Raw genomic sequence first — 56,577 nt, 5'->3', positions numbered from 1 at the left:
TGCTCGCGAATGCATCACCAACCTGGTTTCCCGCGGCACTTTCCCGCAGCTGAACCTTGCGCCGGTTAACTTCGACGCGCTGTTCATGAACTATCTGCAGCAGCAGGCTGCTGAAGGCGCGGCAAACCATCAGGATGCCTGATGAACACCATTAATGCGTCAATGACAGTCATCGGTGCCGGCTCCTACGGCACCGCTCTTGCCATCACACTGGCAAGAAACGGCCATCACGTCGTGCTGTGGGGTCATGATCCCGCGCATATCGCGACGCTGCAGGCTGACCGCTGCAATGTGGCTTTCCTTCCCGATGTGCCTTTCCCCGACACGCTTCACCTTGAGAGCGACTTAGCCACTGCGCTGGCCGCCAGCCGCAACATCCTGGTGGTGGTGCCAAGCCATGTGTTTGGGCAGGTGCTGCGCCAGATTAAACCGCTGATGCGCCCGGATGCCCGTGTGGTATGGGCAACAAAAGGCCTGGAAGCGGAAACCGGCAGGTTGCTGCAGGATGTGGCGCGCGAGGCGTTAGGCGATACTATCCCGCTCGCGGTCATCTCAGGCCCGACGTTCGCCAAAGAACTGGCGGCAGGGCTGCCGACGGCGATTGCGCTGGCGGCGACGGATGACGAATTCGCAGACGATCTCCAGCAGCTTTTGCACTGCGGCAAAAGTTTCCGCGTCTACAGCAACCCGGATTTCATCGGCGTGCAGCTCGGCGGTGCGGTGAAAAACGTTATCGCTATCGGCGCAGGGATGTCTGACGGCATCGGCTTCGGCGCCAATGCCCGCACGGCGTTGATTACACGAGGCCTTGCCGAGATGTCCCGTCTGGGCGCGGCGCTGGGCGCTGATCCGACGACCTTCATGGGAATGGCGGGTCTCGGCGATCTGGTGCTGACCTGTACTGACAACCAGTCGCGCAACCGTCGTTTCGGCATGATGCTCGGCCAGGGAATGGACGTGCAGAGCGCGCAGGAGAAGATCGGTCAGGTGGTGGAAGGCTATCGCAACACCAAAGAGGTGCGCGAGCTGGCGGCGCGTGTTGGCGTGGAAATGCCAATAACCGAGGAAATTTATCAGGTACTCTATTGCGGAAAAAATGCGCGCGAGGCAGCATTAACGCTGCTGGGCCGTACCCGCAAGGATGAGCGAAGCAGCCAGTAAGGACGAGCGCCCGTAATGATTGATGCGTGCCGACAAACCGTTTTGTCGGCCGCTGTTTGTTTGTCTGGAGAAAGCAATGCCGTGTGAAGAACTGGATCTGGTGTGGAAGAATATTAAAGCCGAAGCCCGTCAGCTGGCCGATTGTGAGCCGATGCTGGCCAGTTTTTACCATGCGACATTACTGAAGCACGAAAATCTGGGTAGCGCGTTAAGCTACATGCTGGCGAACAAGCTGGCGTCGCCGATTATGCCGGCGATCGCTATTCGTGAAGTCGTGGAAGAGGCCTACCGGGCGGACCCGGAGATGATCGCTTCCGCCGCGTGCGATATCCAGGCCGTCCGCACCCGCGATCCGGCGGTGGATAAATACTCCACGCCGCTGCTTTACCTTAAAGGTTTTCATGCCCTGCAGGCCCACCGCATCGGCCACTGGCTGTGGCAGCAGGGCCGTCAGGCGCTGGCGATTTTCCTGCAAAACCAGGTGTCGGTCTCTTTCCAGGTTGATATTCACCCGGCCGCGACCATTGGCCGCGGGATCATGCTCGATCACGCGACCGGCATTGTGATCGGCGAAACCGCCGTGGTGGAAGATGACGTCTCTATACTCCAGTCGGTGACCCTGGGCGGGACCGGTAAAACCAGCGGCGATCGCCACCCGAAAATCCGCGAAGGCGTGATGATTGGCGCAGGCGCTAAAATTCTTGGCAATATCGAAGTCGGGCGCGGCGCGAAAATCGGCGCGGGCTCGGTGGTGCTCCAGCCGGTGCCGCCGCACACCACGGCGGCAGGCGTGCCGGCGCGTATTGTCGGTAAGCCTGAAAGCGACAAACCGTCGATGGATATGGATCAACACTTCAACGGCATCAACCACGGGTTTGAGTACGGCGACGGCATCTGATCCCGCCGGGGTTTCGCATAAAAAGCCGCGCACTGCGCGGCTTTGTTGTTTCTGGCGGTTACGCTTAGCTGCGCAATACCGCGCCGGGATAGCCGAGCTGCCGCCAGGCCTCATACACCACGACGGACACGGCATTAGAGAGGTTCATACTGCGGCTGTCCGGCATCATCGGGATGCGGATCTTCTGCTCAGGCGGCAGTGCGTCCAGAATCGAGGCTGGCAGCCCGCGCGTTTCCGGGCCGAACATCAGATAGTCGCCGTCCTGATAGCTGACCGCGCTGTGCGCGGGTGTGCCTTTAGTCGTCAGCGCGAACAGGCGCTGCGGCGTTTCCGCTTCCAGAAACGCGGCATAGTCGCGATGGCGCATCACGGCGGTAAATTCGTGATAATCCAGCCCCGCGCGGCGCAGGCGCTTATCATCCCAGGTAAAACCCATCGGCTCGATAATGTGCAGGCGAAAGCCCGTATTGGCGCAAAGACGAATGATATTACCGGTATTGGGCGGAATTTCAGGTTCAAACAGGACGATGTTCAGCATACGGCTCCCCTTGTGCAGAGGCGCGCAGAATACCAGAATTGCCGGTGGGTAAAAACAGCGGGCGCAGGAGAAGCACAGCCCTCCCGCGCGGGGAGGGCTCTGTCAGGAGCGGTGGTAGAGCGGCAGCCAGATGGTCAGGCGCAGGCCGCCCAGCGGGCTGTCATCTGCCTTCACCCAGCCGCGATGCTGCTGCACGGCGGTTTCCACGATAGCGAGGCCCAGCCCCGTACCGCCGGATTCCCGGTCGCGCGCCTCATCGGTGCGGTAAAACGGGCGGAAAATCTGTTCCCGATCGGTCTGGCTTACGCCCGGGCCGTCATCATCGACATTAATCGTAATGCCTTCTTTATCCACCGCGAAGCTTACGGAAATCTTGCTGTGAGAGTAGCGCAGCGCGTTACGCACGATATTCTCCAGCGCGCTTTCCAGCGCGTTCGGGTTGCCATAAAGCAGCCACGGGCCAGGCGGATAGGTCACCTCAAACGATTTGCCCATCTGCTCGGCTTCAAACGCGGCGTTATCAAGCACCTCGCTCCAGAGCTGATTCGCCTTCATGGTCTCGCTCACCAGCGCGTTTTTCTGCTGATTACGCGACATCACCAGGAGATCGTTAATCATGCTGTCGAGCCGGTGGGCTTCGGTTTCGATGCGCTCAAGCTCTTTGCTCTCTCCGCTACGGCGGCGCAGCAGCGCGGTGCCCAGTTGCAGGCGCGTGAGCGGCGTGCGCAGTTCGTGGGAGATATCAGAAAGCAGCCGTTGCTGGGTCGTCATCATGCGTTCCAGCGCCGTCACCATCTGGTTAAAGCTCGCCCCTGCGGCGATAAACTCCTGCGGCCCGGCTTCCAGCTCCGGGTGCTGGCGCAGGTTGCCCTGGGCCACTTCATCGGCGGCGTTTTTGAGTTTACGCGCCGGACGCGCGAGGCTCCACGCCAGCCACAGCAGCAGCGGCGAACTGACCAGCATCGTGACAATCAGCAACAACAGCGGACGGTCAAACAGCAGGTTGATAAAATCGGACTGCGAATTGCTCGCCGGGCGAATCAGGTAAAGCTGGTAGTTATCCTCGCCGTCGCGCACGGAAAACGGCCCGACCAGCTCCACGCGGCCATACTTTTTCTTCTGCGGATGATCGGAGTTATCAGACTGGCCGATAAAGTTGCGAATGATCTGCATTTCGTTGCGTTCAGCGCCGATCACGCGACCTTCGCTGGTGACCAGCAGCAGACGCTGCCCCGGCGGCGCCCATTTGTCGATAGCGCGAAACAGCCGCCGCCACCACATCAAATCGTTGGGCGGGTCGCTCGCCAGTTCAGCTTCGACGTGCTGTTCAATCATCGTGCCCTGACGCTGCTCGCTCTCTAGCAATTCCGTCATCTGACGGCTGTCGAGCTTAGGCAGCATCAGCACCAGCATTAACACCAGCGCCAGCGTCAGCCAGAAAATGGCGAAAATGCGGGCGGTAAGGCTGCCTATCATGAAGCGGAAACCATCAGATAGCCGCGTCCGCGCAGGGTTTTAAACCACGGATGGCCGTCTTTGCGCTCCGGCAATTTGCGACGAAGATTCGAAATATGCATATCAATGGCGCGATCGAACGGCGTGAGGCGTTTACCGAGCACTTCCTGGCTTAAATGTTCGCGCGATACCACCTGACCCAGATGCTGCGCCAGCAAATAGAGCAGGGTGAACTCCGTACCGGTGAGCTCCAGCGTCTGGCCGTCGAAACTCGCTTCCTGGCGGCCTGGGTTTAAGCTCAGCGCGTCCACTTCCAGCGTCGGCGAACCGTTGTCGCTGTTCTGCTGCTGTTCGCTCCAGTGCGAGCGGCGCAAAATAGCGCGAATACGGGCCACGAGTTCGCGGTCGTTAAACGGTTTCGGCAGATAGTCATCTGCGCCCAGTTCAAGGCCAAGCACGCGATCCAGCTCGCTGCCGCGCGCGGTCAACATAATAACGGGTGTCTGGTGTGTCTGACGAAGCTCTTTCAAAGTATCAATGCCGTTTTTCTTCGGCATCATCACGTCGAGCAAAAGCAGGTCGATGCTGTCGTCCAGGAGGTCAAGCGCCTGTTCGCCATCATGGGCAACGAGGACATTAAACCCTTCCATGTCGAGCAATTCCTTTAACAGGGAAGTCAGCTCGCGGTCATCATCAACTAACAGGATTTTATTCATTTTCAGTACCTCCGAGGCAGAAATTACGTCATCAAGGCGCGCTAATCCATGACTTTACGTTGTTTTACACCCCCTGACGCATGTTTGCAGCCCGAATCGTAGACTGGATTTCGTTGAACCGCAGCACATAAGTTTCCAGGAGTCAGTGATGCGCAAAGTTACCGCCGCCGTCATGGCCTCAACGCTGGCTGTCGGTGCGTTAACCAGCCAGGCAGCACAGGTCCCGACGGACGAAAGCTGGCATCCAGCGGAAATGCTGACGCAACGCAACAGTGTGCAAAGCCATATGTTTGACGGCATTAACTTAACAGAGCATCAGCGCCAGCAAATGCGCGATTTGATGCAGCGAGCGCGCCATGAGCAGCCCCCTGTTAATGTTAGCGAAATGGAGGCCATGCACAGGCTGGTCACCGCAGAAAATTTTGATGAAAACGCGGTGCGCGCTCAGGCGGAAAAAATGGCCCAGGAGCAAGTGGCTCGTCAGGTCGAAATGGCGAAGGTGAGAAACCAGATGTATCGCCTGTTAACGCCCGAGCAGCAAGCGGTTTTGAACAAGAAACATCAGCAACGCATGGAACAGTTCCGTGAGGTTGCGCAAATGCAGCGCCAGTCTGCGCTGCCGCTCTTTAGTAGCAGTACCCGTAGTAACCAGTAAACCCTGTTTTCCTTGCCATAGACACCATCCCTGTCTTCCCCCACATGATGTGGGGGTTTTTTTTGCCTCTTTTTCGCTATGCCGTGACCTGCATTACCCGCATGCGTCAGACGAATTTCATCAAATCCTGCGAACGGTTAGTTATACTGGCAACATGTCTTTGCAGGAGTCGTTATGAATCATGACTATGCTCGCCTGGTCAGCCGGGCGGCGCTCGCCGCAACGCTTGTGGCAACCTTATTGCTGATCATCAAAATCTTCGCCTGGTGGTATACCGGGTCGGTCAGTATTCTCGCCGCCCTGGTGGATTCGCTGGTGGATATCGCCGCGTCACTCACGAATTTATTCGTCGTGCGCTATTCGCTCCAGCCTGCCGATGAAGAACATACGTTTGGGCACGGGAAAGCGGAATCGCTGGCGGCGCTCGCACAAAGCATGTTTATTTCCGGCTCGGCGCTGTTTCTCTTCCTGACCGGTATCCAGCATCTCATTCAGCCTGAGCCTATGCGCGCGCCGCTGGTCGGTATTATCGTGACGATGGCGGCGCTGGTCACCACGCTGATGTTAGTCACGTTCCAGCGCTGGGTAGTGCGTAAAACACGCAGCCAGGCGGTGCGGGCGGATATGCTTCATTATCAGTCTGATGTTATGATGAACACCGCTATTCTGGTGGCGCTGGCCCTCGCATGGTATGGCCTGCACCGCGCCGACGCGTTATTCGCGCTCGGGATTGGCGTCTGGATTTTATACAGTGCGTTACGGATGGGCTATGAAGCGGTACAGTCGCTGCTCGACCGGGCTCTGCCCGATGACGAGCGCCAGGCGATTGTCGATATTATCGCCGCCTGGCCAGGCGTTCGTGGCGCGCACGATCTACGCACGCGGCAGTCAGGGCCGACCCGCTTTATCCAGCTTCATCTCGAAATGGAAGACAACTTGCCGCTTGTTCAGGCGCACCTTATCGCCGAACAGGTGGAGCAGGCAATCCTGTTCCGGTTTCCGGGGTCGGACGTCATTATTCATCAGGACCCATGCTCAGTCGTCCCGCGTTTTCAGCAAGGGCAATTTGAGCGCTAAGCATTCGTTGTAAAGGCGTGGTTCGGTCAGGCATTTTTTGTATATACCACCCCCACGAGGGCTGACCTGAATCAATTCAGCAGGAAGCTGTTGATATACTATTTGCAGCAATAGTCGATCACCTGTCGCACTTGCGCAGGCGGTTTCCGGCGAAAGTATTCCTTTTGCATTCTACGTTCAGAGGTAGTCATGATTAAGAAAATCGGTGTGTTGACGAGTGGCGGTGATGCGCCAGGCATGAACGCCGCCATCCGCGGCGTAGTCCGTGCGGCGTTGACAGAAGGTCTGGAAGTGTTCGGCGTTTACGACGGCTATCTTGGCCTGTATGAAGACCGCATGATCCAGCTCGACCGCTACAGCGTTTCCGACATGATCAACCGCGGCGGCACCTTCCTGGGTTCCGCGCGTTTCCCGGAATTCCGCGAAGAACATATCCGCGCCGTGGCTATCGAGAACATGAAGAAACGCGGCCTTGATGCGCTGGTGGTTATCGGCGGCGACGGCTCCTACATGGGCGCCAAACGCCTGACCGAAATGGGTTTCCCATGCATCGGTCTGCCGGGCACCATTGATAACGACGTCGCGGGCACCGATTACACCATCGGTTATTTCACCGCGCTGCACACTGTGGTTGAGGCGATCGACCGTCTGCGCGACACCTCCTCTTCGCACCAGCGTATTTCCATCGTCGAAGTGATGGGCCGTTACTGCGGCGACCTGACCCTGGCGGCAGCCATCGCGGGCGGTTGCGAATTTATCGTTCTGCCGGAAGTCGAGTTCAACCGCGAAGATCTGGTCTCTGAAATCAAAGCGGGCATCGCGAAAGGCAAAAAACACGCTATCGTTGCGATCACCGAGCACATCTGCGACATCGACGAGCTGGCGAAATACATCGAAACCGAAACCAAACGCGAAACTCGCGCCACCGTTCTCGGCCACATCCAGCGCGGCGGCTCGCCGGTGCCTTATGACCGCATCCTGGCCTCCCGCATGGGCGCTTACGCCATTGAACTGCTGCTGCAGGGCTACGGCGGCCGCTGCGTCGGCATTCAGAACGAAAAAATGGTGCATCACGACATCATCGACGCTATCGAAAACATGAAGCGTCCGTTCAAAGGCGACTGGCTGGACTGCGCGAAAAAGCTCTACTAAGCCTCTCCTTACACGCCCGGAGCGCTAACGCGGCCGGGCGTTTCTTTTGTCTTCGTTATTCCTCAAAGTTATAGCCAATTTTTTTTTATTCTTTAATCCGCGACGCGCTTTCTGGCACGCTGCTTTTAATGAAATTCATATCTGAATATTTAAAGAGAGCGTGCGATGAATAAGTGGGGCGTGGGCATTACTTTACTGTTGGCTTCGGCAAGCGTACTGGCGAAAGACGTGCAGCTGTTAAACGTCTCTTACGATCCGACGCGCGAATTCTATGAGCAATACAACAAAGCATTCAGCGCGCACTGGAAAAAAGAGACCGGCGATAACGTCGTGGTCCGTCAGTCGCACGGCGGCTCCGGCAAGCAGGCGACTTCCGTCATTAACGGCATCAAAGCGGATGTCGTGACGCTGGCGCTGGCCTATGATGTGGACGCGATCGCCGAACGCGGACGCATCGATAAAAACTGGATCAAACGCCTGCCGGACAACTCCGCGCCGTACACCTCCACCATCGTGTTCCTCGTACGTAAGGGCAACCCGAAGCAAATTAAAGACTGGAACGATCTGGTGAAGCCGGGCGTGTCGGTCATCACGCCGAACCCGAAAAGCTCCGGCGGCGCACGCTGGAACTACCTGGCGGCCTGGGGCTACGCGTTGCATCACAACAGCGGCGATCAGGCCAAAGCTCAGGATTTCGTCAAAGCGCTGTATAAGAACGTCGAAGTACTCGATTCCGGCGCGCGCGGCGCGACAAATACCTTCGTTGAGCGTGGCATCGGCGACGTGCTGATCGCCTGGGAAAACGAAGCGCTGCTGGCCGCCAACGAGCTTGGCAAAGACAAATTCGAAATCGTGACGCCGAGTGAATCTATCCTGGCCGAGCCGACCGTCTCGGTCGTCGATAAAGTCGCGCAGGAGAAAGGCACGCAGGCCGTGGCCGAAGCTTACCTGAAATACCTCTACTCGCCGGAAGGCCAGGCGATCGCCGCGAAAAACTTCTACCGCCCGCGCGATGCGCAAGTTGCGGCGAAATATGAAAGCACCTTCCCGAAACTGAAACTCTTCACGATTGATGACGTGTTCGGCGGCTGGACCAAAGCGCAACAAACGCACTTTGCGAACGGCGGCACCTTCGATCAGATAAGCCAGCGTTAAATACCCCGGCCACAAGGATGTGGCCCGCCTTCTTCACGTAATAAACCCCCGCTCCGACCCGTTTTACGCTACGCTTTGCGTTTTCAGGATTAATAAGGGCGAAGCATGAAGCGAGCGCTGTGTATTACCGTTGCGCTTATTGCCGTACTGGCGCTGGCCGCGCTGGTGGCGTGGCGTCATTTCCTGCCGGACGATCCGGACGTGTTAAGGCGCATCGTGACGCAGCAGTGTCTGCCTGGCGAGCGTGAACGCAAGGATCCGGCGCCCTGCGCCCAGGTGAACCTCCCCGCGGGGTATGCCGTGCTGAAAGATATCAACGGCCCGCTGCAATACCTGCTGATGCCGCTGTGGAAAATCAACGGCATTGAAAGCCCGCTCCTGCTTTCAGATAACACGCCCAACTTTTTCTGGCAGGCGTGGCAGGCGCGCCGCTGGATGAGCGAAAAGCGCGGCAGCCCGGTCCCTGACAGCGCGGTCTCGCTGACCATCAACTCCACGCTGGGCCGCACTCAAAATCATCTGCACATACACATCTCCTGCCTGCGCCCGGACGTACGCGCGCAGCTTGACGCCGCGGTGAACGCCATTGGCAGCCGCTGGCAGCCGTTTCCGGGCAACCTTCGCGGTCACGACTATCTGGCGCGCCGTATCACAGGCGAAGAGCTGTCGCGGCGTTCGCCGTTCCTGATGCTGGCGGAAGAGGTGCCGGAGGCGCGCGAGCATATGGGGCGCTACTCGCTGGCGCTGGCGCCGCTCAAAGATGGCGCGTTTGTTCTGCTTGCCACGCACCGTCAGCTTCTGCAACTGAACCTGGCGCACAGCGAAGAGCTTCAGGATCACGACTGCGCGCTGCTTCACGAAGGCACGCCATAACGTTTACTTAACGTCAGGCGCGCCGTAGACTTGCTGAAAATTTCATCAGGAGACAGGTATGTCCGTCTGGCTTGCGCATCCGCTGCTCTTACCCTCCCTTATTATTCTGCTGACCATTGTGCTCTGGGCGACGTCCCTGCTGCCGGAATTCATCACGGCGCTGCTCTTTTTCGCGGTGGCGATGATAGCCAAAATCGCGCCGCCGGAAGTCCTGTTCGGCGGCTTTGCGTCGTCGGCGTTCTGGCTGGTCTTCAGCGGCTTCGTGCTTGGCGTGGCTATCCGTAAAACGGGCCTCGCGGATCGCGCGGCGCGGGCGCTCTCGGCGCGGCTGACCGATTCCTGGTGGCAGATGGTGGCGAGCGTGGTGCTGCTCAGTTATGCGCTGGCGTTCGTCATGCCGTCGAACATGGGGCGCATCGCGCTGCTGATGCCCGTCGTGGCGGCGATGGCGAAACGCGCCGGTATCGAAGAAAACACCCGCGGCTGGTACGGCCTGGCGCTGGCCGTAGGCTTCGGCACGTTCCAGCTCTCCGCCACTATTCTGCCCGCCAACGTGCCCAATCTGGTGATGAGCGGCGCGGCGGAAGGCTCTTTCGGCATTCACCTCAACTATCTGCCCTATCTGCTGCTGCATACGCCGGTGCTGGGGTTGCTCAAGGGCGCGGTGCTGATTGCGCTCATCTGCTGGTTCTTTCCCGGCAAGCCGCAGCCGCCGCGCGAGCTGCCCGCCGCGACGCCAATGAGCCGTGCGGAAAAGCGCCTCGGCTGGCTGCTGCTGGTGGTGCTGGTGCTGTGGGTCACCGAAAGCTGGCACGGGATTGGCCCGGCGTGGACGGGGCTTGCGGCGGCGGTCATCACGCTTTTGCCGCGCGTCGGGTTTATTACCGGCGATGAGTTCGCAAGCGGCGTCAACATGCGCACCTGCATCTACGTGGCGGGCATTCTGGGGCTTGCGACCACCGTAACCCACACGGGCATCGGCAACGCGGTTGGCACGGCGCTGATACACGTTATGCCGCTCGATCCACAGCGCCCCTTTACCAGTTTCGCCGCGCTCACGGGCATTACTACGGCGCTCAACTTCATCATGACGGCTAACGGCGTTCCGGCGCTCTATACCACGCTTGCGGAGAGCTTTTCGCGCAGCACCGGCTTCCCGCTGCTCTCGACCATCATGATCCAGGTGCTGGGGTATTCCACGCCGCTATTGCCATACCAGGCGTCGCCAATTGTCGTGGCGATGGCGCTCGGCAACGTCCCGGCGCGCGCCGGGATGAAGCTCTGCCTGGCGCTGGCGATAGTCACCTTTCTTTTCCTGTTGCCGCTCGATTACGGCTGGTTCCGGCTGTTAGGTAAACTCTGAAGCAACGCGACGCGGAGGCCATTATGGCGACGATGCATTTTGCGGTCTGGTATTCCACGACGGACGACGTACAGGCGCTGCGGGAGGCGCTGCCCGCGCCCGGCTGCGAACGCCATTTTTTGCAGGATTTCGGCTTCGCGCAGGGGTACGCCGATGACGCGATTGCGCTCTGGTACGGCGCGACGCCTGGCGAAAAAGGGTCGATACACCCGCATAACCCGGCGCTCGACCCGCAATTCGCGTTTTTAACCCGCGCGGCGGGGGAACAGCTGTGCGAGCGCGGCATCAGCGAAATTCGCTTTCTGTACGCGCTGCCCGACGTAGACTACTACGGCGAGACGGAATCCTCGCCGCTGCTCGTCTTTCTCGGCAATATTCTCTGCTGCCCGCCGCCAGGGTTTCAGCTGCCGCGATAGGTGGAGTAGCCGTACTGGCTCAGCAGCAGCGGCACATGGTAGTGCTCGTCGGTGTTATCGATATGGAACACCACCGGCACTTCCGGGAAAAAGCTGGACTGCTTATGCGCGGCAAAGTAATCGCCGGTTTCAAACGTCACGCGGTAGTCGCCCGCGGCGGCAGGCGCGTCTGGCCAGAGCGCTTTGATACGCCCGTCTTTATCGGTCGTCGCCTGGTTCAGCGGCTGCCACGCATTGCCCTGTTTTTTCTCCAGCTTCACCACCACGCCCGGCGCGGGTTTGCCGGTCTGCTCATTCAGCACATGCACGCTCAGTAAATTCGCCGGCGCGGCAAGCGCCAGGCCCGGCAGGGCGAAAAGGGCAGCGGCGGCAAGCGTTTGAAAACGGTTCATCATCATTCCTCCTTAAGTGGTTGTGCGCTCATCCTGCCACCCGCGCGGGCGAAAACGCCTGACGCGAAGATGACAGTTTTGTCATCCAGCGCATCGCCGCTGGGCAGCGCCCGCGTTCTTTGCGAGACTGTCGCCATGAAACTGCTGCTGATTGAAGACAACGATAAAACCCGCGCGTGGCTCGAAAAAGGGCTGCGGGAGGCGGGGCTGGTGGTGGACGCCGTCGCCGACGGGCGCGACGGCCTGCATCTGGCGCTGGAGCACGACTACGCGCTGATCATCCTCGATATCATGCTGCCGGGCCTCGACGGCTGGCAGGTCTTGCGCGCGCTGCGCACGGCCAAAGCGACGCCGGTGCTCTGCCTGACGGCCAGAGATGCGGTAAGCGATCGCGTGAAAGGGCTGGAGCTGGGGGCCGATGATTATCTGGTGAAGCCCTTTTCTTTCGCCGAACTGCTGGCGCGCGTGCGGGCGCAATTGCGTCGTCATACGCCTGCCGCCGCGACGCTGCAGGTGGCGGATCTGACGCTTGATACCGCGCGCCACGCCGCCAGCCGCGGCGGCGAGCGGATCGCGTTAACCCGTCAGGAATTTACCCTGCTGTGGCTGCTGGCAAGCCGCGTCGGGGAAATTCTGCCGCGCACGCTGATTGCCAGCGAAGTCTGGGGCATTAATTTCGACAGCGAAACCAACGTGGTGGATGTCGCCATCCGCCGCCTGCGCAAAAAAATCGACGATCCGTTCCCGCTTAAGCTGATTGAAACCGTGCGCGGCATGGGATACCGCCTCAACGCGCCGGAGCAGAGCGATGCGTAGCCCCTCATTAACGCTGCGCCTGACGCTCATCTTCACGCTGCTGGTGGCGTTCGCCTGCGGCCTCACCGGGGTGTCGCTCTATCGCTCGTTAAGCGCCGAGCTTGTCTGGCGCGACGATCAGACGCTGTTGAACCGCGCCTCCCAGTTGCGGCAACTGCTGACGGACGGCGCCGAGCCGCGCCAGCTGCCGCTCTATTTCAACCGAATGCTGGATACCCGCCAGGATCTGCTGCTGATAAAGCGCGCGGACGGCGAGACGCTGGTGAATATCAACCAGGCGGGCGTCGCGCTGCCGACGCTTGCGCCGGTGCCGCCGGGTCGCGGCGTTAACGAGGAGGCGCTGCACCGCTGGCAGCGGCCCGATGGCGTTTTTATCAGCGCGCTGGCGCTGACGGCACGCGATGACCGCGGCCCGCTCATCATCACCGTGGCGCGCGTGGCGCAGGAGCGCGCGCAGATGCTGGCGCAGTATCGTCGGGAAAGCCTGATGGTGTGCCTGCTGGCGACGCTCGCCGCCGCGCTGCTCAGCCCGTGGCTGATCCGCCGTGGACTGCGCGCCGTCACCCGTCTCAGCGAGGCCACCGCCCGCACCGGCAGCGAGACGCTGCAACAGCCGCTCAGTCTGGAGACCCTGCCGCGCGAGCTGCTGCCGCTCGGCGAGGCGCTCAATACCATGCGTCACCGGCTGGCGGAGGATTTTGCGCGGCTGACGCGTTTTGCCGACGATCTCGCTCATGAACTGCGCACGCCGGTCAACATTCTGCTGGGGCAAAATCAGGTCGCGCTGCAACGCCCGCGCAGCGTGCCGGAGTATCAGAGCCTGCTTGCCGGGAATATCGAGGAGCTGGAGCAGATGACCCGGCTGATTGAAAACATTCTGTTTCTCGCCCGCGCCGATCATCAAAACATTGCGCTGAAGCGCGAAAGGCTGGCGCTTGAGCCGTTTATCCATCAACTGACCGATTTTCTGGAGCCGCTGGCGGAGGAGCAAAACATTACGTTTCGCGTGCAGGCGAGCGGGGCGATTTTCGCCGATCGTCTGCTCCTCCAGCGAGCGCTTACTAACCTTCTGACGAACGCGCTGCGCCACGCGCCTACGGGCAGCGAGGTGCGGATTACCGCCGTTCAGGAGGCGGGCGAAACCGTGCTAAGCGTCGCCAACCAGGGCGCGCCAGTCGAGGAGGCGGAAAAGCTGTTTCTGCCTTTCTGGCGCGGCGATAACGCGCGCGCCACGCCCGGCACCGGGCTTGGGCTGGCGCTCACGCAGGCGATCGCGCGCCTGCACGGCGGGGAAACCACAGTAGACCATGAGGCGGGCTGGAACCGCTTTATTCTGCGGTTCCCGGCGGCCTGATCAGGAGAGCTTCAGCGCCGCCATCATGCCGATAATATTGGTCGCCGAGTGCAGCACGATGGGCGCCAGCAGGCTGCCGGTGTGAATGCGCACCTGGCAGAGAATTATCGAGAAAACAAACAGCCAGACGAAAGTAGTGGGCATCTGGTACTGCGCGTGGCCGATGGCGAAAAACAGCGACGTGCCAACCATCGCGATCGTCTGGCCGGTTTTCCCCCAGCCGATGCCCGCATTCAGCAAAAAGCCGCGGCAGATAACTTCTTCCACCACCGGTGCCAGCAGGCAGATGCAGACCGCCGTGAGCGCAAGGTTAAGGGATGACATCTGCGAAAGCGTCGCGCTCCAGGGCTCCTGCCTGCCGAACAGTCCATGAATGATGGAGAGCGCCAGCAGCGCCAGCCCCGGCAATACCAGCGACTGCACGCTCAGCCCGCCCACAGGCAGCAGGCCGAAGCGCTTCTGGTAGCGCTGCCAGCAAAACAGCGCGAACGGCATCCAGAACATGAAATAGAGTAGCGGCGTGGCGAACCCGGCGCGGTAAATACTCATATAGCCCGGCAGCATCGACACCACCATCGGCAGCATAAACCAGGCCAGCCCGACGGCAATACAAAGCAGCGTATGTTGGAATCTGTCGGCGGGCGCGTTCATCGTGACGTCCTTGTGGTAAAGGAAAGGAGAGCGGGCCGTTCCCGCTGCGGCGGATTATACCTGGCCTTTCCCCGCCGATAAGCTTTTTTGTAAAGGCCTGCGTCAGAAACGCAGGCCGTTGACAATGCTCAACCGCGCTCTATGTACTGCTCGTCGGACACGTGTTCCAGCCACTCCACCACGCTGCCGTCCTGCGCTTCCTGAATCGCGATATGCGTCAGCGGTGTGGTCGGGCTGGCGCCGTGCCAGTGTTTTTCATGCGGCGGGATCCAGACCACATCGCCGGGGCGAATTTCTCGGGCGGGCTCGCCCCAGGTCTGCACATAGCCGAAACCGGCGGTAACGATAAGCGTCTGGCCCAGTGGGTGCGTATGCCAGGCCGTTCGCGCGCCCGGTTCAAACGTGACGCTGCCGCCGCTGGCGCGCGCCGGGGCATTCGCGGGGAAGAGCGGATCGACGCGCACCGTACCGGTAAACCAGTCTTGCGGGCCGGCGTAAGACGCTTGTGAACCACAATGGTAAATATCAGTCATCACTTAACTCCTGTTTTGCGGCGATGAGGCGGCGTTGTGCGCCGAAAAGGGGTGAAGCCGCCCCATTCGTTGTTATTCAAGATTATTTCAGGTTAGCTTTAAAGAACGAGGTCAGCTTCGCGAACGGGATGAGATCGGTACGATCGTACAAATCCACATGGCCCGCGTTCGGCACGACGTAGAGTTCTTTCGGCTGCGCGGCGCGACGATAGGCGTCTTCGCTAAACTCCTTCGAATGCGCCTGATCGCCGGTAATAAAGAGCATCGGGCGCGGCGAAATCGTCTCGATATCGTTGAACGGATAGAAGTTCATAAACTTCACGTTACTGGTAAGCGTCGGGTGCGTGGTGAGCGCTGGCGTGGAGCCTTTCGGCGTAAATTCACCGCGCGGCGTGCGGTAGAAATCGTAAAACTCTTTCTCAATAGCCGAAGTGTTTTCATCAATTTTATGTACGGTGCCGCTGGTATAGCGTGTTTCGCCGCCTGTGAACTCCACCTCGCGCTGCGCTGCCGCGTCGGCAATAATTTTCTGGCGCTGCTCAGGCGTTAATGAATGGTGAAGCGCGTTGCGATTCGCCGAGCCCATGTCATACATGCTGACCGTGGCAATGGCCTTCATGCGCGGGTCGATTTTGGCCGCGCTGATGACGAAGCTGCCGCTGCCGCAGATGCCCAGCACCCCGATGCGGTTTTTATCGACGAACGGACGCGTGCCGAGATAATCCACCGCGGCGCTGAAATCTTCCGCATAGATATCTGGCGAAACAGCGTTGCGCGGCTGGCCTTCGCTTTCGCCCCAGAAGGAGAGATCGATAGCGAGCGTGACAAAGCCCTGCTCCGCCAGCTTCTGGGCGTAAAGATTCGAGCTTTGTTCTTTCACCGCGCCCATCGGGTGGCCGATGATAATCGCCGGATTCCTGGCGTGTTGATTCATCTCTTTCGGCATGAACAGATTGCCGGTGACCTTCATCTGGTACTGGTTTTTGAAGGTCACTTTCTGGCGGGTGACGCTGTCGCTCTCATAAAAGTTATCAGCGCCCCGCGACATATCGGCGGCGCTCGCGGCAAACGCGCTGGCCAGCAGACCTAACAGCAAAGTAAAAGCTTTCATGGTGTTATCCTCAAAAAGGCCGGACGATGGCGCCGCCCGGCTTAGCGTCAGGCCAGCGTGGCGGTATCAATGACAAAGCGGTATTTCACGTCGCCTTTGATCATGCGCTCCCATGCCGCGTTGATGTCCTCGGCGCGGATAAGCTCAATGTCGGCGACGATATGGTGTTCGGCGCAAAAATCGAGCATCTCCTGGGTTTCCGGAATGCCGCCAATCATCGAGCCCGCGATAGCGCGACGTTTGAAAATCAGGTTAAAGACTTCCGGCGACGGATGCGGCGACGCGGGCGCGCCCACCAGCGTCATTGTGCCATCGCGTTTTAAAAGCGCAGTGAAGGCGTCCAGGTTGTGCGGCGCGGCCACGGTGTTCAGGATGAAATCGAAGCTTTTGGCGTGCGCCTGCATTTCATCGGCGTTGCGCGATACCACTACCTCATCCGCGCCCAGCGCTTTCGCCGCGTCGCGTTTGGATTCTGACGTGGTAAACGCGACGACCTGCGCGCCCATCGCGTGCGCCAGTTTGATGCCCATATGCCCGAGCCCGCCGATGCCGACGATGCCCACTTTTTTCCCAGGCCCAACCTGCCAGTGACGCAGCGGCGAATAGGTCGTGATGCCTGCGCACAGTAGCGGCGCGACGGCGGCGAGCTGGGATTCCGGATGGCGGATGCGCAGCACATAGCGCTCATGAACGACAATCTGCTGTGAATAACCGCCAAGCGTATGGCCTGGCGCGTCCGGCGTCGGGAAGTTGTAGGTGCCGATCATATGATCGCAGTAGTTCTCAAGCCCTTCATCGCACTCTTCGCAGTGTTTGCAGCTGTCGACGATGCAGCCGACACCCACCAGATCGCCGGGCGTAAAACCGGTCACTTTCGTGCCGATCGCGGTGACGCGGCCGACGATTTCATGGCCCGGCACGCAGGGAAATAACGTGCCAGCCCATTCGGCGCGCGCCTGGTGAATATCCGAGTGGCAAACGCCGCAATACGCGATGGCGATTTGTACGTCGTGCTCGCCGGGCTCGCGGCGGGTAATCGCCATCGGTTCAAGCGGTTGAGTGGCGGAAAGCGCGCCAATAGCGTTGATTTGCATAACGAAACTCCTCAGTTTTCAGCCGGATTACGGTTCAGAAGTCAGGATGGGCATCCTGTTTTGATGTGATGACTGCCAGCAGGGCCGCCAGCAGCAACAGCCCGGCGCTCAGAAAGAACGCGCTGCGCCAGCCGCTGTGGTCGAAAGCGAGCCCGCCAAGCGTGGAGCCGAACGCGATGGAAAGCTGGACAACCGCCACCATCAGGCCGCCGCCCGCCTCGGCGTTGTCGGGCAGCGTCCGGGCGACCCAGGTCCACCAGCCCACGGGCGCGGCGGTGGCGACAAGCCCCCAGCCGCACAGCAGCGCCGCGACCAGCGACAGGTTGTGGCCAACTCCCGTCAGCGCGACGGCAATCACCGCCATTAAAAAAGGGATAGCGATAAGCGTCCGGTAGAATCCCGAACGCAGCGCGCCGCCAATCAGCAGCGTGCCGCTAAACCCGGCGGCGCCGATTGCCAGCAAAATGAGCGACAGCGTGGAAACATTGACGCGGGTGACGGTCTCCAGAAACGGCCGCACGTAGGTAAAGAGCGCGAACTGGCCCATGAAGAAAATCCCGCAGGCCGCCATGCCCGCGATCACCCGCGGCTGGCGCAGCGCGCGGCCCGGATGCGCCTTGTGCCCCTGCGCAGGCATCGCGGGCAGGCTTCGCCATTGCCAGATAAAGGCGATCAGCGCGACCGGCGCCAGGCAGAAGAACGCGCCGCGCCAGCCGATAACTGCGCCGAGCCAGCTGCCGAGCGGGGCGGCGATAACCGTCGCCAGCGCGTTGCCGCCGTTGAAAATCGCCAGCGCGCGCGGCACCTGATGACGCGGCACCAGCCGAATCGCCGTCGCGGCGCTGAGCGACCAGAACCCGCCGATCGCCACGCCGATCAGCGCGCGGCCCGCCATATAGGTGCGGTAATCGGGCGCGAGCGCGATGATGACGCCGGACAGCGCCATCAGCAGCGTCAACCCCAGCAGCAACGCCTTGCGGTTGAGATTGCCGGCGAGCCGTGACAGAAACAGACTGGTCAGCACCGCCAGCGCGCCGGAAATCGCGATCCCCTGGCCCGCCAGCCCTTCGCTGACGCCTAAATCACGCGATACCGGCGTCAGCAGGCTCACCGGCATAAATTCCGAGGCCACCAGCGCAAAGGCGCACAGCGTCATTGCCAGCACGCCGCTCCAGTAAGCGCGCGGCCGGGTGTCATCATGGGTTGTGGTCGTCATTGTCAACAGGCCCTGTAGCGTTATACGTAATGGTCTGACGCGCTGCATGGGGCGCACGCCAGCGCAGGCGCCGTGAAAACGCGGCGCATGGCTGAAAACCGTGGTGTTATTGGGGGCCAAAATCGGGCGCAGCCGGTGTTTCGCCCCCGTAAAGAGAAGCGGCGCGTAAGCGTGCATCGCAAGGTCAGAACGGATTGTTGCTGAAAGTTTTACACGGGTACGGTAGGGTGACTAGCTAATGAATACTGAACACCGTTATTAGCATGGCTAATAAATAGAGGCGGGAACACGGGCGATGAAACGCAACCTGAACGATCTGTTTTCATTTGTGACTGTCGCGCGTGAGGGCAGTTTTACCCGCGCGGCGGCACAGCTTGGCGTGACGCAGTCGGCGTTAAGCCAGGCGATTGCCGGGCTGGAAAACCGGCTGAAGTTACGTTTGCTGACGCGCACGACGCGCCGTATTTCGCTCACTGCCGCGGGCGAGCGTTTGCTGGAGGCCATCGGCAACCGGTTTGATGAAATTGAAGCGGAGCTCGATATGCTGAGCGCGCTGCGCGATAAGCCTGCCGGAAAGGTGCGCATTACCTGTGACCCGCATGTGCTGCACGCGCTCTTGTTGCCGAAACTCACGCCGATATTACGCAATTATCCGGATATTCAGCTGGAGTTTGACGCGAACCACGGTTTTCGGGATATCGTCGCAGACCGCTTCGATGCGGGCGTGCGCCTGGGCGGCACTATCGATAAAGACATGATTGCGGTGCCGATTGGCCCGCCGATGCGGATGGCCGCCGCCGCGTCGCCAGCGTACTTCGCCGCGCATCCGGTGCCGCAAACGCCGCACGATCTGGTGCATCACAACTGTATTAACCTGCGCATGACCAGCGCGGGCGGGCTGTATGTCTGGGAGTTCGACGATAAGGACGGGCCGGTGAATGTGCGCGTTGACGGCCAGCTGATATTTAACACGTCATCGCATATTGTTCATGCCGCGCTCGACGGGCTGGGCATCGCGTTTCTGCCGGAAGGGGAATTCGACGATCATTTAAATGCCGGCAATCTGGTGCGCGTGCTGGAGGCGTGGTGTGCGCCGTTTCCCGGCTATTACCTCTATTATCCCAGCAGAAAGCAGCCTTCTCCGGCCTTTTCGCTAGTGGTCGAGGCGCTGAAAGAGACCGGAAGCCGGAAAGCGAAAAAGGCGTAGCGTCAGGTGCTCAGCCGGGCCAGGCCTGCCCGCGCGGGCGGATAGTCGCCGCACTCCTCATAACAGGCCTGCGCATCCGCCGTCATGCCGGAGATTTCAAGAATTACCCCGATGTTGTACCAGGCCTTAAAACTGGTCACGCCCGCTTTGCTGCCCTCCGGCATACGGGTGCAGTGTAGAAAGGTGTCCACTGCCGCCTGTAGCTGGCCGTTGTTCATCAAAATCAGCGCCTTAAGAAACAGAAAATCGGCGGAGGCATACCAGCGTTCGTAATCGAGAATGCTCAGGGCCGCCGCGTAGTCGCCCTGATTAATCAGCGCATAGCCCAGCGTTTCGACCAGCTCTTCGACATACTCCAGCGCCACATTCGGCTCATAACTCAGCGCGTTGCGAAACGCGTCTGTCGCCGGGGCGTAGTCGCGTTTGAGAAAATGACTTTTGCCAAGCTGAAACCAGAGATACGGATCGTCCGGCTGCGTCTGCAACGCGCGCTCCAGCAGGCGGATATTGCGGGTGATTTTATCCGTCTCCTGCAACACCGCTTTTTTATAGCCGACGTGATCGAGCGTCACGGGAACCGGGAACATGTCGCCCGGCGCGTGGCCCTCGCGCGGCGTCACCTGCTCGTGGATCACGCCCTGATAGTGATAACGCGCTTTCGGGAACAGGCGCGACACCCGCTCGCGCAGGGTGGTTACCCCGTCGCCTTCATCAATGTAGTTAATTCGCTCCACGCGCCCGACGCCGTCCGGGTGCGCATGGATAAGCGCCTGTAGCGCCGGAATATCTACCGCCGTGATGGATTCATCGGCATCAATCACCAGCACCCAGTCATAACGGGCGTACGCCAGCGAGGCGTTGCGCGCCGCCGCGAAATCGTCCACCCACGCGAAGTCATACACCTTGTCGGTAAAGCGCCGCGCGACGGCTCTGGTGTCGTCCTGCGAGCCGGTATCGACAATCACGATATCGTCAAAATGCGCGGCGATGGAGGCCAGCGTGTCGGCAAGATGTTTTGCCTCGTTTTTCACGATCATGCAGATGGAAATCATAGCGTCAGGTTCAGGCGGCTTCGGGGAATTCACGATACCAGAGGTATCGGCGGCGGGCGGCAATTTTTTAGCGGTGCCTGCCAGCGCGTCAGCGCCGTCTATTATTAACTCTACGTTATAAAAAAAGCCGCGCGGTATCGCAGCGGCGACGATCTTTTCACTTTGACAATACTGGAGGCCTGGCATGAGCAACCACGGCGATGAAACACACCACGGGCATCTGCGCGATGCAGGCGGCCCGCCGCCGCAATATGTCGCGCTGAGGCTGAAGGTGAATGGCGAAACCCGGCAACTGGACGTCGACACCCGCACGACGCTTCTGGACGCGCTGCGCGAGAATCTGGCGCTCACCGGCACCAAAAAAGGGTGCGATCACGGCCAGTGCGGCGCGTGTACGGTCATCATCGACGGACGGCGCGTGAACTCGTGCCTGACGCTGGCGGTGATGCATCAGGATGCCGACGTCACGACCATTGAGGGCCTGGGAACGCCGGAGAATCTGCATCCGATGCAGGCGGCGTTTGTGGAGCATGACGGTTTTCAGTGCGGCTATTGCACGCCGGGGCAGATCTGCTCCTCAGTCGCGATGCTCAAAGAAATCGAAGCGGGCATCCCAAGCCATGTGACGCACGATTTAGTCTCGCCCCCGGAAATGACCGCCGATGAGATCCGCGAGCGGATGAGCGGCAATATCTGCCGCTGCGGCGCGTACGCCAATATTCTTGCTGCGATCGAAGATGTCGCCGGGAGCGGATCCTCATGAAAGCTTTCACTTACGAACGCGCCGCGACGCCCGCAGAGGCGGCGGCCAGCGCGCAGCGCACGCCGGGCGCAAAGTTCATCGCGGGCGGCACTAACCTGCTTGACCTGATGAAACTGGAGATAGAAACGCCGGTGCATCTGATTGACGTCAACGATCTCGCGCTGGACACGATTGAACCCACGAAAGAGGGCGGACTGCGGATCGGCGCGCTGGTGCGTAATACTGACCTGGCGGCCGATGAACGCGTGCGCCGCGATTACGCCGTGCTTTCGCGCGCGCTGCTGGCCGGAGCGTCCGGGCAGTTACGCAACCGCGCGACCACGGCAGGAAACCTGTTACAGCGCACCCGTTGTCCCTATTTCTACGATACCAACCAGCCGTGCAATAAACGTAAGCCCGGTAGCGGCTGCGCCGCCATGCAGGGTTACAGCCGCCAGTTAGCCGTAGTAGGCGCAAGCGATGCCTGTATCGCCACGCACCCGAGCGATATGGCGGTCGCCATGCGCCTGCTGGACGCCGTGGTGGAAACCATCAACCCGAACGGCCAGGCGCGCCGCATTCCGGTTGCGGAATTTTACCGCGCGCCTGGCGATACGCCGCATCTGGAAACGGCGCTTGAGCCTGGCGAATTCATCACGGCCGTCACCCTGCCGCCGCCCGCGGGCGGAACGCACATTTACCGCAAGGTGCGCGACCGCGCCTCTTACGCGTTCGCGCTGGTGTCGGTGGCGGCGATTGTGCAGCCAGACGGTACCGGGCGCGTGGCGGTGGGCGGTGTGGCGCATAAACCCTGGCGGCTTGAGGCCGCGGATGCGCAGGTGCCGCACGGCGCGCAGGCGGTGTATGACGCGCTGTTCGCCGACGCGCAGCCGACGGCGGAAAACGCATTCAAGCTGGTGCTGGCGAAACGCACCATCGCCTCGGTACTGACGCAAGCGAGGGCAGGCTGATGAAATTTGAAAAACCGGCAACAGAAAACCCGATCGACCAGCAGAACGTGGTCGGGCAGCCGCGCGATCGCATCGACGGCCCGCTGAAAACCTCGGGCCAGGCCACTTACGCCTATGAATGGCACGATGAAGCGCCGAACGCCGCCTGTGGCCATGTAGTGGGATCGGCCATCGCCAAAGGGCGCATCGTCGCAATGGATATCCAGGCGGCGCAACAGGCGCCTGGCGTACTGGCCGTGGTGACGGCGGAAAACGCCGCCGTGCCCGGTAAGGGCGACATGAACGCCGCCACGCTGCTGGGCGGCCCGGAAATCGAGCATTATCACCAGGCCATCGCGCTGGTGGTGGCGGAAACCTTCGAACAGGCGCGCGCGGCCGCCGGGCTGATTACGGTGGAGTATGAAGAAGCGCCGGGGCATTACGATCTCGCGAAGGAAAAACCGTCGGTGACCACGCCGCCGGACGATACGCCTGATAAAATCGTCGGCGATTTCGCAAGCGCTTTTGAAAGCGCCGCCGTGCAGCTCGACGCCACCTACACCACGCCGGATCAAAGCCATATGGCGATGGAGCCGCACGCGTCCCTGGCCGCGTGGGAGGGCGATAAACTCACGCTCTGGACGTCCAGCCAGATGATTAACTGGTGGCGCGGCGATCTTGCCAAAACGCTCGATATCCCCCTTGAAAATATCCGCGTGCGTTCGCCGTTTATCGGCGGCGGCTTTGGCAGCAAACTCTTTCTACGTAGCGACGCGGTGCTGGCGGCGCTTGGCGCTCGCGCAACACAGCGCCCTGTAAAAGTGATGCTGCCGCGCCCCTTTATTCCCAATAACACCACCCACCGTCCGGCCACCCTTCAGCGGGTGCGCATCGGCGCGCACAAGGATGGTCGTATCACGGCGATCGCCCATGAAAGCTGGTCCGGCAATCTGCCGGGCGGCCCGACGGAGACCGCGACCAACCAGACGGAGCTGCTCTACGCGGGCGCGAACCGCCATACCGGGCTACGGCTGGCGGAGCTGGATCTGCCCGAAGGCAACTCCATGCGCGCGCCCGGCGAAGCGCCTGGCATGATGGTGCTGGAGATCGCCATGGATGAGATGGCTGAGAAACTCGGCATCGATCCGGTGGAGTTTCGCATCATCAACGACACGCAAGTCGACCCGGCGCACCCGGAGCGCTTTTTCTCGCGCCGCCAACTGGTGGAGTGTCTGCGTACCGGCGCGGCGCATTTTGGCTGGCATGAGCGCAACCCGCAACCGGCGCAGGTGCGCCAGGGCGACTGGCTGATTGGGCTCGGTATGGCGGCGGGCTTTCGTAATAACCTGGTGACCAAATCGGGCGCGCGCGTGCATCTGGACGCGCAGGGCCAGGTGACCGTGGAAACGGACATGACGGATATCGGCACCGGCAGCTATACCATCATCGCGCAAACCGCCGCCGAAATGATGGGCGTGCCGCTGGAGCGCGTGACCGTGCGCCTGGGCGATTCCGATTATCCTGTCTCTTCCGGCTCGGGCGGGCAGTGGGGCGCGAACAGCTCCACGGCGGGCGTGTATGCGGCGTGCGTCAAACTGCGCGAAGCCGCAGCCAACAAGCTCGGTTTTGACCCTCATCGCGCCGAATTTTTCGATGGCAACATTCAGGGCGACGGGCGCATCGCGGCGCTTGCGGACGCCGCTGCTGACGGCACGCTGACCGTTGAGGACACCATGGAATATGGCGATCTCGATAAACAGTTCCAGCAGTCGACCTTCGCCGGGCATTTTGTCGAGGTGGCCGTTGAGGCCAACACCGGTGAAGTGCGCGTGCGCCGGATGCTGGCGGTTTGCGCCGCGGGGCGCATTCTCAACCCGAAAACCGCGCGCAGCCAGGTGATTGGCGCGATGACGATGGGGCTTGGCGGGGCGCTGATGGAAGAGTTGTTCGTCGATACGCGGCGCGGCTTTTTCGTCAATCACGACATGGCGCTCTATGAGGTGCCGGTGCATGCCGATATCCCGACGCAGGAGGTGATTTTCCTGGAAGACACCGATCCGGTGTCGTCGCCGATGAAAGCCAAAGGCGTGGGCGAGCTGGGCCTGTGCGGCGTCAGCGCCGCCATCGCGAACGCCATTTACAACGCCACCGGCGTGCGCGTGCGCGATTACCCCATCACGCTGGATAAGCTGCTTGAGGGGCTGCCAGAGCTCGCCTGAGGACGAGACGGCTGGCGGCCGCGCGTCGTCAGCCGAACCGCATCGCAGTTTGACAAAAGGATGAGAAAAGGTGCTGCAACAACCCCTGCTGACAGAACAGGCGCGACCTGAAGCGACGTTCCTGACCGACGACAGCGCCGCGATTTTGCGATTTGCGGCGCAGGCGCTTCGCGCGGGCATGGCGGCGGCGCTGGTCACGCTGGTGGAAATCCGCGGCGGCTCGTCACGCGCGCTGGGCGCGCAGATGGCCGTGCGCGATGACGGCGCGTATTGCGGCTTTGTTTCCGGCGGTTGCGTGGAGGCGGCAGCGGCTTACGAGGCGCTGGAGGCGATCGCCTGCGGCGAAGACCGTCTGGTGAAATATGGCGAGGGCTCGCCTTATTTCGATATCGTGTTGCCCTGCGGCGGCGGCATTACGCTCGCGATTCATCCGCTACGTGCGGCCACGCCGCTGCTGGCGGTGCTGAACGCGCTGGCGCAGCGCAAACCGGCGGGGCTGCGTTATCACCCTTCCACGCAGACGCTGCAAAGCGTGCTGCCGGTACAAAAGACCGGCTGGCGCGACGACGCCTTTGACGTGCGCTACACGCCCTGCACGCAGGTCATCATTTTTGGCCGCTCCGTGGAGGCGGAAGCCACCGCCAGTATCGCGCGGGCGGCAGGCTACGACGTGCAGGTGAATGACGGTACTCACCCGCAGGAAATTTGCGCGCAGATAGACGCCAATACCGCCGTAATCGTGCTTTTTCACGATCCCGACCGCGAGCTACCGGTGCTTGAGGCGGCGCTTGCTAACTCGCCATTTTATATCGGCGCGCTCGGTAGCCAGCGCACCCATGCCGCACGCACAGCGGCGTTACGCGAGCGGGGCTTTGGCGAGCAGGATATCGCCCGCATCAAAGCGCCGATCGGTATTTTCCCGCAAGCCCGCGACGCGCAGTCGCTGGCGCTGTCGATTCTTGCCGATGTTGCGGCGGCGCGCCTCAACCGAGAGGCCGCAGGCTGATGCCCGAAGCCCTGCCGGTCATCATTATTCTCGCCGCCGGAAAGGGCGAGCGCTTTCGCGCAGGTGGCGGGACAACGCACAAGCTGGAGGCGCTGCTGGCGGGCAAACCGGTGTTGCAACACGTGCTGGCGGCGGCGCAGGCGTCTGGCCTGCCGTGGCATCTGGTCAGGCCGGAAGGGGGCACTGACGGCATGGGCGATTCTATCGCGCTCGGCGTGAAAGCGACGCCCGACGCCGCAGGCTGGTTGATCCTGCCGGGGGATCTGCCGCTGATAACGGCCGCGTCGCTGCGACAGGTGGCTAAGGCGCTGAATGAAAACCCCGTCGTGGTGCCGCACTACCAGCAACGTCACGGTCACCCGGTCGGCTTCCGGCGTGAGTATTTCGACGCGCTTGCCGCGCTTTCTGGCGATGAGGGCGCCAAAGCCATTGTACGGGCGGCGCGGGCGCGCGCAGAGGTATTGACGCTCGCGTTAAACGACGCGGGCATCGTGCAGGATATCGACGTGCCTGCGGATTTACTGGCGGCGGAACAACATCAAATTAACGCCGTGCAGACTTTACGAACATGTCGGTGAAATGCGTAAAATCTGACGGCGTTTCTCTCTTACGCCGCCAGGTTATTTAACGCGTCCAGGGTTTCCTGGGAGAGCGTTAATTCTGTGGCCTTGCTGTTTTCATGGAAATGCGCGACTGACGACGTACCCGGAATTAACAAGATATTCGCCGATCGGTTTAACAACCAGGCGAGCGCCACCTGCATCGGGGTCGCTGATAATTGCGATGCGATAGTCTCAAGCGTTGAAGACTGTAACGGTGAGAATCCGCCTAGCGGGAAAAACGGCACATACGCAATCCCGGCGGCGGCCAGTTCATCAATTAACGCCTCATCGCCCCGGTGAACGATGTTATACATGTTTTGCACGCAGCTTATCGGCGTTATCTGCCGCGCTTGCGTAACCTGATTTTGCGTGACGTTACTCAGGCCGATATGTTTAATCAGCCCTTGTTCTTTTAATTTCACCAGCGGCATGAGCGGCGCTTCGATAGAGCCTTCCGCGGGGCCGTGAACATCAAACATTACGCGCAAATTCACTACATCCAGCGCGTCGAGTTTCAGATTGCGCAAATTATCGTGTACGGCCTGGGTTAATTCGTCAGCCGAAAGCGCCGGATTCCACGAGGCATCATTCCCGCGTGTCGCGCCGACTTTAGTCACAATGGTCAGGTCGTCGCGGTAAGGATATAACGCTTCGCAAATCAGTTGATTCGTAATATGCGGCCCGTAAAAATCGCTGGTATCAATATGATTGACGCCCGCCTCAACGGCCGCGCGTAATACGCTGAGCGCCGCGTTTTTATCTTTCGGCGGGCCAAATACGCCGGGGCCTGCGAGCTGCATCGCGCCGTAACCAAACCGTCTGACTTCACGGCTGCCGAGTTTATAGGTACCGCTTTTTTCAATACTGTTCATGACGACCTGCTTGCTGTATCGGTGTGAAGGAAGTATTAGTATATGAAGCATCCTTCAGTTTAAGAATTCGCATTCCATGAAGACGACCGCAGCACCGCTCAGCCCGCGTAAAGCCCCGATCCAACGCCGTTCCGTGGCGACGGTGGAGGCGCTACATACGGCGACCATTCAGGTTTTAGTGACCGAAGGGCTTAGCCGCTGCACCACCACGCGCGTGGCCAGCCGCGCCGGAATGTCAGTCGGGAGCCTTTATCAGTATTACCCTAACCGCGACGCGCTGCTTTCCGGCGTGCTGGAATTGCACTTAACCAAAATCGCCGACGCGCTTGAGGCCGCGTGTATTTCCGTGCGCGGCAAACCCGTCGGGGAAATGGCCTGCGCGATGGTGCAGGCTTTTCTGAGCCTGAAATTAGCTAATCCTGATGAATCAAAAGCGTTGTATGGCGTCGCGGCAGAGCGCGACGGCGCGCGTCTGATGGGCGTGATGTATCAGCGAATGGTGAATGATATTGCGCAAACGCTTGTCACTGCGCCGGATACTACGTTCCCCGACCCGGTATTCACCGCCCATATGGCGCTGGGCGTCATTACCGGGCCGACGAAGTCGTTTCTCGAAGGGTTTATTCCGCACGACTATAGCAATCAATTCCAGACGCATTTATCTCGTCTGTTGGGGGATTATTTGAAAGGGTAACAGGAGTCATTAATCATGAAAGTGCATTAATTTATAGTTGATATGAAAACTATGAATACCTACTGCATTTTTTAATCTTCATCAAAGATAAGTTAATTAAATAAGAACTCCTTTTTACTTCCTGTGTCATATAACGGTAAATAAACGTTATTGCTGTCGTGTTCTATTGAATGAAGCAATGAAAAGCGTGATGTCATTGATATGACTTAATAAAGGAGTTCGTTATGGCTGTTCCTGCACATTTATGGCTTTATGATGCCTCGGGCGCGTTAATTTGCGGTGGCTCAGAGGTGATGGGCCGTGAGGGGAGTATAGAGGTTCAAAGCTTTGGTCATGGTTTGTCTGTACCTTATGACGGGAATACCGGGAAACTAACAGCAACACGCGTTCATAATCTGATGAACATAGAAAAGGAATTTGATAAATCATCTCCTTATCTTTATCGCGCAGTCGCTACCATTGAAAAACTACAGCGAGCTATTATTCGCTGGTATCGAATTAACCACGCGGGTATGGAAGAAGAATTTTTCCAGATGATACTCGAAGACGTAAGAATTACTGGCATTCATCCCAATATGCAAAACTTTAAACACCCGGAAGGATTGCTTTCCACGCCGGTGGAATCCGTAGGGCTGATTTACAACAAAATAACCTGGAAATACCTCAGCGGGAATATCCAATACACGGATGTATGGAACAGCCAAATGTATGCTTAGGATAGCGCTATGATCAATTGTGAACTTAACTACAACGAGAAAACCGCAGACGGTAAACTGTTATTGCGTTGTGCTGGTGTCGGCGTTTTTCCTGTGTTTTCTGGGCTTGGCAGTTATAAAAATGTGCTTGAATTTTCTGACAGACGTAACGGGCCTATTCCCTTGGGAAAATACTGGATAGTCGATCGACCACGAGGTGGGCCGTATTCGAGATTTCGGACATGGCAAAAAGAAAGATCCACAGGTAACATCTACGATGAATGGTTTGCGTTATTTAGGCAAGACGGGTTCCTTGACGACACAACTGTTGTTGGAGGAACGTCCCGTAAAAGTTTTAGGCTTCACCCCTTAAGAAAGGACGGGACTGGTGTTTCTGATGGGTGCATAACTTTTTATAACAGAACTGATTTTTATATTTTGAGAGCCGCATTGTTGAATACAATGAAATATGTTGTTTACTGTAACGGGCTTGAGGCCTATGGCGATATTAATGTTATAGGGATGCCTTATGCCAATACGTTTTAAATGTTTTATAAAAAAAATATTGCAATTATTGATATTAATTGTTATTCCCCCGGTAAATATGATTTTTATGGGGACAGGAGCCTATGGTGGAGGTCTACCTCCGTTCTTTGTAATGCTTTCACTGCTTTTCTTTAATGTTTTTTTGTGGGGGTTAACGATAAGGCTAGTGGGTTTATGGTCCTGGAGTAAACTCATCAGAGGTGGAGTTTATTATGCTTGTTTTCTGGCTATCATTATTTTTTCTGATGTTGGATATTATTGTGAGTATCTGGCTTGGTATCTTGTAAACCATCATTCTTCCGCGGAAAGGTTTACAGAAATTGAAAGTCAGATCGATTTTTTAGAGGGGTTGTTTATTATCGGCTCAACAACGGTTATGGCGTTAATCGTCTCAGCGACGCTTATTGCTGCGGCGGGTAAAATCATAAATAAAAAACAAGCCATCAGAAGGAAGTTAAGAAGAGACTAATCACAAAGCGGGAAGGCATTTTGGCGGAAGATCACAGGAGCGGCATGTGATGCACAACATCTTGTATTTATTTTTTTTAAATGTAAAACCTATTTTTTATACACATGCTTATACACATTTGTTTGATTAAAAAGTGTTATGAATTAAGTATCAGTGGCCGCTCTTATCTAAAAAATTTTTTCTGGAAAAATTATTCACACTGTTCACCATATAATTTTTTTGTTTTACTTTCAATGACATAAATAGAGAGTGGTCAGTGAGCAGTTAAGGGTTTACCGTTCATCGCCACAGGCCACAGGCCACAGGCCACAGGCCACAGGCCACAGGCCACAACTGTTATAGTCTGCTGCGAGCGAGATGCGGACATCCTGCAGTCAATAGCACGGTAGCTACTGGATATATAGAAGATGTGGCGAAACTCGCGGGAGTTTTGAATAGAAACGCACTATTGCCGTTTCCCGGCGAATGATGTGTTATTAGGTGCCGCATACAGCGCGAAATTCCTGGAACTGTCACAATCCAGTCGGATAAGAGTATCGTCTCTTAATACGCTCGATTCTTGTCGGATCTATACTGGACAAAACCTCCAATCTAAAAATGCAGTGTTGTTCGGCACAGTAGTATAAATGTAAGCGCTGGCATCAAAACTGCCATGTCGCTTTCTACCGGGCAAGAGAGTTTGCTGTAATCGCGTATTAATGGATGGGCCCTCGTTACAAAGTGTCGAGTCAGCACAAATAGCTATGCAAGGTTGTTAACATTCCAGAGATACAAGCAGTCAGCAAAAAAGATATGTCTTAGTCATTTATCTTGAACGTAGTAAAGCTGTTATGGCTTTTTGTTACAGTTTTTTCTGATGACGATTTTATCTTTAACCTTGCATAATAGTAAAAAATATTTTGACGCGTTAAGGGATAAGGGAGTGTTCATGAGCAGTCGAAAAAAATTCAGGCCACATATTATGCGGCTTGACTCCACTGTGGGGGAGTGCGGCAACAACAAGCCTGAAGAGGTTTTATGGTTTCAGCAAACGCTCAGTGAGTCCGGCTATCAAGAACTAACCGGGCGAGATGTCAAGATTACTGGCAAGTGTGACAAAGATACCATTGACGGCATCCGTTGGTTTCAGAATATGCTCTCTATGAAGCCTACGGGTATGATCCATCCCGGAGACATCTGGCTTCCGGAGGCGATAAATAATGTTGTTTTACAGCCCTGGCGTAAAACTGTCGGGGCGATACAGGTAAGTGTGCCTGAAGGGCAGGTTACCTTTGATGCTGAAGGGAATGATTATGTCTTTCCGGATTATGCTCCCAAGAAAGCGCCTAAAAAAACGGGATTTTTTTCCCGGATACTGCATTGGCCTGGTGAGGTATCTGGGGTCACACTGGGGCGCGGTTATGACATGAAAATGCGGACTGCTGGCGAGATTTTTTCAACATTGCGAAGTATTGGTATAGAAGAATATCGCGCAGTGATTGCGTCAAATGCTGCCTACCTTAGCGGAAGGCAGGCAAAGCTTTTTGTCGAAACCACATGGCAGTTATTTGGGGAGATAAGCTATGCTCAGCAGATTGAATTATTCAAGCGTTCTTATTTAGAGAAAAAGAATTACGCAAAATACTTTTACGTCAAAACGGCAACAACAAAACCGAACGCACCATCATGGGATGATCTCGATCAGAAAATTAAAGACGTTCTTGTCGATATTTTTTATCAGGGCACACGATATCCAGCCAGCTTAGTCGAGGCTGCATTAGCTGGCAGAACAGCGCTTATAAAGTTCATTCGGGAAGATCCAGCCCTGATGCGTTATGAACCTTCAAGACAAAGAATCAGGTATTTACAATGAAAAAAACATTGATAACAATTATTTTAATGACCTTGATTCCGTCAGCTTACAGTACTGAGAAATTAGACATTACAGCTGGACCGGAAATTGATAATTGTTGGCGTAATAATGCTGACCGAGGAAAAGCGTCTGAATGCTTACACGCTCTTAGTGATAAAAGCAATAAAGATATGGACGAGTTAATTGCCAAAACAGTGAGGCAAATTAAGGAGAACAATAGTGGTCCCGTTTTCAAAGGTGAGGATCCTCAACAGACCATTGGTGACGTCTTCAGTAACCTTTTCCTTGACTCGCAAAAGTCCTGGAAGGAGTATCGTAAGAATCTCTGTTTAGGCGTTGGTTCGCAAATCGGGAAAGATGCCTACGACTACTGGCCTTATATTTATCAGTGCCAAATTAACCTAAATAAAAGGCATGTTGAAGAGATTAAAATGATTCGTGCAGATGAAAAGTAAACAGCTTCATAAAGTGATGACGGTTGTGTGCTAAGTGAATTTTTAAATTTCAGCTGGTTTAAGCGAGTTTAAGCCAGCTAATTAATTCATTTGCCGCCATGATGTTATCGTAATAGTGGTTGGGGAACATGCTCCCTATATAAAAGGGTAGTAACGTTCGTAACGACTGCTTTGAGCATTGAGCGGGTTGATCACTTTCATCATAAAAAATTTTATCTACAAAATGCTCAATTGATGCTTTTGTTTTTTACTTTCAACATGTTAGCAAGAAAATAGGTTGATGTTCACTCTGGTCAGGGTGCCAGTAATAAAAAGATCTGACCTGTCCCCGTTGATAAATGCACAACGTATATTGAAAATAAAAGATTTTTATACGTTATCGAATAGGTGAAGAAGAACTTTGGCGGAAGATCACAGGAGTCGAACCTGCCCGGGACCGCTGGCGGCCCCAACTGGAGTTGAAGTCCAGCCGCCTCACCGGAGACGACGATCTTCCGCGCCTGCATTGCTACATGGAGGCCGGCGCATTATAGGCGCGTTTCAGACGCTTACCAATACCCCCGTCACACTCTTTTTTCGCCCTTCAGACCCCCGTTGTCCGGTTTTGCTTAAGTGTTTTTTCGCCGTTACCGGTCACAAAATTTATTCATTCGTTGCATCAGCAAGTTATCGCGATCACAGAAAACAAGAATCATAAATAAATAACCAGAAAACAGAATATCTGGCGGTTCTGAACGGCGCTAAAAAACTTAAGTGAAATTTCGCGTATGGCCGGAGGAACACCGAATGAGTGAGCAAGTGCTTTCCGTGAAGGAGAAGATTGGCTACGGCATGGGCGATGCCGCAAGCCATATCGTCTTTGATAACGTCATGCTTTACATGATGTTTTTCTACACCGACATCTTTGGCATTCCCGCAGGGTTTGTCGGCACGATGTTTCTGCTGGCCCGCGCGCTCGACGCCATCTCTGACCCGGCGATGGGGCTTATCGCCGACCGCACCCGCAGCCGCTGGGGCAAATTCCGCCCGTGGGTGCTGCTCGGCGCGCTGCCGTTCGGTGTAGTGTGCGTGTTCGCCTACAGCACGCCGGAACTCAGCCTTAGCGGCAAAATGCTTTACGCCGCCGTCACCTATACGCTGCTCACGCTGATGTATACGGTCGTGAATATTCCTTATTGCGCGCTGGGCGGGGTAATTACCAGCGATCCGCAGCAGCGTATTTCGTTGCAGTCCTGGCGCTTTGTGCTGGCCACGGCGGGCGGCATGCTCTCTACGGTACTGATGATGCCGCTAGTGAATTTTTTCGGCGGCGAGGATAAGGCGTTTGGCTTCCAGGCGGGAATTGCCGTGCTGGCCGTTGTGGCGTGTCTGATGCTCGCGTTTTGCTTCTTCACGACGAAAGAACGTGTCGAGGCGCCGCCGAATACCTCCACCATGCGCGAAGATCTGCGCGACATCCTGCAAAACGACCAGTGGCGCGTCGTGGGTGTGTTGACCATTCTCAACATCCTCGCGGTCTGCGTGCGTGGCGGGGCGATGATGTATTACGTCACCTGGATTATGGGCGACGCCGCGCTGTTCTCCTGGTTCCTCGGCCTTTACTGCGTCGGCAATCTCTTTGGCAGCGCGCTCGCCAAGCCGCTGACGGACTGGAAGTGCAAAGTCAGCGTCTTCTGGTGGACCAACGCCGCGCTGGCTGTGCTGAGCGTCGCGATGTTCTTCGTGCCGATGAGCGCCACCGTCGTCATGTTCGTTTTTATCTTTGTCATCGGCGTGCTGCACCAGCTGGTGACGCCTATTCAGTGGGTCATGATGTCCGATACGGTCGATTACGGCGAATGGCGCAACGGTAAACGTCTCACCGGGATTAGCTTCGCGGGCACGCTGTTTGTGCTGAAGCTCGGCCTGGCGCTGGGCGGCGCGCTGATCGGCTGGATGCTGGCAGGCGGCGGGTATGACGCCGCCGCGAAAACCCAGAACGGCGCCACGCTCACCATCATTATTTCGCTCTTCACGCTGGCGCCGGGTATCTGCTACGGGCTGAGCGCCATTATCGCGAAGCGTTACTACACGCTGAAAACGCCGTTTTTGAAAAACATTCTGGCGGAGCTGGCGCAGAGCGCGCGCCGTAACCAGCGTGAATTCGAAACGCTGCCGGTCAGTGAGACCTTCCAGAAGTCTAAGGGGTAAGCCATGAAAATCAGTGACGGAAACTGGCTGATCCAGCCGGGTTTAAGCCTGTTGCATCCCGTTCAGGTATTCGATGTTGAGCAGCGCGACGGCGAAATGGTGGTTTATGCCGCGCCGCGCGACGTGCGCGAACGCGCCGGGCAGCTCGATATTCCGCTTTTCACCCTACGCTTTTTCTCACCGCAGGAGGGAATCGTCGGCGTACGTATCGAACATTTTCAGGGGGTGCCAGACCATGGCCCGCACTATCCACTCAATGCGCAAGCGCATGTGCCGGTTGAACTGCGCGAGACGGACCGCTACGCCGAGTTGAAAAGCGGCGCGCTCAGCGTGCGGGTGACCAAAGGCGAAAACTGGACGCTTGATTTTCTGCGTGACGGCGAGCGTATTACCGGCAGCCAGGTGAAGAACAACGGCTATGTGCAGGATAGCAACACTGGCGGCAGCTACGTGTTTGAGCGATTAGATCTCGGCGTCGGCGAAACGGTTTATGGTCTTGGCGAGCGGTTTACCGCACTGGTGAAAAACGGCCAGACGGTGGAGACCTGGAACCGCGACGGCGGCACCAGTACGGAGCAGGCCTATAAAAATATTCCCTTTTACCTGACCAACCGCGGTTACGGCGTGCTGGTGAATCATCCGGAGTGCGTCTCTTTTGAAGTCGCCTCGGAGAAAGTCTCGAAAGTGCAGTTCAGCGTGGCAGGCGAATATCTGGAGTATTTCGTTATCGACGGCCCGACGCCAAAGGCGGTGCTGGACCGTTATACCCGCTTTACGGGGCGTCCGGCGCTGCCGCCCGCCTGGTCGTTCGGGCTGTGGCTCACGACCTCATTTACCACTAATTATGACGAAGAGACCGTGAACCGGTTTATCGACGGCATGGCGGAGCGCCAACTGCCGCTGCATGTTTTTCACTTCGACTGCTTCTGGATGAAAGCCTTCCAGTGGTGCGATTTTGAGTGGGACCCGGCGACCTTCCCGGACCCGGAAGGCATGCTCAAACGCCTAAAGGTGCGCGGCCTGAAAATCTGCGTCTGGATTAATCCTTACATCGGCCAGAAATCACCGCTGTTCCGTGAAGGAAGCGAGAAGGGCTACTTGCTGAAGCGGCCAAACGGTGCCGTGTGGCAGTGGGATAAGTGGCAGCCGGGGCAGGGAATTGTTGATTTCACCAACCCGGCGGCGTGCGACTGGTATGCAGGCCACCTGAAACGGCTGGTCGGGATGGGCGTCGACTGCTTTAAAACCGATTTCGGCGAGCGCATTCCCACCGATGTGGTGTGGTATGACGGTTCTGATCCGCAAAAAATGCACAACCATTATGCGTTCATTTATAACGAACTGGTCTGGAACGTGCTGAAAGACACCGTGGGCGAGGAAGAGGCGGTGCTGTTTGCCCGCTCGGCGTCCGTCGGCGCGCAGCAGTTCCCGGTGCACTGGGGCGGCGACTGTTACGCCAACTATGAATCGATGGCGGAAAGCCTGCGCGGCGGCCTTTCCATCGGCCTTTCCGGCTTCGGCTTCTGGAGCCACGACATCGGCGGCTTTGAAAATACCGCGCCTGCGCATGTCTATAAACGCTGGTGCGCGTTTGGGCTGCTCTCAAGCCACAGCCGCCTGCATGGCAGCAAGTCGTACCGCGTGCCGTGGGCGTATGACGATGAAGCCTGCGATGTGGTGCGTCACTTTACACAGCTGAAGTGCCGCCTGATGCCTTATCTGTATCGCCAGTCGGCGTTAGCGCATGAGCGTGGCACGCCCGTCATGCGCGCCATGATGCTGGAGTTTCCGGACGATCCGGCCTGCGACTACCTCGACCGCCAGTATATGCTCGGCGACAGCGTTCTGGTCGCGCCGGTTTTCAGCGAGGCGGGCGACGTGGCGTTTTATCTGCCGCGAGGGCGCTGGACGCATCTGTGGCATAACGATGAGCTGGACGGCGGCCGCTGGCATAAGCAGCGTCACGATTTTCTGAGCCTGCCGGTTTATGTGCGCGACAATATGCTGCTGGCGCTCGGTAATAACGATCAGAAGCCCGATTACGCGTGGCATGAGGGCACGGCGTTCCAGCTGTTTAACCTGGCGGACGGCGCCGAAACGCGCTGCGAAGTGCCTGCGGCAAATGGCGAGACGGTATTTACGCTGTGCGTGAAGCGCGAGGGCAAGCGGTTGACGGTCGAAGGAAGCGGTCACGCGACTGGCTGGACACTCTGCCTGCGTAACATTCAGCAGGTGTCGGGCATTGAAGGCGGCAGTAGCACGGGCCACGAAAGGGGCATCGTGGTGACGCCAGAGCACGGCGCACGAGCGCTTATCATCACGCTCTGAAGAACAAAAACGCCGCCCGCAGGCGGCGTTTGTCTGGGGCTGGGACGTTACTGGCCCGCTTCCTGCCAGGCGCGCTCAATCTCTTCCGCCAGAATTTTCACGCCCGCCTCGATTTTCTCCGGCTCCGGCACATAGTTCATGCGCATACACTGATGCGTATGCGGCCACGGCTTATCGAGCCCCGGGAAGAAGAAATCGCCCGGCACCATCAGCACGCCGCGTTTTTTCAGGCGCTGGTAGAGTAGTTCGGTGGTGATCGGCAAATCTTTAAACCACAGCCACAGAAAAATCGCGCCTTCCGGCTTGTGAATGAGGCAGCGTTCCGGTGACAGATAACAACGAAGCGTGGCAATCGTCTCCTGTACGCGCTGCTGGTAGAAAGGCTTGATCACCTCCTGCGACAGACGCAGCAGATCGTTGCGCTTAATCATTTCGCAGGCCATCGCAGGCCCGATGCCGCCCGGCGCCAGGCTGATGATCCCATTCATGTTGCTGATAGCCGAGATCACTTTTTCATTGCCAATGATAATGCCGCAGCGGCTGCCCGGCAGGCCGAGCTTGGAGAGGCTCATGCACAGAATGATATTCGGGTTCCAGAGCGGGCGCGCCTCGCTGAAGATAATGCCCGGGAACGGCAGACCATAGGCGTTATCAATCACCAGCGGAATGTTGTGCTGATGGGCCAGCGCGTCGAGCTTAATCAGCTCGTCGTCGGTGATCACGTTGCCGGTGGGGTTGGTCGGGCGCGATACGCAGATCATGCCGGTTTCCGGGCCGATATGCAGATGCTCGAAATCGACATGATATTTAAACTGGCCTTCCGGCAGCAGTTCGATGTTCGGACGCGCGGAGACGAACAGGTCCTCCTCCAGCCCGGAATCTGCATAACCGATGTATTCGGGGGCCAGCGGGAACAGCACTTTTTTCGACGTCCCGTCCGCCTGACGACCGGCAAACAGGTTAAACAAGTAGAAAAACGCGCTCTGACTGCCATTTGTCAGTGCAATATTCTGTGGTTCGACATCCCAGCCAAACTCTTTTCGCAACATGCCCGCCAGGGCTACCAGTAGCTCACTTTTTCCGCGCGGACCGTCATAATTACAAAGCGCATCAGTCACTTTGCCGCTTTCCAGCATCGAGGCCAGCAGCTCCTGAAAATAGTGGTTCATCGCCGGGATTTGCGCCGGGTTTCCGCCGCCCAGCATGATAGCGCCTGGAGTGCGTAATCCGTCGTTGAGATCCTCCATGAGGCGCGTAATGCCTGCATGGCGGGTAAATTTGTCGCCGAAAAGTGAAAACGTCATAGCGGTCTGTCTGTCGCATTCTTTTAAAAAGAGGCTAACCATAGCGCTACAGGATGGCGGGTGCAAATCCGTGGGCGGGGGCTTTTCTGATGCAAAATGTTTCGCTATTCATAACGTGCAGCATTTAATGCTGGATAACCAGGCGGCGCGACGGAATGCGCGCCGCCTGGCGATTACTGCTGGCCCGCCCAGATAACCATAACGGTATCGTCATCCTGCTGGCGGACAAACCCATAGCCCTTTTTCAGTGAAAGCGTCGTCTGCTTGCCGCTGCCGATGGCCGGGTGACGCGCGCGGAACTGCCCAAGCTTTTGCCAGTGCGCCAGCGTCGCCGCGCTTTTGTCGTCAAGATCCTGCCAGTTCATATCCGATCGCGTGCCCTGGAGCGGATCGGAGCCTGTCGGCCCGAAAGGCCGTTCACTCTCGTCGCCGTAAAAAATCTGCACCGCGCCGGGCGTGAGCAAAAGCAGCTCTGCCGCCCGCGGCCCGCCTTCGCGGAACAGCCGGGTATCGTGGGAGGAGAGGTAGCTCAGCGCGTTGTAACTCTGAAGCTTTTCCGCCATAAGCTGCCAGACCGTATCGATATTCGCAAAACAGTCCGCGGCTTTCGCGGCCTGCTCCTGGTAATCGAAGTTAATCATCGCGTCGAAGCCGTGACGGTAGTAATCGCTCTGCATCACGCCGTGACCCCAGGACTCGCCGGTCATCCAGAACGGCGCGTCATCGAGCTTTTTATCCGGGTTTTTGGCTTTCCATTCGACGAGCGCTGCGCTGGCTTCGTTTTTCAGCTGCTGCCAGGCGGCCAGCTCAACGTGTTTCGCCGTATCCACACGGAAGCCGTCGATGCCGTAATCGCGCACCCACTGGCTGAGCCAGCGGGTCAGGTAATCGCGCGGCGTGGCGCCGTCGATATGCTGTGCCGCGCTATCCGGTTTGTGCTGGTAAAAGTTCGGTAGGCCGGAAGACTGCGTCGATTCCGTTTTCAGATCCGGTAAAAAGGTGAGCGACAGCGTGAGATCGTCAAAGCCAGGGCTGTCGTAGTCGCCGATATCCGTGCGGATCCACTTTTTGCCCCACCATTTTTCCCAGGCGGCTTTATTGCTGAAATTAATATAGTCATTAAAGCTGTGCCAGTTCTGGCCCGGCCCAGGACGCCAGTCGGTCCAGTGTTCGCCAAGCGTCTTTTTCAGTTCATCGCCTTTCAGGTAGAGCGCGCCGAACTGGAACTGCTGCATATCGGCGAGCGTGGCGTAGCCCGTGTGGTTCATGACCACGTCGAACAATACCCGAATGCCGCGGCGGTGCGCCTCATCAACCAGCTGGCGTAAATCGTCTGCCGTGCCCATGTTGGCATCCAGTTTCGTCCAGTCCTGCGGATAATAGCCGTGGTAGGCATAGTGCGGAAAATCGCCTTTGGTACCGCCGCCGACCCAGCCGTGGATCTGTTCCAGCGGCGAGCTTATCCATAGCGCGTTGACGCCGAGCGTTTGCAGATAATCCAGCTTGCTGGTTAGCCCTTTGAGATCGCCGCCGTGAAAAGTGCCTATCTCCTGCAGGCCATCTTTATGGCGGCCATAGCTGTTGTCATTGGTCGGGTCGCCGTTCACAAAGCGATCGGTCAGGACGAAGTAGACGGTGGCGTTGTGCCAGTTGAACGCGGCCTGGGCAGGGGATTCAGCGCGTTCCAGCAGCAGAAGCCCGTTGCTGCCGGGCGCGGGCGTCAGCGTGATGTGCCCCTGCGTGACCGTGGCGATACTGCTGCTGTAAAAATCGCGCACCACGCTGCCTTCCGGGAATGTCTCTTTTACGGAAACCGTAAGCGGTTTGCCGTCCCACTTCGGACACTGGCGTGTGACTTCCGTCACCGCTTTTTGCGCGTCCTGCTCGATGCTCAGCATTAGCGTCGGGGTGCCGGAGCGCGTGTCTATCTGCACCTGATAGTTGCCATCGCGAAAGCGTCGCCACTCGGGCGCCGGGTCAACGCATGGTGTCAGAGAGAGCATCTGGTTGAGTTTAACCGGCCCGGCAGGTTGCCAGCAGGCGTTGTCCTGCGTCAGACGCAACGGCTGAACGCCTTTGACCAGCGGCCCCTGACTGACAAACACGCCGGGTGTCTTTTCCTGAAACGCAGGCAGGCCGGGAGCGGTCCACTGCGCAAGCGCGATGCCCGGCAGCAATAAGAGTGCGAGAGGGGAGAGGTTCATTATAGGCATCCTGTGCGATTTCTGTTCAGTGTCGCATGGCGATCTCAGGAATTCCTCATCCTTAAGCGGCAGTGAAAGGGGCGGAAACGGGAGGATGAGCCGCACCGCTTCATCGCCAGCATGAAATGCTAAAAATACAATTTTTTAATATTGTTTTTCAGTGAGTTAAACTGCCGTTAAGCGGCGCGAATTCAGAATCGACTTATTTCTTTTGATGATCCAAAACGGTATTTTTGATACGATTTAAGATTACTTTCTTAAATCCAATTAAATAATAAGGTGTTGGAATGCTGAAATCCGACCAGGAGACCTGATGATATCGACTTCAATTCGACGATTAGGGGCGGCGCTGTGTATGTTAGCCACCCTGGCATTTTCGGGTGAAGTGCTGGCAACGCAGCACACAACCAAAAAGAGCCACACAGTACACGTTAAAAAGGCAAGCGTTAAAAAACTGGCAAGCAGTAAAAAAGAGTATTCTCGCAATAGTGTAATAAGTGGTTCACTGCCTGATTTGCGAAAATACCCTTCCGGAACACCACGGAAAAAAGCGTTTCTCCGGACCGTCATGCCTTACATTACCAGCCAGAATGCAGCGATTTCGGCTGAGCGTAACTGGCTTATTTCAAAGCAGTACGACGCCCAGTGGTCGCCGTCCGAGCGCGCGCGCCTGAAAGATATCGCGAAGCGTTACAAGGTAAAATGGAACGGCAATACGCGCCGCGTACCGTGGAGTACGCTGTTTGAACGTGTCGACATTATTCCTGCCAGCATGGTTGCGACCATGGCGGCGGCGGAGAGCGGCTGGGGAACCTCGAAACTTGCCCGTAATAACAACAACTTGTTCGGCATGAAATGCGCCAGCAAGCGTTGTAATAATGAACCAGGCAAAGTGAAAGGGTATTCTCACTTTAACTCTGTTAAAGAATCCGTTAATGCGTACGCAGTGAATCTCAACACGCATCCGGCTTATGCTTCTTTCCGTAAATCTCGCCTGCAACTGCGTAAAGCGGATCAGGAAGTGACGGCCAGCAATATGATCCACAAGCTGAAAGGCTATTCCACCAAAGGGAAAAGCTATAACAATTATCTGTTTGCTATGTATCAGGATAATCAGCACCTGCTGGCAACTAATTAATTAGCGGCTCTCCTGGCCCGGATACAAAAAACGTCTTCTTTGGAAGACGTTTTTTTATTGTTTCTCGCTCCGCCACGCGCGCATGTTATTAACGGCTGTAGGCATAAGCGCTGCTTAACGTTTTAAGTGAACCGTCATGCGCGCTATACCATCACTTCGCTGAATCTGTCGCGATACTCCTTCGGCGTCGTGTCGTACTCTTTCTTAAATACCGAATAGAAATATTGCAGCGAAGGATAGCCGCACATCTGAGAAATCTCGTTAATGCTTAGCGAGGTAGAAATCAGCAGGCTGCGCGCTTTTTCCAGCTTTTCTGAATGAATAACGGCATGAATGGTTTCACCGACTTCTTCTTTAAAGCGCTTTTCCAGGTTGGAGCGGGAAATCCCGACGGCATCCAGCACCTGCTCTACTTTGATCCCTTTGCAGGCGTGATTGCGAATGTAATGCATCGCCTGAATAACGGCGGGATCGTGCAGCGAGCGGTAATCGGTGGAGCGCCTTTCTACCACCCGCGCAGGCGGCACCAGCACACGCTGGAGCGGCAGGTTTTCATTAGCCAGCAGGCGATGCAGTAACTTCGCGGCCTGATACCCCATCTGGCGCGTGCCCTGCGCCACCGAGGAGAGCGCCACGCGAGAGAGATAACGCGTCAGTTCTTCGTTATCAATGCCGATGACGCAGAGTTTCTCCGGCACCGGAATATGTAAATGCTCGCACACCTGTAAAAGGTGCCGCGCGCGCGCATCCGTCACGGCGATAATGCCGGTCTGCGGCGGCAGCGTCTGAAGCCAGTCAGAAAGCCGGTTCTGGGCGTGCTGCCAGTTCTCCGGCGCGGTCTCCAGCCCCTGATAGATCACGCCGCGGTACTTTTCGCGCGCGACCAGTTCGCTAAAGGCGTGCTCGCGCTCGGCGGCCCAGCGTTTGCCGCTGGAAGAAGGGAGCCCGTAGAAGGCGAAACGGTGTACGCCTTTCTCTTTCAGATGCAAAAACGCGCTTTCGACCAGCGCGTAATTGTCTGTCGCAATGTAGTGCACCGGCGGGTAGTGCTCGGGCCGATGATAAGAGCCGCCGACGCCGACAATCGGTACCTGTACATCTTTCAGAAGCAGCTCGATTTCCGGATCGTCAAAATCGGCGATCACCCCATCGCCAAGCCACTCTTTAATATTCTCAATCCGGGTGCGGAAATCCTCTTCCATGAAGATATCCCACTCTGACTGAGAAGCCTGTAAGTACTCACCAACGCCTTCAACCACCTGACGGTCATAAGCTTTGTTGGCATTGAACAGCAGCGTAATGCGATGACGCTTTTCAAACATAGTGTCAGTATCCGGCCTTGAACCTGTTGTTTGAATAACACATATCCCGCCAGGCGGGATAACCGCGCGCCTGCAATGTGATCCATTGCAGGTTATGTTCAGGCGCGTCGGCGCGTCGCGGAATCCATCCAGACCGCCAGCAGCAAAATGGCGCCTTTGACAATGTATTGCCAGAAGGTGGGCACATCCATCATGCTCATACCGTTATCGAGCGACGCCATAATAAAGGCGCCCATTACCGCCCCCGCCACGCTCCCGACGCCGCCGGCAAGGCTGGTGCCGCCGATAACGCAGGCCGCGATGGCGTCCAGCTCAGCGATATTACCTGCGGAGGGTGAGCCCGCCCCGAGGCGCGAGCTTAAAATCAGCCCGGCAATCGCCACCATCACGCCGTTTATCGCAAATACCGCAAGCTTAGTGCGCTCCACGTTAATGCCGGAAAGCCTCGCGGCGTCGATATTCCCGCCGATGGCGTAAATGCGGCGGCCAAACGCGGTATGCAGCGCCATAAACATGCCTGCCAGCAGAAGAAACGTCAGGATCAGCACTGGCGTAGGCACGCCGCGATAATCGTTCAGCAGCCAGATGGCGCCCAGCACAATCACCGCTGTCAGCGCCTGCTTGCCGGCAACGGCGCTTGAAGGCGTTGAGGTCAGCCCGAGCGCCTGACGACGCATCCGCCCGCGCCACTGCCAGAAAGCAAATAACGCCAGCCCCAGCGCGCCGATAGCGAAACCGACGCCGCCCGGCAGGTAGCTCTGGCCTATTTGCGACATTGCAGGGCTGGTGGGCGATACCGTCGTGCCGTTGGTGATGCCTATCAGCACGCCGCGAAACGCCAGCATCCCTGCCAGGGTGACGATAAACGACGGAACCTTCCGGTAGGCGACCCACCAGCCGTTCCATGCGCCCAGCAGCAGGCCGAGCAGCAGCGTGACGACAATCGTCAGCGGCAACGGCCAGCCCAGCCAGACGTCAAAAATTGCCGCCGCGCCGCCCAAAAGCCCCATCATCGAGCCGACGGAAAGATCGATCTCCGCCGAAATAATGACGAACACCATCCCGACCGCCAGAATGCCGGTAATCGCGGTCTGGCGCAGCAGGTTGGAGATGTTACGGGCGCTCAGGTATGCGCCGTCGGTCATGAAAGTGAAAAACAGCATGATGACCACAATGGCCGCGATCATCACAAAGACCTGAACGTTGATTTTATTCAGTGCGCCGAACGAGACCGGCGAAGGGGCCGACGGCGCGGCCAGCTTGATTTCAGACGGGTTGCTTTTCGACATGGCGATCGCTCCTCAGGGCGGCTTCCATCACCTGTTCTTGTGTCAGATGGCGGTTAACGAGATTGGCTTTTAGTCGGCCTTCATGCATCACCAGTACCCGATCGCTCAGACCGAGCACTTCCGGCAGTTCCGATGAAATAACAATGACGGCGATACCTTGCTGCACCAGCTGGTGAATGAGTTTGTAGATTTCATATTTGGCACCGATATCAATGCCGCGCGTCGGTTCATCGAGGATAAGAATGCGCGGATTAAGCAGCAGGCAGCGCGCGAGAATCGCTTTTTGTTGATTGCCGCCGCTCAGGCGGCCTATCGCCAGCATCGGCGAAGCGGTTTTCACTTTCAGGCGCTGTAGCGAATCAAGAATGCACTGCTGTTCCGCCGCCGCATCAAGCGCGCTGAGCGGCCCGCTAAATTCATCCAGCGCGGCGAGCGTAATGTTCTGCCCAACCGCCATTACCGGCACAATGCCATCCTTTTTGCGATCCTCCGGCACCATGGCGATGCCGTGAGCGATGGCCTGCTGGCAGTTGCGCAGCGTCACCGGCTTACCGTCGATAAAAACGTTGCCCTGCCAGCGCCCCGGCCAGACGCCGAACAGACACTGCATCGCCTCGGTACGCCCGGCGCCCACCAGCCCGGCGATGCCGAGGATTTCACCGCGGCGCAGCGAAAATGAGAGATCGCTGACGCGCTGAATATGGCGATTTACCGGATGCCAGGCCGTCAGGTTTTCCACACGCAGAATTTCATCGCCGGGGGTATGAGGCTCGCTCGGGTAGAGGGCCGTCAATTCACGACCAACCATCATGGAGATGATCTCCTCTTCACTCATTTGCGCGGCGGGCCGCGTGCCAACCGGTTTGCCATCCCTGATCACGCAAATGGTGTCGGATATCGCTTTTACTTCGTTCAGCTTGTGGGAGATGTAAATACAGGCGATGCCGTGCTGTTGCAGATCACGGATAATATCCAGCAACAGCGCGGTTTCCTGTTCGGTGAGCGAGGCTGTGGGCTCATCAAGCACCAGCAGGCGCACCTGTTTGTTGAGCGCCTTGGCGATTTCCACCAGTTGCTGCTGCCCAAGGCCCAGGTCGCCCGTTCGGGTATGCGGAGAAACGAACAGGCTCACCTGCGCCAGAAGTTTTTCGCAGCGCACCGTCATGGCGTCGTAATCCAGCACGCCGCGGCGCGTCATTTCCGCGCCGAGAAAGATGTTTTCCAGCACCGTCAGGTTTTTTACCAGCGCCAGTTCCTGGTGAATGATCGCAATCCCTTTACGCTCAGTATCGCGGATATGGGCTGGCGTCAGCGGCTCGCCAGCAAACATGATTTCGCCTTCATAGCTGCCCCAGGGGTAGATCCCACACAGCACTTTCATCAGCGTCGATTTGCCGGAGCCGTTTTCACCGCACAGCGACATCACCTCGCCTGGCGCAAGCGCGAGCGACACGTTATCGACCGCTTTAACGGCGCCGAAGGCTTTGGTGATATTTTTCATTTCGAGTAAATAAGGCATAACAATTCCGCCTGCACTGGTCGGAGAGCGTTACTGGCGTTTGCGGTGCGCCGCAAACGCCGTGGGATTACAGATCGCTTTTCTTATGGAAGCCGTCTTTAATGACGGTGGATTCAATGTTGGATTTATCCACCTTGATGGGGGTTAACAGGCGCGAGGGCACTTCTTTCAGCCCGTTATTGAGCGTGGCGTCAGATTTCGGTTGTTTGTCGTTGCCAAGCTCAACCGCGACTTCGGCGGCCGTATTGGCAAGCTGAGTGATCGGTTTATAGACCGTCATGGTCTGCGTACCAGCCATGATGCGCTTGATCCCGGCAAGGTCCGCATCCTGTCCGGAAATCGCGACTTTACCGGCGAGGCCCTGCGCGCTTAGCGCCTGAATGGCACCGCCTGCGGTCGCGTCGTTAGAGGCGACGACAGCGTCGATTTTATTGTTGTTAGCGGTCAGCGCGTTTTCCATGATTTTCAGCGCATTTTCCGGCAGCCATCCATCCACCCACTGATCGCCGACGACTTTTATTTTCCCGCTATCGACAAAGGGCTTCAGGACTTTCATTTGGCCATCGCGAAACAGGCGCGCATTATTATCGACCGGCGAGCCGCCCATCAGGAAATAATTCCCTTGCGGCACCTTGTCGACCAGGCTCTGCGCCTGGATTTCGCCGACTTTCTCGTTATCGAACGAAATATAGAAATCGATATCGGCGTTATTGATCATACGGTCATACGCCAGCACTTTAATTCCTTCGCGTTTTGCCTCGGCGACGACGTTGCTTAATACCTGCCCGTTATAGGGAATAATCACCAGCACATCCACGCCGCGGTTGATCATGTTTTCAATTTGCGACATTTGCGTTTCTTCATTGCCGTTCGCCGACTGTACAAAGACTTTGGCGCCCAGTGATTCCGCTTTGCTGACGAAAATGTCGCGATCTTTCTGCCAGCGCTCAAGGCGCAGGTCATCGATCGCCATGCCGATTTTGACGTCTTTTGCGATGCCGCTGAAGCTGGTTAACACCAGCGACGCGCACAGGGTAAGAATAAGCTGCTTTATTTTCATGATTTTTATACCTGTTCCAGTGTTACGAATGGGCTTAATTCATCGGGGACGAAACGGACATTCATACTTACGGACGCAGGAATTTTTAGCGCGGAAAGGCTGGCGATCAATTACAGATTTTAATCTTCGGATTACGTTTTTTTGTTTATTTCTGATTTTATGACGCCGATCGGATTTCTAATGTTAAATCCAAAAGTTTCACAAATAAAATGGAATTTATCGCGCAATGCAATATTGAGTAGAACTAACCTGTTTTTTGCGAGCCAGCGCACATTTGCGCATTCTCTTAATCGCAGTGTGAAATAACGTAATTGAGCAAAGGGAAAGGAAATTCCAGGATTAATTTATTCTCGCTGGAACAGCCCTGATTACGGAGTCAATTATGCCGACTTATTTCGACCAACTTGAACGTGTGCGTTATGAAGGCCCGAAAACCACCAACCCCCTGGCATTCCGCCATTACAATCCCGACGAGTTGGTTGCCGGTAAACGTATGGAAGATCATCTGCGTTTCGCCGCCTGCTACTGGCATACGTTTTGCTGGAACGGCTCGGATATGTTTGGTGTTGGCGCGTTTGAACGCCCGTGGCAACAGGCAGGCGACGCGCTGAACCTCGCGAAACGCAAAGCCGACGTGGCATTCGAGTTTTTCCATAAGCTCAACGTGCCTTACTACTGCTTCCATGATGTCGACGTGTCGCCGGAAGGCGCGTCGCTGAAAGAGTACCTGAATAACTTCGCCCAGATGGTTGAGGTGCTGGCGCAGAAGCAACAGGAGAGCGGCGTGAAGCTGCTGTGGGGCACCGCCAACTGCTTTACGCACCCGCGCTACGGCGCAGGCGCCGCCACCAACCCTGACCCGGAAGTCTTCTCTTGGGCGGCCACGCAGGTGGTCACCGCCATGAACGCGACCCATCAGCTGGGCGGCGAAAACTATGTGCTGTGGGGCGGACGTGAAGGCTATGAGACGCTGCTCAATACCGATCTGCGTCAGGAGCGTGAACAGCTTGGCCGCTTTATGCAGATGGTCGTGGAGCATAAGCATAAAACCGGCTTTCGCGGGACGCTGCTCATTGAGCCGAAACCACAGGAACCGACCAAACATCAGTACGACTACGACGCCGCGACCGTCTATGGCTTCCTGAAACAGTTCGGCCTTGAGAAAGAGATTAAGCTTAATATCGAGGCGAACCACGCCACGCTTGCGGGCCATTCTTTCCACCACGAGATCGCCAACGCTATCGCGCTCGGCCTGTTCGGCTCGGTGGATGCGAACCGCGGCGACCCACAGCTCGGCTGGGATACCGACCAGTTCCCGAACAGCGTCGAAGAAAATGCTCTGGTGATGTATGAGATTCTCAAAGCGGGCGGTTTCACCACCGGCGGGCTCAATTTCGATGCCAAAGTACGCCGTCAGAGTACCGATAAATATGACCTGTTCTACGGCCATATCGGCGCGATGGATACGATGGCGCTGTCGCTGAAAGTGGCGGCGAAAATGCTCGAAGAGGGCGAGCTGGATAAACGCGTCGCCCGCCGTTACGCCGGCTGGAACGGCGAGCTTGGCCAGCAGATCCTCAAAGGCCAGATGACGCTTGCCGAGCTGGCGCAGTACGCGGAGCAACATAATCTGGCGCCGCAGCATCAGAGCGGACACCAGGAACAGCTGGAAAACCTGGTTAATTATTATCTGTTTGATAAGTAAAACGCGTTGCGCCGCCTGCGGGCGGCGCTCTGCACAGGAGCGCCGGTTATGTACATTGGGATCGATCTTGGGACTTCAGGGGTAAAAGTTATTCTGCTGGATGAGCAGGGCGCGCTTGTGGCCTCGCACAGCGAAGCGTTGCAGGTCTCCCGTCCACATCCGTTGTGGTCGGAGCAAGATCCCGAAAGCTGGTGGCAGGCGACTGACCGCGCCATGCAGGCGCTGGGCGCGCAGCACAGCCTGCGAGACGTGAAAGCGATAGGCTTAAGCGGACAGATGCATGGCGCCACGCTGCTTGATAAACATCAGCGGGCGCTGCGTCCCGCGATCCTCTGGAATGACGGGCGAAGCGCGCAGGAGTGCGCTCTCCTCGAAGAAAGCATCCCTGATTCACGCGCGATTACCGGCAATCTCATGATGCCTGGCTTCACTGCGCCGAAGCTGCTGTGGGTTGAACGCCACGAGCCGGAGATTTTTAGGCAAATCGACAAAGTGGTGCTGCCCAAAGATTACCTGCGGCTGCGCATGACCGGCGTTTTTGCCAGTGATATGTCCGATGCAGCAGGCACGATGTGGCTGAACGTGGCGCAGCGCGACTGGAGCGAAAAAATGCTGGCGGCTTGCCACCTGCAACGTGAGCATATGCCTGCGCTGTTTGAAGGCAGCGAGATCACGGGCGAGCTGAAAGATGACGTTGCGCGGGCATGGGGCATGAATGCGGTGCCGGTGGTGGCAGGCGGCGGCGATAACGCCGCGGGCGCTGTGGGCGTTGGTCTTGCCGATCCAGACCAGGCGATGCTGTCGCTGGGTACGTCCGGCGTTTACTTTGCCGTCAGTGATGGCTTTCGCGCCAAACCTGAAAGCGCGGTGCACAGTTTCTGCCATGCCTTACCGGCTCGCTGGCATTTGATGTCGGTGATGCTGAGCGCCGCGTCATGCCTGGACTGGGCCGCGCGGCTTACCGGCGCGGGTAGCGTTCCGGCGCTGCTTACGTCCGCGCAAGGCGCGCGTGACGACGCGGGTGCTGTCTGGTTCCTGCCGTATCTCTCCGGTGAGCGCACCCCCCACAACAATCCGCTGGCGAAAGGCGTATTTTTTGGGCTGACGCACGAGCATGGGCCCGCCGAACTGGCGCGCGCGGTGCTGGAAGGCGTGGGTTATGCGCTGGCGGACGGTATGGACGTGGTGCATGACTGCGGCGTGACGCCGCAAAGCGTTACGCTGATTGGGGGCGGCGCGCGCAGCGCATACTGGCGGCAGATGCTGGCGGATATCAGCGGCATGCCGCTGGATTACCGCACCGGCGGTGACGTTGGCCCGGCGCTTGGCGCGGCAAGGCTTGCGCAAATCGCGCTTGCGCCAGATCGCCCTCTTAATGACTTACTGCCGCCGCTGGCGCTGGAGCAGCAACATCAGCCGGATGCGGCGCGTCATGAACGCTATAGCGAGCAGCGAGAAACCTTCCGCACGCTCTACCAGCAGTTGCTGCCGTTGATGTCATAACCAGAAAACCGGGTGGTCAGAAAGCCGTCCTGAAACACCCGGTTTTTGTCCTTTTCTGGTCTGCCCGGCGTCACGCATGCCTGTAAGAATAGGGTTCTCCCCCACTCAGACAGGTGTCCTGAAATGACGCGTACCGCCCTTATCAACATCGATACTCAGCAATCCTTCTTTCACCGCAGCTATTGGCGTGAAGATGATTTCCCGGCGTTTTGCGAGGCTATCAATACGCTTATCGCTGGCTGCGAAGCGCGCAGCGTCCCGATTGTCGATGTTTTTCATGTCGATGAAGACGAGATGTTTACGCTTGCGTCCGGCTTTGTGGCGCCGATGCCTTTCCTGCGCCATCGCGCTGCGGCCACGTTCCACAAACATGTCCATAACGCGTTTACCGATACCGGGCTGGATTTATGGCTGCGTCAACGAGATATTAACCATCTGATTATCTGCGGTATCCGTACCGAACAGTGCTGCGAAACCACAACGCGGGTCGCCTCTGACCTGGGGTATCGGGTGACGTTTGTCAGTGAAGCGACGCTGACGTTCCCGATGACCTGGAAAGGCGTGACGCTGGATGTGGACGCGTTGCGCCATCGTACCGAAACGGTACTGGCCGGGCGTTTTGCGGTGATTAGCAGCGTGGCGCAATGTCTGGAGTCTTTGGGATGACCATTCCTGTCTGGTTTGTGGTGTTGCCTGGCGTCATGGCGCTCGATTTAACGGGCCCGGCGGAGACGTTCGCGCTCGCGGGCGACGCCTTCAGCCTGAACTATATCGGGCCTGAAGCGCGTGTCATGATGTCGACCGGCTTACAGGTGGCGGGTATCGCGCCGTTGCCGGAAACACTGCCGCCAGGCAGCCTGCTCGTCCTGCCAGGTGTCGCTGATTCCAGCCGCTGGTTTAATACGCCACAGGCGCTGGCCGCCCGCAACTGGCTGATGCGGCTTCAGCCGCTGATCCACAGCCAGCAACTTACGCTTATCTGCGTCTGTTCAGGCTCGCTGCTGGCGGCAAAAGCGGGTCTGCTGCATGGCGTTGAGTGCACTACACACCATGACGTGCTGGCCCGCCTTAAAGCCGCCGCCCCCGGCGCGCTGGTGCGCGATAACCGCATTTTTGTGGAAGATCGCGGCATCTGGACCAGCGCGGGCATTACTTCCGGTATCGATTTAAGCCTGCACCTGATCCATCGCCTCAGCGGGCCGCGCGCAGCGCTCGACGTGGCGCGCGAAATGGTGGTCTGGTTTCGCCGCTCCGGCGACGATCCGCAGCTCTCGCCCTGGCTGCGTTACCGAAATCATTTACACCCCGCCGTGCATCGCGCTCAGGATTTACTGGCCGCCAACCCACAGGCGGCATGGAGTCTGACGGAGATTGCCGGGCGAGTTCATGTCAGCCCGCGCCATCTCACGCGGCTTTTTAAGGAACACCTGGGAATAAGCGTTCGCGATTATCTTGAACAACTACGCGTGGCGTTCGCCAGCCAGTGTTTATTGCAGGGGCAGGGCGCGGAGCAGGCGGCGCTGGCCGCCGGGTTTTCGTCGGCCCGGCAGCTCCAGCGCGCCCGCACGCGCGCCGTTAACTAACCAGACGACGCCGGTCGACGCGTTGCAACAGCGCGGCCAGCGCCAGGCTGCCCGCCAGCGTCATACTGAAAATCCAGGCGATATCCAGCACCGGCCATGCCGTGAACTCCAGATGACGCGTGCGCAAAAAGTGGATGATTAGCGCATGGAAGCCATAAATACCGAGCGAATAACGCGCAATAAACGCGAGCGGCGCAAGCTCGCGATTGAGCATGTTTTTCGCCAGCACCAGCAGGCTTAACGCGGCAATCAGCACCAGCGGGCCGCAGTAAAGATAGAAGGTATCAGCGAAGTTGCCGTGGCTTTCCAGCGCCTGGTGAGTGCCGCTCGCGATCGATACGGTGCTGACCGCCAGCACAATGCCCGCCACCAGGCTCACCGGGCGCTGCGCTGTCTCCATCATTCCGATCGCGCGGCCCATCAGCCCGTACAACACGTAATAAAACGTATCGCCGTTAATATAGAGATTCACCGGCAGCCACTGCACGCCGTGAAATTTTTGCGCCACGGTATTGGGGTTCGCCACCACGCCCAGCAGCACGATGAGCGCCAGTGCCGTCCGGCCATCGATGCGCTTAACGCTAATTAACGGCGACAGCAGGTAAATGACGATAATGGCGAAGAAAAACCATAAATGGTAGAAAACAGGCTTCTGCAACAATAGCTTAAGAGAGAGCTTCTCATTGATTGGCGTCAGCAGCGTGATGTAGACAAGCGCCACGGCGCTGTAAAAGGCGAGGCAGAGCGCGATGCGCAGAAAATGGCGCTGTCCGGCGCTGCGTTCGCCGAAAAACAGATACCCTGAAATCATAAAAAACAGCGGCACGCTGACGCGTGATGCGGAGTTGAGCAGGTTGGCGAACTCCCAGTTAACCGGGCTGACCAGCGAAGGGTTGGTAATGTACCAGGTCGTCGTGTGGATCATGATGACCATCAGGCAGGCTATCGCGCGCAGATTGTCTATCCAGTGAATTTTTTGCTGCATCGGTTCCTCTGTACCATCTTTAATTATCAGCAGTGTGACTTCCTGATTCTGGATCCTGCACCACGGAACAATCTGAGTTTCAGGGCGGTCTATTGTCAGTCAGGGGATGGTTTCGCAGAATGCACGCCCGTTTTCCGCTGCGGTCACCCGCGCTTTGGTCGTCATTTTAACATGGAGATAACAGACTATGACGAGGCTGTTGCCCCACACGCTTGGGCTGGTGCTTTTCGCAGGCGCGCTCGCGGGTTGCAGTCACGAAGACGCGCACCCGCAGCATGCGCAAAAAGGCCGTGCCAGCGCGCCCCATTCACTGGAAATGGAGCAGAGTTGTAAAGAGAACGCCGCCCGCCGCTACAATACCGCCGCGCAGAAAATCACCGTCAACAGTTTCGACGCGTTTCAGGGAAGCTATGAAATGCGCGGCTATACAGCGCGCGAAGAAGGCTTTACCTGTTCTTTCGACGCGGATGGTCGATTTTTACACCTTTCAATGCGCTAATGGCGCAACCACGCGTCAACCGCCCGCTTTTGGTCGTGGATTGAGGCTGTATATCTGGCGGTCAACGGGTATACTGACCGCTTCCAAATAAACCCACTCGTATCGCGTGCGAAATCATATGCAAAAGTTTGATACCAGGACCTTTCAGGGCCTGATCCTGACCTTACAGGATTACTGGGCTCGTCAGGGCTGCACCATCGTTCAACCTCTGGACATGGAAGTCGGCGCCGGCACCTCCCACCCGATGACTTGCCTGCGGGCGCTGGGCCCGGAGCCGATCGCGGCCGCTTATGTTCAGCCTTCCCGCCGCCCGACCGATGGCCGCTACGGCGAGAACCCCAACCGTTTACAGCACTACTACCAGTTCCAGGTGATCATCAAGCCGTCGCCGGACAATATTCAGGAGCTGTACCTGGGGTCGCTTAAAGAGCTGGGTATGGACCCGACCATTCATGATATTCGCTTCGTCGAAGACAACTGGGAAAACCCGACGCTCGGCGCCTGGGGTCTCGGCTGGGAAGTGTGGCTGAACGGTATGGAAGTAACGCAGTTCACTTACTTCCAGCAGGTCGGCGGCCTGGAGTGCAAGCCGGTGACCGGTGAAATCACTTACGGCCTTGAGCGTCTCGCCATGTACATTCAGGGCGTGGACAGCGTTTACGACCTGGTCTGGAGCGATGGCCCGCTTGGCAAAACCACTTACGGCGACGTGTTCCATCAGAACGAAGTGGAGCAATCCACCTATAACTTCGAATACGCCGACGTGGACTTCCTGTTTACCTGCTTTGAGCAGTACGAAAAAGAAGCCCAACAGCTGCTGGCGCTGGAAAACCCGCTGCCGCTGCCTGCTTATGAACGTATTCTGAAAGCCGCCCACAGCTTCAACCTGCTGGACGCGCGCAAGGCTATCTCGGTAACCGAGCGCCAGCGCTACATTCTGCGTATCCGCACGCTGACCAAAGCCGTGGCCGAAGCCTACTACGCCTCCCGCGAGGCGCTGGGCTTCCCGATGTGCAACAGAAATAAATAAGAGGCTGCCATGTCTGAGAAAACTTTTCTGGTGGAGATTGGCACTGAAGAGCTGCCACCAAAAGCCCTGCGCAGCCTGGCGGAATCCTTCGCTGCGAACTTTACCGCTGAGCTGGACGCTGCGGGCCTGACCCACGGCGTGGTGAGCTGGTTTGCGGCGCCGCGCCGTCTGGCGCTGAAAGTGGCGAGCCTCGCGGCTTCCCAGCCGGACCGCGAAGTTGAAAAACGCGGCCCGGCGGTCTCTGCGGCGTTTGACGCCGAGGGCAACCCGAGCAAAGCGGCGGAAGGCTGGGCGCGCGGCTGCGGCATTACGGTCGATCAGGCGGAGCGTCTGGTGACTGATAAAGGCGAGTGGCTGATGTATCGCGCTCATGTGAAAGGCGAAAGCGCGCAGGCGCTGCTGCCGAGCATGGTGAGCACCGCGCTGTCTAAATTGCCTATTCCGAAACTGATGCGCTGGGGCGCGTCTGACGTGCAGTTTGTGCGCCCGGTTCATACCGTGACGCTGCTGCTGGATGATGAAGTGCTCCCGGCTACCATTCTCGGCATCCAGTCCGATCGCGTGATCCGCGGCCACCGTTTTATGGGTGAGCCGGAATTCACTATCGACCATGCCGATCAGTACCCGCAAATCCTGCTGGAGCGCGGCAAAGTCATCGCTGACTACAACGCGCGTAAAGCCAAAATTCAGCAAGACGCCGAAGCGGCAGCGGCTAAAATCGGCGGCAATGCCGATCTGAGCGACAGCCTGCTTGAAGAAGTCACCTCGCTCGTGGAATGGCCGGTGGTATTGACCGCGAAATTCGAAGAGAAATTCCTGGCGGTGCCGGCGGAAGCGCTGGTCTACACCATGAAAGGCGACCAGAAATATTTCCCGGTTTACGGCACCGACGGTAAGCTGCTGCCGAACTTTATCTTTGTGGCAAACATTGAGTCCAGAGATCCGCACCAGATTATCTCCGGTAACGAAAAAGTCGTGCGCCCGCGTCTGGCGGATGCGGAGTTCTTCTTCAACACCGACCGTAAAAAACGTCTGGAAGATCATCTGCCGCGTCTTGAAACCGTGCTGTTCCAGCAGCAGCTCGGCACGCTGCGCGACAAAACCGATCGCATTCAGGCGCTATCCGGATGGATTGCGAGTCAGATCGGCGCGGATGTGAACCACGCGACGCGCGCGGGCCTGCTCTCCAAATGCGATCTGATGACCAACATGGTGTTTGAGTTCACCGACACCCAGGGCGTCATGGGGATGCACTACGCGCGTCATGACGGCGAATCTGAAGACGTTGCGGTTGCGCTGAACGAGCAGTACATGCCGCGTTTTGCGGGCGATGCGCTGCCATCCAGCCTGGTGGCCTGCGCCGTGGCGATTGCCGATAAGATGGATACCCTTGCCGGGATTTTCGGCATCGGTCAGCATCCGAAAGGCGATAAAGACCCGTTCGCGCTGCGCCGTGCCGCCCTTGGCGCGCTGCGTATTATCGTTGAGAAAAACCTGCCGCTCGATCTGCAAACCCTGACGGAAGAAGCCGTGCGCCTTTACGGCAGCAAGCTGACCAACGCCAAAGTGGTGGATGATGTTGTGGACTTTATGCTGGGCCGCTTCCGCGCCTGGTATCAGGACGAAGGCTATAGCGTCGACACCATTCAGGCGGTACTGGCGAATCGTCCGACCCGCCCGGCGGATTTCGATGCCCGCATGAAGGCGGTATCGCACTTCCGTACGCTGGATGAAGCAGTAGCGCTGGCCGCGGCGAACAAACGCGTTTCCAATATTCTTGCGAAGGCCAACGAGCCGCTGAACGATGAAGTTCATGCGTCGGTGCTGAAAGAAGATCCGGAAATTCGTCTGGCGCTGCAGGTTGCCGTGATGCGCGACAAGCTGCAACCGCTGTTCGCGGAAGGCCGCTACCAGGAAGCGCTGGTCGAGCTGGCGCAACTGCGCGAGCCGGTGGATGAGTTCTTCGAGAAAGTCATGGTTAACGCGGACGATGCCCAGGTGCGTATTAATCGTCTGACGCTGCTGTCTAAATTACGTGAGCTGTTCCTGCAAGTAGCGGATATTTCCCTGCTCCAGTAACGTGTTCCGTTAATAATAAAAACCCGCCGCTGGCGGGTTTTTTTATAGCGGATTTCGCTACGTTGAATTCTTATTTTATTAATGAAAAGCAAAAAGCACGGGCTTATTACGTATTCACGTAATTATTAATGTTCAGGTTGCGGATAATATAGCGCGCGGGTGCTCAGGCTGGCTGGCTTGGGCATGATGCAAAGGCTGGTCAGATGAATGCCCCCCTTAGTTAATTCCATTTAACCTCGGGGGAGGCTGCAATCAGTACCCAACAGCCTGATTGTAGCCTCTTCCTTATAAGGAGGCAATTATGCCAATAAAATCCCGATATGCTTTTTTAAGCATAGTAGCGCTTTGTATTACGGCGCTGTGTTTCGCCTTAATAATGCGTGATCGCTTATGTGAATTCACTATTAAAGAGGGAAGCCGGGAAATACGGGCAATCCTTGCTTACGAACCAGGGAAGTAGCCTTTGGATGGGGGAGCGATCCCCCACCCACTGGTCAGGAGGGCGGGTTGGCCTGCACGCACCCGAATGTATTCTGAAAAGCAACGCCCCCGCATGTGCGGGGGCGTTTTGTTTGCGAAAAAAAGTGTACTGCTGGCTAGCGTTTCATTCCATGAGTTGTTTACTGAGCATGGGATTCGCCTGAATCAGGCGCATCAGCTTCAGTTCGGTGCTGGAGGGTTTCACACGGCGGGACTCCCACTCCTGAACCATTGCGACACTGACACCCATCACACGAGCCAAATCATCAGTTTTCAGGCCCGTTCTTTTGCGTAACAGTTCAAATTCTGTAAATACGCTGGGTTTCTGCGCCAGGGTAACCGTTTCGGAGGCATCTTTTTTTAATACAATTT

General features: G+C 57.4%; 54 protein-coding genes and 1 tRNA gene (2 of these 55 running past the window's edge). 35 read left to right on the top strand and 20 right to left on the bottom strand.

All coding sequences use genetic code 11. The annotated features are described in order from the left end of the window. From secB to cysE, 3 genes are all read left to right on the top strand, one after another. A protein-coding gene (secB, locus tag AACV31_RS18750; protein WP_007765492.1) for a protein-export chaperone SecB crosses the window boundary here: on the top strand, positions 1-142 show its end. 326 nt of this gene lie to the left of the window's left edge; only the last 142 of its 468 coding nucleotides appear in the window; its start codon lies beyond the left edge, outside the window; its stop codon occupies positions 140-142. Next, on the top strand, positions 142-1,161 hold the full coding sequence (gene gpsA / locus AACV31_RS18745; RefSeq protein WP_007765489.1) for an NAD(P)H-dependent glycerol-3-phosphate dehydrogenase: 1,020 nt from the start codon (positions 142-144) through the stop codon (positions 1,159-1,161). Before secB ends, gpsA begins: the two co-directional genes overlap by 1 nt. A 76-nt stretch (positions 1,162-1,237) precedes the next feature. Continuing rightward, positions 1,238-2,059 carry a serine O-acetyltransferase gene (gene cysE / locus AACV31_RS18740; protein WP_007765485.1) on the top strand — a complete coding sequence of 274 codons (822 nt, stop codon included), beginning with the start codon at positions 1,238-1,240 and terminating at the stop codon, positions 2,057-2,059. A 64-nt stretch (positions 2,060-2,123) separates the two neighbouring features. Here the strand turns inward: cysE and trmL are convergent, their stop codons facing one another. The 3 genes from trmL to cpxR all read right to left on the bottom strand — a co-directional run bounded on the left by trmL (position 2,124) and on the right by cpxR (position 4,768). Continuing rightward, positions 2,124-2,597, bottom strand: a complete 474-nt coding sequence (trmL, locus tag AACV31_RS18735) for a tRNA (uridine(34)/cytosine(34)/5-carboxymethylaminomethyluridine(34)-2'-O)-methyltransferase TrmL (RefSeq protein WP_007765481.1) — start codon at positions 2,595-2,597, stop codon at positions 2,124-2,126. 102 nt (positions 2,598-2,699) lie between these two features. After that, entirely contained in the window at positions 2,700-4,073 is a 1,374-nt protein-coding gene (cpxA, locus tag AACV31_RS18730) for an envelope stress sensor histidine kinase CpxA (RefSeq protein WP_007765479.1), read from the bottom strand. Then, complete coding sequence (gene cpxR / locus AACV31_RS18725) at positions 4,070-4,768, bottom strand: envelope stress response regulator transcription factor CpxR (RefSeq protein WP_007765477.1); 699 nt, start codon at positions 4,766-4,768, stop codon at positions 4,070-4,072. Before cpxR ends, cpxA begins: the two co-directional genes overlap by 4 nt. A gap of 148 nt (positions 4,769-4,916) precedes the next feature. Between cpxR and cpxP the strand changes: the two genes are divergently transcribed. The 7 genes from cpxP to AACV31_RS18690 all read left to right on the top strand — a co-directional run bounded on the left by cpxP (position 4,917) and on the right by AACV31_RS18690 (position 11,459). Continuing rightward, on the top strand, positions 4,917-5,423 hold the full coding sequence (gene cpxP, locus AACV31_RS18720; protein ID WP_007765474.1) for a cell-envelope stress modulator CpxP: 507 nt from the start codon (positions 4,917-4,919) through the stop codon (positions 5,421-5,423). Positions 5,424-5,597: 174 nt separating this feature from the next. Continuing rightward, positions 5,598-6,500, top strand: a complete 903-nt coding sequence (gene fieF / locus AACV31_RS18715; RefSeq protein WP_165155078.1) for a CDF family cation-efflux transporter FieF — start codon at positions 5,598-5,600, stop codon at positions 6,498-6,500. Positions 6,501-6,689: 189 nt separating this feature from the next. After that, positions 6,690-7,652, top strand: a complete 963-nt coding sequence (pfkA, locus tag AACV31_RS18710; RefSeq protein ID WP_007703206.1) for a 6-phosphofructokinase — start codon at positions 6,690-6,692, stop codon at positions 7,650-7,652. Between the two features lie 165 nt (positions 7,653-7,817). Beyond that, positions 7,818-8,807 carry a sulfate ABC transporter substrate-binding protein gene (locus AACV31_RS18705; RefSeq protein WP_165155080.1) on the top strand — a complete coding sequence of 330 codons (990 nt, stop codon included), beginning with the start codon at positions 7,818-7,820 and terminating at the stop codon, positions 8,805-8,807. A gap of 105 nt (positions 8,808-8,912) precedes the next feature. Further along, on the top strand, positions 8,913-9,680 hold the full coding sequence (locus tag AACV31_RS18700; protein ID WP_007765458.1) for a CDP-diacylglycerol diphosphatase: 768 nt from the start codon (positions 8,913-8,915) through the stop codon (positions 9,678-9,680). 58 nt (positions 9,681-9,738) lie between these two features. Continuing rightward, entirely contained in the window at positions 9,739-11,043 is a 1,305-nt protein-coding gene (locus AACV31_RS18695) for an SLC13 family permease (protein WP_105581584.1), read from the top strand. A gap of 23 nt (positions 11,044-11,066) precedes the next feature. Next, positions 11,067-11,459, top strand: coding sequence for a hypothetical protein (locus AACV31_RS18690; protein ID WP_165155082.1), 393 nt, complete (start codon positions 11,067-11,069; stop codon positions 11,457-11,459). Here AACV31_RS18690 and uraH read toward each other — a convergent pair. Beyond that, positions 11,444-11,854, bottom strand: a complete 411-nt coding sequence (uraH, locus tag AACV31_RS18685) for a hydroxyisourate hydrolase (RefSeq protein WP_007765427.1) — start codon at positions 11,852-11,854, stop codon at positions 11,444-11,446. The genes AACV31_RS18690 and uraH overlap by 16 nt on opposite strands. Before the next feature lie 132 nt (positions 11,855-11,986). Here uraH and hprR point away from each other — a divergent pair, with 132 nt between their 5' ends. Further along, the gene (hprR, locus tag AACV31_RS18680) at positions 11,987-12,667 is read left to right on the top strand and encodes a response regulator transcription factor HprR (RefSeq protein ID WP_015742920.1); all 681 of its coding nucleotides are present in this window, start codon (positions 11,987-11,989) and stop codon (positions 12,665-12,667) included. Beyond that, positions 12,660-14,021 (top strand): heavy metal sensor histidine kinase, encoded by a 1,362-nt coding sequence (locus AACV31_RS18675; RefSeq protein ID WP_165155084.1) that lies wholly within the window; start codon positions 12,660-12,662, stop codon positions 14,019-14,021. The genes hprR and AACV31_RS18675 overlap by 8 nt, the downstream gene beginning before the upstream one ends. Here AACV31_RS18675 and AACV31_RS18670 read toward each other — a convergent pair whose 3' ends face one another. The 5 genes from AACV31_RS18670 to AACV31_RS18650 form a co-directional block, all read right to left on the bottom strand. Then, entirely contained in the window at positions 14,022-14,672 is a 651-nt protein-coding gene (locus AACV31_RS18670) for a CPBP family intramembrane glutamic endopeptidase (RefSeq protein WP_161589866.1), read from the bottom strand. It lies immediately after the preceding gene. A gap of 128 nt (positions 14,673-14,800) precedes the next feature. Beyond that, positions 14,801-15,205 (bottom strand): (R)-mandelonitrile lyase, encoded by a 405-nt coding sequence (locus tag AACV31_RS18665; RefSeq protein ID WP_165155086.1) that lies wholly within the window; start codon positions 15,203-15,205, stop codon positions 14,801-14,803. A gap of 82 nt (positions 15,206-15,287) precedes the next feature. Next, on the bottom strand, positions 15,288-16,316 hold the full coding sequence (locus tag AACV31_RS18660) for an alpha/beta hydrolase (RefSeq protein WP_007765418.1): 1,029 nt from the start codon (positions 16,314-16,316) through the stop codon (positions 15,288-15,290). Positions 16,317-16,363: 47 nt separating this feature from the next. After that, positions 16,364-17,410 (bottom strand): NAD(P)-dependent alcohol dehydrogenase, encoded by a 1,047-nt coding sequence (locus AACV31_RS18655; RefSeq protein ID WP_165155088.1) that lies wholly within the window; start codon positions 17,408-17,410, stop codon positions 16,364-16,366. Between the two features lie 34 nt (positions 17,411-17,444). Further along, a complete protein-coding gene (locus tag AACV31_RS18650; protein WP_131824862.1) occupies positions 17,445-18,626 on the bottom strand; it encodes an MFS transporter in 1,182 nt (393 codons plus the stop codon). Positions 18,627-18,921: 295 nt separating this feature from the next. Here AACV31_RS18650 and AACV31_RS18645 point away from each other — a divergent pair, with 295 nt between their 5' ends. Then, the gene (locus AACV31_RS18645; protein ID WP_165155090.1) at positions 18,922-19,833 is read left to right on the top strand and encodes a LysR family transcriptional regulator; all 912 of its coding nucleotides are present in this window, start codon (positions 18,922-18,924) and stop codon (positions 19,831-19,833) included. A 2-nt stretch (positions 19,834-19,835) separates the two neighbouring features. On the opposite strand, the gene AACV31_RS18640 is transcribed toward AACV31_RS18645, so the two are convergent. Next, a complete protein-coding gene (locus AACV31_RS18640; protein ID WP_165155092.1) occupies positions 19,836-20,885 on the bottom strand; it encodes a glycosyltransferase in 1,050 nt (349 codons plus the stop codon). A gap of 184 nt (positions 20,886-21,069) precedes the next feature. Between AACV31_RS18640 and paoA the strand changes: the two genes are divergently transcribed. From paoA to AACV31_RS18615, 5 genes are all read left to right on the top strand, one after another. Next, entirely contained in the window at positions 21,070-21,648 is a 579-nt protein-coding gene (gene paoA / locus AACV31_RS18635; protein WP_105539290.1) for an aldehyde dehydrogenase iron-sulfur subunit PaoA, read from the top strand. Beyond that, positions 21,645-22,598: an FAD binding domain-containing protein gene (locus AACV31_RS18630; protein ID WP_165155094.1), complete on the top strand. Its 954-nt coding sequence runs from the start codon at positions 21,645-21,647 to the stop codon at positions 22,596-22,598. The genes paoA and AACV31_RS18630 overlap by 4 nt, the downstream gene beginning before the upstream one ends. After that, a complete protein-coding gene (paoC, locus tag AACV31_RS18625) occupies positions 22,598-24,796 on the top strand; it encodes an aldehyde oxidoreductase molybdenum-binding subunit PaoC (RefSeq protein ID WP_165155096.1) in 2,199 nt (732 codons plus the stop codon). The genes AACV31_RS18630 and paoC overlap by 1 nt, the downstream gene beginning before the upstream one ends. A 70-nt stretch (positions 24,797-24,866) precedes the next feature. Next, positions 24,867-25,802: an XdhC family protein gene (locus AACV31_RS18620; RefSeq protein WP_165155098.1), complete on the top strand. Its 936-nt coding sequence runs from the start codon at positions 24,867-24,869 to the stop codon at positions 25,800-25,802. Continuing rightward, positions 25,802-26,380, top strand: a complete 579-nt coding sequence (locus AACV31_RS18615) for a nucleotidyltransferase family protein (RefSeq protein ID WP_165155100.1) — start codon at positions 25,802-25,804, stop codon at positions 26,378-26,380. The genes AACV31_RS18620 and AACV31_RS18615 overlap by 1 nt, the downstream gene beginning before the upstream one ends. A gap of 29 nt (positions 26,381-26,409) precedes the next feature. On the opposite strand, the gene AACV31_RS18610 is transcribed toward AACV31_RS18615, so the two are convergent. Continuing rightward, the gene (locus tag AACV31_RS18610; protein WP_165155102.1) at positions 26,410-27,276 is read right to left on the bottom strand and encodes an aldo/keto reductase family oxidoreductase; all 867 of its coding nucleotides are present in this window, start codon (positions 27,274-27,276) and stop codon (positions 26,410-26,412) included. A gap of 76 nt (positions 27,277-27,352) precedes the next feature. On the opposite strand from AACV31_RS18610, the gene AACV31_RS18605 reads away from it, so the two are divergent. The 6 genes from AACV31_RS18605 (at position 27,353) to AACV31_RS18580 (ending at position 31,987) form a co-directional block, all read left to right on the top strand. Continuing rightward, the gene (locus tag AACV31_RS18605; RefSeq protein ID WP_165155104.1) at positions 27,353-27,970 is read left to right on the top strand and encodes a TetR/AcrR family transcriptional regulator; all 618 of its coding nucleotides are present in this window, start codon (positions 27,353-27,355) and stop codon (positions 27,968-27,970) included. Between the two features lie 224 nt (positions 27,971-28,194). Continuing rightward, on the top strand, positions 28,195-28,686 hold the full coding sequence (locus AACV31_RS18600) for an Hcp family type VI secretion system effector (protein ID WP_165155106.1): 492 nt from the start codon (positions 28,195-28,197) through the stop codon (positions 28,684-28,686). A gap of 9 nt (positions 28,687-28,695) precedes the next feature. Continuing rightward, on the top strand, positions 28,696-29,211 hold the full coding sequence (locus tag AACV31_RS18595; protein ID WP_165155108.1) for a DUF2778 domain-containing protein: 516 nt from the start codon (positions 28,696-28,698) through the stop codon (positions 29,209-29,211). Next, entirely contained in the window at positions 29,195-29,680 is a 486-nt protein-coding gene (locus AACV31_RS18590) for a hypothetical protein (protein WP_165155110.1), read from the top strand. The genes AACV31_RS18595 and AACV31_RS18590 overlap by 17 nt, the downstream gene beginning before the upstream one ends. Before the next feature lie 928 nt (positions 29,681-30,608). After that, positions 30,609-31,532, top strand: coding sequence for a peptidoglycan-binding protein (locus tag AACV31_RS18585; protein WP_255491261.1), 924 nt, complete (start codon positions 30,609-30,611; stop codon positions 31,530-31,532). After that, on the top strand, positions 31,529-31,987 hold the full coding sequence (locus tag AACV31_RS18580; RefSeq protein ID WP_165155112.1) for a lysozyme inhibitor LprI family protein: 459 nt from the start codon (positions 31,529-31,531) through the stop codon (positions 31,985-31,987). The genes AACV31_RS18585 and AACV31_RS18580 overlap by 4 nt, the downstream gene beginning before the upstream one ends. A 401-nt stretch (positions 31,988-32,388) precedes the next feature. On the opposite strand, the gene AACV31_RS18575 is transcribed toward AACV31_RS18580, so the two are convergent. Further along, a tRNA-Sec gene (locus AACV31_RS18575) sits at positions 32,389-32,483 on the bottom strand. Between the two features lie 290 nt (positions 32,484-32,773). On the opposite strand from AACV31_RS18575, the gene AACV31_RS18570 reads away from it, so the two are divergent. Next, the gene (locus AACV31_RS18570) at positions 32,774-34,177 is read left to right on the top strand and encodes a glycoside-pentoside-hexuronide family transporter (protein WP_165155114.1); all 1,404 of its coding nucleotides are present in this window, start codon (positions 32,774-32,776) and stop codon (positions 34,175-34,177) included. Positions 34,178-34,180: 3 nt separating this feature from the next. Beyond that, the gene (gene yicI / locus AACV31_RS18565; RefSeq protein ID WP_165155116.1) at positions 34,181-36,505 is read left to right on the top strand and encodes an alpha-xylosidase; all 2,325 of its coding nucleotides are present in this window, start codon (positions 34,181-34,183) and stop codon (positions 36,503-36,505) included. A gap of 47 nt (positions 36,506-36,552) precedes the next feature. On the opposite strand, the gene avtA is transcribed toward yicI, so the two are convergent. Together avtA and AACV31_RS18555 are read right to left on the bottom strand one after the other, a co-directional pair. Then, on the bottom strand, positions 36,553-37,809 hold the full coding sequence (gene avtA, locus AACV31_RS18560) for a valine--pyruvate transaminase (RefSeq protein ID WP_165155118.1): 1,257 nt from the start codon (positions 37,807-37,809) through the stop codon (positions 36,553-36,555). A gap of 173 nt (positions 37,810-37,982) precedes the next feature. Further along, positions 37,983-40,013 (bottom strand): alpha-amylase, encoded by a 2,031-nt coding sequence (locus AACV31_RS18555; protein WP_165155120.1) that lies wholly within the window; start codon positions 40,011-40,013, stop codon positions 37,983-37,985. Between the two features lie 313 nt (positions 40,014-40,326). Between AACV31_RS18555 and AACV31_RS18550 the strand changes: the two genes are divergently transcribed. Beyond that, positions 40,327-41,151: a protein bax gene (locus AACV31_RS18550; RefSeq protein ID WP_165155122.1), complete on the top strand. Its 825-nt coding sequence runs from the start codon at positions 40,327-40,329 to the stop codon at positions 41,149-41,151. A gap of 143 nt (positions 41,152-41,294) precedes the next feature. Here AACV31_RS18550 and xylR read toward each other — a convergent pair whose 3' ends face one another. The 4 genes from xylR to xylF form a co-directional block, all read right to left on the bottom strand. Next, positions 41,295-42,473, bottom strand: coding sequence for a D-xylose utilization transcriptional activator XylR (xylR, locus tag AACV31_RS18545; protein WP_165155124.1), 1,179 nt, complete (start codon positions 42,471-42,473; stop codon positions 41,295-41,297). Positions 42,474-42,571: 98 nt separating this feature from the next. Beyond that, positions 42,572-43,762, bottom strand: a complete 1,191-nt coding sequence (gene xylH, locus AACV31_RS18540; protein WP_165155126.1) for a xylose ABC transporter permease XylH — start codon at positions 43,760-43,762, stop codon at positions 42,572-42,574. Continuing rightward, positions 43,740-45,281, bottom strand: a complete 1,542-nt coding sequence (locus AACV31_RS18535) for a xylose ABC transporter ATP-binding protein (RefSeq protein WP_161589848.1) — start codon at positions 45,279-45,281, stop codon at positions 43,740-43,742. Before AACV31_RS18535 ends, xylH begins: the two co-directional genes overlap by 23 nt. A 67-nt stretch (positions 45,282-45,348) precedes the next feature. Then, positions 45,349-46,341 carry a D-xylose ABC transporter substrate-binding protein gene (gene xylF / locus AACV31_RS18530; RefSeq protein ID WP_007765383.1) on the bottom strand — a complete coding sequence of 331 codons (993 nt, stop codon included), beginning with the start codon at positions 46,339-46,341 and terminating at the stop codon, positions 45,349-45,351. A gap of 382 nt (positions 46,342-46,723) precedes the next feature. Here xylF and xylA point away from each other — a divergent pair, with 382 nt between their 5' ends. The 4 genes from xylA (at position 46,724) to AACV31_RS18510 (ending at position 51,132) form a co-directional block, all read left to right on the top strand. Further along, a complete protein-coding gene (gene xylA, locus AACV31_RS18525) occupies positions 46,724-48,046 on the top strand; it encodes a xylose isomerase (protein WP_165155128.1) in 1,323 nt (440 codons plus the stop codon). Positions 48,047-48,094: 48 nt separating this feature from the next. Further along, on the top strand, positions 48,095-49,549 hold the full coding sequence (gene xylB / locus AACV31_RS18520) for a xylulokinase (protein WP_165155130.1): 1,455 nt from the start codon (positions 48,095-48,097) through the stop codon (positions 49,547-49,549). Positions 49,550-49,672: 123 nt separating this feature from the next. Then, positions 49,673-50,215 carry an isochorismatase family protein gene (locus tag AACV31_RS18515; RefSeq protein WP_165155131.1) on the top strand — a complete coding sequence of 181 codons (543 nt, stop codon included), beginning with the start codon at positions 49,673-49,675 and terminating at the stop codon, positions 50,213-50,215. Beyond that, positions 50,212-51,132, top strand: a complete 921-nt coding sequence (locus tag AACV31_RS18510; RefSeq protein ID WP_075197199.1) for a GlxA family transcriptional regulator — start codon at positions 50,212-50,214, stop codon at positions 51,130-51,132. Before AACV31_RS18515 ends, AACV31_RS18510 begins: the two co-directional genes overlap by 4 nt. Here AACV31_RS18510 and AACV31_RS18505 read toward each other — a convergent pair. After that, positions 51,125-52,117 carry an acyltransferase gene (locus tag AACV31_RS18505; protein WP_165155133.1) on the bottom strand — a complete coding sequence of 331 codons (993 nt, stop codon included), beginning with the start codon at positions 52,115-52,117 and terminating at the stop codon, positions 51,125-51,127. The genes AACV31_RS18510 and AACV31_RS18505 overlap by 8 nt on opposite strands. Before the next feature lie 187 nt (positions 52,118-52,304). On the opposite strand from AACV31_RS18505, the gene AACV31_RS18500 reads away from it, so the two are divergent. The 4 genes from AACV31_RS18500 (at position 52,305) to AACV31_RS18485 (ending at position 56,185) form a co-directional block, all read left to right on the top strand. Next, positions 52,305-52,616, top strand: a complete 312-nt coding sequence (locus AACV31_RS18500; RefSeq protein ID WP_165155135.1) for a YsaB family lipoprotein — start codon at positions 52,305-52,307, stop codon at positions 52,614-52,616. 118 nt (positions 52,617-52,734) lie between these two features. Next, the gene (gene glyQ / locus AACV31_RS18495; protein ID WP_004387598.1) at positions 52,735-53,646 is read left to right on the top strand and encodes a glycine--tRNA ligase subunit alpha; all 912 of its coding nucleotides are present in this window, start codon (positions 52,735-52,737) and stop codon (positions 53,644-53,646) included. A 9-nt stretch (positions 53,647-53,655) separates the two neighbouring features. Beyond that, positions 53,656-55,725, top strand: a complete 2,070-nt coding sequence (gene glyS / locus AACV31_RS18490) for a glycine--tRNA ligase subunit beta (RefSeq protein WP_165155137.1) — start codon at positions 53,656-53,658, stop codon at positions 55,723-55,725. Positions 55,726-56,026: 301 nt separating this feature from the next. Beyond that, on the top strand, positions 56,027-56,185 hold the full coding sequence (locus tag AACV31_RS18485; RefSeq protein ID WP_105538198.1) for a Hok/Gef family protein: 159 nt from the start codon (positions 56,027-56,029) through the stop codon (positions 56,183-56,185). 144 nt (positions 56,186-56,329) lie between these two features. Here AACV31_RS18485 and AACV31_RS18480 read toward each other — a convergent pair whose 3' ends face one another. After that, on the bottom strand, positions 56,330-56,577 hold the 3' portion of the coding sequence (locus AACV31_RS18480) for an HTH-type transcriptional regulator (RefSeq protein WP_015742884.1). The gene runs 46 nt beyond the window's last position; the window shows 248 of its 294 coding nt (coding positions 47-294); its start codon lies off the right edge, out of view; its stop codon occupies positions 56,330-56,332.

This window comes from Cronobacter sp. EKM101R (genome assembly GCF_963888145.1).
Taxonomy (GTDB): Bacteria; Pseudomonadota; Gammaproteobacteria; order Enterobacterales; family Enterobacteriaceae; genus Cronobacter; species Cronobacter turicensis.
This window is presented reverse-complemented; position numbering and strand designations above follow the sequence as displayed.

Coding starts and splice junctions, on each gene's coding strand:
- gpsA (WP_007765489.1), top strand. CDS start 142: ATGAACACCATTAATGCGTCAATGACAGTCATCGGTGCCGGCTCCTAC.
- cysE (WP_007765485.1), top strand. CDS start 1,238: ATGCCGTGTGAAGAACTGGATCTGGTGTGGAAGAATATTAAAGCCGAA.
- trmL (WP_007765481.1), bottom strand. CDS start 2,597: ATGCTGAACATCGTCCTGTTTGAACCTGAAATTCCGCCCAATACCGGT.
- cpxA (WP_007765479.1), bottom strand. CDS start 4,073: ATGATAGGCAGCCTTACCGCCCGCATTTTCGCCATTTTCTGGCTGACG.
- cpxR (WP_007765477.1), bottom strand. CDS start 4,768: ATGAATAAAATCCTGTTAGTTGATGATGACCGCGAGCTGACTTCCCTG.
- cpxP (WP_007765474.1), top strand. CDS start 4,917: ATGCGCAAAGTTACCGCCGCCGTCATGGCCTCAACGCTGGCTGTCGGT.
- fieF (WP_165155078.1), top strand. CDS start 5,598: ATGAATCATGACTATGCTCGCCTGGTCAGCCGGGCGGCGCTCGCCGCA.
- pfkA (WP_007703206.1), top strand. CDS start 6,690: ATGATTAAGAAAATCGGTGTGTTGACGAGTGGCGGTGATGCGCCAGGC.
- AACV31_RS18705 (WP_165155080.1), top strand. CDS start 7,818: ATGAATAAGTGGGGCGTGGGCATTACTTTACTGTTGGCTTCGGCAAGC.
- AACV31_RS18700 (WP_007765458.1), top strand. CDS start 8,913: ATGAAGCGAGCGCTGTGTATTACCGTTGCGCTTATTGCCGTACTGGCG.
- AACV31_RS18695 (WP_105581584.1), top strand. CDS start 9,739: ATGTCCGTCTGGCTTGCGCATCCGCTGCTCTTACCCTCCCTTATTATT.
- AACV31_RS18690 (WP_165155082.1), top strand. CDS start 11,067: ATGGCGACGATGCATTTTGCGGTCTGGTATTCCACGACGGACGACGTA.
- uraH (WP_007765427.1), bottom strand. CDS start 11,854: ATGATGAACCGTTTTCAAACGCTTGCCGCCGCTGCCCTTTTCGCCCTG.
- hprR (WP_015742920.1), top strand. CDS start 11,987: ATGAAACTGCTGCTGATTGAAGACAACGATAAAACCCGCGCGTGGCTC.
- AACV31_RS18675 (WP_165155084.1), top strand. CDS start 12,660: ATGCGTAGCCCCTCATTAACGCTGCGCCTGACGCTCATCTTCACGCTG.
- AACV31_RS18670 (WP_161589866.1), bottom strand. CDS start 14,672: ATGAACGCGCCCGCCGACAGATTCCAACATACGCTGCTTTGTATTGCC.
- AACV31_RS18665 (WP_165155086.1), bottom strand. CDS start 15,205: ATGACTGATATTTACCATTGTGGTTCACAAGCGTCTTACGCCGGCCCG.
- AACV31_RS18660 (WP_007765418.1), bottom strand. CDS start 16,316: ATGAAAGCTTTTACTTTGCTGTTAGGTCTGCTGGCCAGCGCGTTTGCC.
- AACV31_RS18655 (WP_165155088.1), bottom strand. CDS start 17,410: ATGCAAATCAACGCTATTGGCGCGCTTTCCGCCACTCAACCGCTTGAA.
- AACV31_RS18650 (WP_131824862.1), bottom strand. CDS start 18,626: ATGACGACCACAACCCATGATGACACCCGGCCGCGCGCTTACTGGAGC.
- AACV31_RS18645 (WP_165155090.1), top strand. CDS start 18,922: ATGAAACGCAACCTGAACGATCTGTTTTCATTTGTGACTGTCGCGCGT.
- AACV31_RS18640 (WP_165155092.1), bottom strand. CDS start 20,885: ATGATTTCCATCTGCATGATCGTGAAAAACGAGGCAAAACATCTTGCC.
- paoA (WP_105539290.1), top strand. CDS start 21,070: ATGAGCAACCACGGCGATGAAACACACCACGGGCATCTGCGCGATGCA.
- AACV31_RS18630 (WP_165155094.1), top strand. CDS start 21,645: ATGAAAGCTTTCACTTACGAACGCGCCGCGACGCCCGCAGAGGCGGCG.
- paoC (WP_165155096.1), top strand. CDS start 22,598: ATGAAATTTGAAAAACCGGCAACAGAAAACCCGATCGACCAGCAGAAC.
- AACV31_RS18615 (WP_165155100.1), top strand. CDS start 25,802: ATGCCCGAAGCCCTGCCGGTCATCATTATTCTCGCCGCCGGAAAGGGC.
- AACV31_RS18610 (WP_165155102.1), bottom strand. CDS start 27,276: ATGAACAGTATTGAAAAAAGCGGTACCTATAAACTCGGCAGCCGTGAA.
- AACV31_RS18605 (WP_165155104.1), top strand. CDS start 27,353: ATGAAGACGACCGCAGCACCGCTCAGCCCGCGTAAAGCCCCGATCCAA.
- AACV31_RS18600 (WP_165155106.1), top strand. CDS start 28,195: ATGGCTGTTCCTGCACATTTATGGCTTTATGATGCCTCGGGCGCGTTA.
- AACV31_RS18595 (WP_165155108.1), top strand. CDS start 28,696: ATGATCAATTGTGAACTTAACTACAACGAGAAAACCGCAGACGGTAAA.
- AACV31_RS18590 (WP_165155110.1), top strand. CDS start 29,195: ATGCCAATACGTTTTAAATGTTTTATAAAAAAAATATTGCAATTATTG.
- AACV31_RS18585 (WP_255491261.1), top strand. CDS start 30,609: ATGAGCAGTCGAAAAAAATTCAGGCCACATATTATGCGGCTTGACTCC.
- AACV31_RS18580 (WP_165155112.1), top strand. CDS start 31,529: ATGAAAAAAACATTGATAACAATTATTTTAATGACCTTGATTCCGTCA.
- AACV31_RS18570 (WP_165155114.1), top strand. CDS start 32,774: ATGAGTGAGCAAGTGCTTTCCGTGAAGGAGAAGATTGGCTACGGCATG.
- yicI (WP_165155116.1), top strand. CDS start 34,181: ATGAAAATCAGTGACGGAAACTGGCTGATCCAGCCGGGTTTAAGCCTG.
- avtA (WP_165155118.1), bottom strand. CDS start 37,809: ATGACGTTTTCACTTTTCGGCGACAAATTTACCCGCCATGCAGGCATT.
- AACV31_RS18555 (WP_165155120.1), bottom strand. CDS start 40,013: ATGAACCTCTCCCCTCTCGCACTCTTATTGCTGCCGGGCATCGCGCTT.
- AACV31_RS18550 (WP_165155122.1), top strand. CDS start 40,327: ATGATATCGACTTCAATTCGACGATTAGGGGCGGCGCTGTGTATGTTA.
- xylR (WP_165155124.1), bottom strand. CDS start 42,473: ATGTTTGAAAAGCGTCATCGCATTACGCTGCTGTTCAATGCCAACAAA.
- xylH (WP_165155126.1), bottom strand. CDS start 43,762: ATGTCGAAAAGCAACCCGTCTGAAATCAAGCTGGCCGCGCCGTCGGCC.
- AACV31_RS18535 (WP_161589848.1), bottom strand. CDS start 45,281: ATGCCTTATTTACTCGAAATGAAAAATATCACCAAAGCCTTCGGCGCC.
- xylF (WP_007765383.1), bottom strand. CDS start 46,341: ATGAAAATAAAGCAGCTTATTCTTACCCTGTGCGCGTCGCTGGTGTTA.
- xylA (WP_165155128.1), top strand. CDS start 46,724: ATGCCGACTTATTTCGACCAACTTGAACGTGTGCGTTATGAAGGCCCG.
- xylB (WP_165155130.1), top strand. CDS start 48,095: ATGTACATTGGGATCGATCTTGGGACTTCAGGGGTAAAAGTTATTCTG.
- AACV31_RS18515 (WP_165155131.1), top strand. CDS start 49,673: ATGACGCGTACCGCCCTTATCAACATCGATACTCAGCAATCCTTCTTT.
- AACV31_RS18510 (WP_075197199.1), top strand. CDS start 50,212: ATGACCATTCCTGTCTGGTTTGTGGTGTTGCCTGGCGTCATGGCGCTC.
- AACV31_RS18505 (WP_165155133.1), bottom strand. CDS start 52,117: ATGCAGCAAAAAATTCACTGGATAGACAATCTGCGCGCGATAGCCTGC.
- AACV31_RS18500 (WP_165155135.1), top strand. CDS start 52,305: ATGACGAGGCTGTTGCCCCACACGCTTGGGCTGGTGCTTTTCGCAGGC.
- glyQ (WP_004387598.1), top strand. CDS start 52,735: ATGCAAAAGTTTGATACCAGGACCTTTCAGGGCCTGATCCTGACCTTA.
- glyS (WP_165155137.1), top strand. CDS start 53,656: ATGTCTGAGAAAACTTTTCTGGTGGAGATTGGCACTGAAGAGCTGCCA.
- AACV31_RS18485 (WP_105538198.1), top strand. CDS start 56,027: ATGCCAATAAAATCCCGATATGCTTTTTTAAGCATAGTAGCGCTTTGT.